We start from the raw sequence: 55896 nt of genomic DNA, 5'->3' as shown, positions 1-55896 counted from the left end.
TGCGTCGAGAGAAGTTTCGACCCCGGAGGGGCCAGTGTCATCCTTGACGCGCCCAGGATCGCGAACAAGTCGTTGTGCACCGGATCCTGGGGTATTGACCGGAAACCGTCGAGGGTTGACGTGATCTTGGTCAGCCGCAGGCTTTGCCCAGCGCATCCACCACGTCGGCGAGCAGGTCCTCGGTGTCCTCGCAGCCCACCGAGAAGCGCACGAAACCGGGCGGGACGTCGTCGCCGGGCCACCGGCCGCGGCGTTCCGCGATGCTGTGCACGCCGCCGAAACTGGTGGCCTCCGCGACCAGTTCGAGGGCGTCCAGGAAGCGCTCCGCGGTCGCCGTGTCGGCGAGGGTGAAGGACACGATGCAGCCGAAGCGCCGCATCTGCCGGGACGCGAGCTCGTGGGCCGCGTCGCCGGGCCGCCCGGGGTGCCGGACGTCCGCGGCCTCGGGCCGGGCGGTGAGGAGTTCGGCCAGTGCGAGGGCGTTGGCCGCCTGCCGGTCGAGGCGCAGGTGCAAGGTGGCGAGCGAGCGGTGCGCGAGCCAGGCCTCCATGGGCCCCGGGATGCCGCCGGTCAGCGTGCGCCAGCCGCGGATCCGGTCGGCCACCGCCTGGTCCGCGCAGGCCACGTAGCCGAGCAGGATGTCGCTGTGCCCGGTGAGGGCCTTGGTGCCGCTGGCCACCGAGATGTCGGCGCCGAGGGCCAGCGGCTGCTGGCCGAGCGGCGTGGCCAGCGAGTTGTCGACCGCGACCAGGGCGCCTTCGGCGCGCGCGAGTCCGGCCAGCCGGGCGATGTCGCACACGTCCAGGCCCGGGTTGGACGGCGTCTCCAGCCAGAGCAGGTCGGCCCCGGCCAGCTCGGCGGCCTGGGCGTCGCCGGCGGTCGGGGCGCTGCGCACGGTCACGCCGCGGGCGGCCAGGTGGGCGCCGACCGTGCGGGTGGCCGGGTAGCCGTCCGAGGGCAGCACCACGATGTGCCCGGGTTCGGCGAGGGCGAGCAGCGTGCCGGAGACCGCCGCCATGCCGGATGCGAAGACCACCGCGTCGGCGGCGCCTTCGAGTTCGGCGACGGCGGATTCGAGGGCCGCCCAGGTCGGGTTCGCGTACCGGCCGTAGGCGTACGGGCCGGTCGGGTCGCCGATCTGGTGGTAGGTGCCCGCGAACACGGGGCCGTCGAGGAACGGCCGGTCCGGGTGGGCCGGCGGAAGTCCCGCGTGTACAGCGCGAGTTCCTTCGGACGGCATGGCGTCGCTCCCTCGGGATCGGATCATCCGATGATCACCCGTGCGGACGATGTTTCACGTGAAACACCGCTACCGACGAGTTGGGTTCCACGGCCGGCCGGGCCGCGGGGTCCGGCCGGGCCGGGTCAGTCGCGGTCCAGGACCAGGTTGAGGAACCAGCTCACGATCGAGATGACCAGGGCGCCGAGGAGCGCCGGCCAGAAGCCGGTGACGTGGAAGCTCAGGTCGAGCTGGTCGGAGATCCACGACGTCAGCCAGAGCATCAGCGCATTGATCACAAAGGTGATCAGACCCAGCGTCAGGATGAACAGCGGCAGCGAGAACAGCTTGACGATCGGCTTGATGATCACGTTGACCACGCCGAAGATCAGCGCGACGAACAGCACCGTGAGGGCCTTGTTGCCCCACGAGTCACCGGTGATGTTCACCCCGTCGACCACGACGGCGGTGATCCAGATCGCCGCTGCGTTCACGATCAGTTTGATGAGGAGGCTCTTCATGACCGCATCGTGTCAGGTACGGACCGGCTAAGGGAGGCGCAGCCCGGCGTGGCCTGCGCGTGTGTCGTATCTTCGGGGCGCACCGGCCCGCGAGGGGGCCGGCCGAGCCGAAGGGGTGGCGCCGCGTGAAGGCGTTCCGACTCGACGATCTGGACCTGGAGCGCGCCCGCGAGCGGGGGGCGTATCTGCGCTTCCTCAACGAACGGCACTTCTCGATGGGCCTCTACGCCCTCGAACCCGGCGAGCTCGACACCCAGAAGCCGCATGCGCAGGACGAGGTGTACGTGGTGATCAGCGGCCGCGCCGCGCTGACCGTCGGGGACGAGGCCACCGACGTCGCCCGCGGCAGCGTCGTCTTCGTGCCGGCGCACGTCGAGCACCGCTTCCACCGCGTCACCGAGCCGCTGCGCGTGCTGGTGTTCTTCTCGCCGCCGGAAGGCTGAGTGCATCCCGGACCGCACCGACCGCGCCCCCGACTGCGCACCCGGGGCCGCCGACTGCACACCCGGGGCCGCGGACCTGCCCGGTTAGGGTGATGCCGTACCCAAGCGACCGACGCGACCGAAGCGAGAGAAAGGTGCCGCCCGCGTGTTCCGTGACGAGCTGTGGTCCGCGATAGACGAGATCTACGCGGAGATCCTGGCCCACCCGTTCCTGCAGGGCCTCACCGACGGCTCGCTCCCGGCCGAGGCCTTCCGGCACTACGTGGTCCAGGACTCGCACTACCTGCGCGACTACGCCCGCGCGCTCGCGGTGTGCGCGGCCAAGGCACCGGACGACGACACCGTGCGGCAGTTCGCCTCCGACGCGGCCGGGGCGATCGCCGCGGAGCAGGCCATGCACGCCGAGTTCATGGCGGCGTACGGCAGCTCGGCGGACGAGGCGGCCGGCGAGCCGGTGCTGCCCTCGACCCGGGCGTACACCAGCTACCTGCTGGCGACCGTCTACGGCGGTTCCTTCGCCGAGGGCCTGGGCGCGGTGCTGCCCTGCTACTGGATCTACGCCCGGGTCGGCGAGGCGCTGCTGGAGAAGTCCTCGCCGGACCCGCTGTACGCGCGCTGGATCTCGACCTACGCGGACGAGGAGTTCCAGTCCACGGTCCGGGCCGTGCTGGAGCTGACCGACCGCATCGGTGCGGAGCTGTCCGCGGTGGAGCGGGCGAAGGTGATCGAGCACTTCGTCACCACGTCGCGCTACGAGTGGATGTTCTGGGACGCGGCCTGGCGCCGCGAGGCCTGGCCGGTCTGACCTGCCCGGACCCGTCACCGCGGGGCGGGAACCGGATCGGGAGGCATGGCGTCCACGGTAACGGGCAGATAACGGATGACCTGTTCGAGTCAACCGCCGGACCAACCGTCCGAGTCCGACCGTCCGAGTCCAACCGTTCGAGTCCAACCGTCCGCGACTTCGTGTGGGAGATGCCATGGGTGAAGTACCTGCGTGGCTGCGCATCGGCGTACCGGCTCTCGTCCTGCTGCTGGTCGGTGCTCTTCTCGTCTGGGTGATCGGGACCTTCCTGGGCTTCATCGTCAAGCTGCTGATCGGAACCATCGTGGTTATCGGTTTCGTCGCCTTGATCCGCTCCGGAATTTCTCATGACCAGCAGGTTTCCCGCTGATTTCCGCGGCGTAATCGAAATCTCGCGACCGGGCCCCGGGAAACGTCGAGAATAATTAATGGGCGATCCGCCCCGATATCGTCGCGCCCGGCATTGTCAGCGGAATATCCGGACTGCTTGTATGCGGTGCCGTGAGGAAATTCCGCCCCGCGACGATCCGCGGACGCCTGGTCACCGTGCTGGCCCTGGCGCTTGCCGCGGTGCTCGTCCTGCTCGGCGTCCTGGCGGCCGCCGAGCTGGACGCGTACCGGCAGGCGGAGCGCACCGCGGACGACGTGGACCTGGTGATCGGGGCCCAGGCCGTCGTCCACGAACTCCAGCGCGAACGCGGCCTGACCAACGGCCTGCTGGCCGGCCGCGCGGACTACCGGAAGCCGCTGGACGAGCAGCGCGCCCGCACCGACCGGGCCCTCTCCGGGTTCTCCGCGGAGACCGCGGGCCTGGACCGCGCGGGTCTCGACGCGGCCCGCGACCGCTGGGCCCGGCTGCCCGAGATCCGTGCGAAGGCGGACACCGGCGAGGCGCAGCGCGACCCGACGTTCGCGTACTTCACGGACGGCATCGCCGAGTTGGTCGAGGCCGGCGCCGCCCCGAGCCGCACGCGCGATACGCAACTGCTCCGCGGCCTCGACGCGCTGACCGCGCTCGGCGATGCCAAGGAGGCCGCCGCGCGGGGCCGCGGATTCCTCAACGGCGTTTTGAGCGCGGGGAAGTTCAAGGGCGCCGAGTACCAGGCATTCGCCGAGATCAAGGCCACCCACCAGGCGGCATTGGCCCGGTTCCGGCGCAGCGCCACCGCCGCGCAGCGGGAAAGCGCCGATGCGGTGCTGCGTTCGCCGGCCGCCCAGCAGGCCCTGCAGACCGAGCAGATCGCCCTGGCCGCACCCGACGGCCGGACTCTCGCCGGGACCGATCCGGCGGCGTGGTGGGCGTCGATGACCACGGTGATCGACGGCATGTGGACCGTGCAGCAGTCGACCGGCGAGGAGATCCGGCAGCGGTCCGCGGACCTGCGCGACGAGGCGTCGTCGGACCTGGTGGCGTACCTCGTCTTCGCCGCCTTGCTGGTGGTCGGCGAAGTGGCGCTGACCCTGATCGCGGTGCGGTCCATCACGCGCCCGCTCACGCTGCTGGCCGCCGAGGCCGAAGCGCTGGCCTCGCAGCGGCTTCCGGAGGTCGTCGCCCGGCTGCGGACCGGCGCGCACGGTATCGACAAGCCCCGGCCGGTCGCCGTGCCGCCGCGTTCGGGACGCGAGATCCGGGCGGTCGCCGAGGCGTTCGGCCGTGTGCAGGACACCGCGGTGGAACTCGCCGCCGAACAGGCCGTCCTGCGCCGCAACACCACCGACTCGCTGGTCAACCTGGCCCGCCGCAACCAGAACCTGGTCCGGCGCCAGCTCGGCTTCATCAGCCGCCTCGAACACGAGGAAGCCGATCCGACCGCACTCGGCAACCTCTTCGAACTCGACCACCTGGCCACCCGCATGCGCCGCAACGCGGAAAGCCTGCTGATCCTGGTCGGCGAGGCCGGGCAGCGGCCCAGCGCGGCGCCGCTGCACATCACCGACGTGGTGCGGGCCGCCTTGTCCGAGGTCGAGGACTACCGCCGGGTGGTGCTGCGGCGGATGGACGAGATCTCCGTGGCCGGCACCGTGGTGGCCGAACTGGCCCATCTCCTCGCCGAACTGGTCGAGAACGCGCTGGCGTTCTCGCCGCCCGACGTCGAGGTCGAGATCTACGGCCGACGGGTCGGGAACGGCTACCTGGTGGCGGTCATCGACCACGGCGTCGGCATGAGCGCCGACGCCGTGGAGACCGCGAACGCCCGCCTTTCGGGGCGGGTCGACTTCCTCGACGCCCCCACGCGCAACCTCGGCCACTACGTGGTCGGCCGCCTCGCGCAGCGCCTCGGCGCGGAGGTCCACATCGGGGAGTCCCCGGTGGCCGGCATCACCGCCCGGGTGCAGTTGCCTCCGGCGGTGCTGGCGGATCCGACGCGGGAGGCGGCACCGCAGCTCGCACCGGTCGGGCCCCGGCCGCTGGGACCTTCCCCGGCCGCCGCGCTCGGGGCGACGTCCGGGCCTGTCCAAGGACCGTACGCCGGCACCACCGCACTGCTGCCGCCTCCTGGTGACGTCCAGCCCGACGAACAGTCCTATCAGTCCGCTGACTTCGCACCCGCCGAGCCGTACGCGGCGCCCCCGGCGGCACCCGCTCCCGTCCAACGCACCCGCAACGGGCTGACGAAGCGCGTCCCGCGCGGCCGAGTCGCACCGCCGCCCGCGGCCCAGGCTCCCGTTCCCCAGGAGCCGGTCGAGGAGCGGTCCCCGGAGGACGTCCGCAGCATGCTGTCGGCCTTCCGGGGCGGCCATCTGCGGGGCGAGGTCGCCGAGTTCGGCACCGTCACCCAGGCCCCTTACCGCCTTGATCCGCCGAGTACCCCCGACTTCCCGTACCCGACACCACAACAGGAGGGTCCGTGACCGCCGAACTGCAGACCGGCCATCCCCAGGCCTTCAACTGGCTGCTGGCCAACTTCGTCCGGGATACCGACGGCGTACGCGACGCGGTCGCGGTGTCGTCGGACGGCCTCCTCATCGCGATGTCCGCGGGCCTCGACCGGGCCGAGGCCGACCATCTGTCCGCGGTCGTCTCCGGACTCACCGGGCTGGCCCGAAGCGCCTCCCGCCGCTACGAGTTCGACGGCCTCAAGCTGATCATGATCGAGATGCGCCGCGGGTTCCTGCTCGTCTCGACCATCGCGGACGGCAGCTGCATCGGCGTGCTGGCGCACCGCGGCGCCGACATCGGCCTGATCGGCTACGAGATCGCCGTGCTCGCGGACCGCGCGGGGACGCTGCTGACACCTGCGCTGATCTCCGAGTTGAGGCGGGTGCTGCCGCGATGAGGCTGCCGTGAGCAACAGCGACGCAGGCTGGTTCGTACCCCGGCGGCCGTTCGAGGCGGACACCGGGGGATACACGTACGGGTACACCGAGAGCTATCCGGAGCCGTCGCCCGATCCCGAGGTGTACGGCCAGGGCCCGTACGACGCACCGGGGGCAGACTCCGAACTGGCCGACGCCGACGCGTACATAAGGCCGTTCATCATCACCGGCGGCCGCACGTCGCCGCTTGCCGACGGCCTTCGCCTGGAGACCCTGATCCGGGCCCTGCCCGCGGCGCTCTCCGCCCCGCTCGCCTTCGAGGCCCGGCGCGTCGTGGAGCTGTGCCAACAGCCGTGCTCGGTCGCGGAGATCGCGGCGGCGATGCGGGTCCCCGTGGGTGTTGCCCGGGTCGTCATCGGCGACCTGCTCGCCGGAAACCTCGTGTTCTGCCACGAGACACCCCGGGCGGAGAGCATGCCGGTCCACACCATCGAGAGGATCAGGGACCTTGTACGGGCACTATGACGAAGCGCCGATGTCGGTGAAGATCGTGGTGAGCGGCGGGTTCGGCGTCGGGAAGACCACGTTCGTCGGCGCGATCTCCGAGATCGACCCGCTGGCCACCGAGGCCGCGATGACCGAGGTCTCGATCGGCGTGGACGACGTCACCGGCGTCGACGCGAAGACCACCACGACCGTGGCCCTCGACTTCGGCCGCATCACTTTGGACCGGAGCCTGATCCTCTACCTGTTCGGGACGCCCGGGCAGGACCGCTTCGCGTTCCTCTGGGACGACCTGGTCGAGGGCGCGCTCGGTGCGGTGGTCCTGGTCGACACCCGCCGCATCGAGGACTGCTTCCCGGCGGTCGACTACTTCGAGGAACGCGGCATCCCGTTCCTGCTGGCGGTCAACGTCTTCGACACCGGCGGCCGCTTCGACCTGGACGAAGTGGCCGAGGCACTCGGCATCGACCCGGCCGTCCCCATCGTCGAATTGGACGCCCGCCGCCGGGACTCCGTCAAGAACGCTCTCGTGTGCCTGATCGACCGGGTCCTCGCCATGCAGACGGTGGCCGGCGCAGGGCGCTTCAGACCCTGACGGGTCAGGTACGGCCTTCGGCGTCCTGCGCCTCGGACAGGACCGGCGAGGCGGGCATCCAGTCGGCCTGCACGACGGTGAAGCCGGCCTTGCGGTACGCGTCGCACACCAGCGCGTCGTCGTCCACGACCAGGGCGACGTCCTGCTTCTTGGCGAGCCGCCGCAGCAGTTCGAGCTTGGCGGTCTTTGCCGGGCGCCGGTCCTGACTGCCGCGCATCCAGACCCGGCCGGTCGGAAGGCCGTGTTCGGCGATCCAGGCCTCGGTGTCGCGGCGGCAGCGCTCGGGGCGGCCCGTCACGTAGGCGATCTCGTGCTCCTCGGCACTGGCCAGCGCGAGGGCGACGCCCTTGGGCAGCGGGGCGTCGAGCTTGGCCGCGTCGAAGAAGGCGTCCCAGTTCTTGGGCCGGGTGTCGAGGTACCGCAGGCGATGCCGGGTGTCCGCCAACGTGCCGTCCAGATCGAACACCGCCACCGACTGCCGCGCCACAGAACCTCCAAGATCGCCTTGACCTGCCCCGGGCAGTCTTTCTCATCCGCCGTTAAGACGGCACTCACCGCGCGCCCAGGGAGCGTCGCGAGTGTCGGATCATGAGCCGGATACGCAGGCCTTGGACGCAGGCGTCGACGATGCTGCTGGTCGGGGTGCTGAGCCTTGTGGCCGCTTTGGCCGTGCTGTTCGTGACGCCGGCCGGGCGGGTGGACGCGGGGGACGCGGTGGTCAGCGCCACGGTCTCCTCCCCGACCGCCGCAACGGAGTCGTCGCCGACCGCCGCTGCCGCCACCGCCGAACCGTCGGCCACGGCCGAGCCGTCGACCGCCGTACGCGGCGCGCCGAAGATTGCGGTCGCCAACGACAACCTCTCAGTGGCCGTACTCGACCCCGAGACCGGTCGTACAGCCGAGGCCAACGGCGACAGTGAGTACGTCTCGGCCAGCATCGCCAAGGTCGACATCCTGGCCGCGCTGCTGCTGCAGGCCCAGGACGAGTCCCGCGACCTCACCACCGCGGAACGGACGTCAGCGTCCGCAATGATCCGCCAAAGCGACAACGACGCAGCCACCACGCTGTGGAAGGAAGTCGGCGGCGCAGACGGTCTCGAAGCCGCCAACACCCGTCTGGGCTTGACCGAGACGACCCCATCCGCCGAGTCCTGGGGCCTCACCACGACCACAGTCGGCGACCAGATAGACCTCCTGGTCGCCCTGACCGCGGAGTCATCCGCACTGGACGCGGACTCGCGGGAGTACGCGGTGGGCCTGATGGAGTCGGTGGCCACCGACCAGGCCTGGGGAGTCTCCGCCGCCGCGGACCAAGGCACCACGGCCCTGAAGAACGGCTGGCTACCGCGCAGCACCACCGGCCTATGGGTCATCAACAGCATCGGCCGGATCACCCACGAAGGCCACGAACTCCTCGTGGCAGTGCTGTCCGACAGCCACAGCACCATGGACGCAGGCGTCGCCGAAGTAGAGACAGCCGCCGAAGCCGCGGCCGAAGCCGTCAGCGATTGACCTCAAGGTCGCCGAGGTCAGTCGAATGGCAAGGTCAGCGGCGGCATCTGAGGATGCCGCAGGGTCTGCCCGTCAGGTCCGACGTGCAGTCGAAAGGCGTCCAGGCGGGGTCTGCCGGCAGCGTCGTAGGCGTCCAGCACGTCCTCGACGCGGTCCCAGAGCTTCAAGGCCCCGGACTCCCGTACCTGCCAGCGATCGCCGTCCCGTGTGAGAGTCGCCGCGGAGCCGCTCACGACATCGACGAGGTACGTGGTGTCTCCCAGGGCAATGGTCTGTGCGTTCGGCACCGCTGTTTGGACGAGATACCGCAACTGGAACGCTTGGTCGGTAGGAGCGCTGAAACGTTCCGGGGTGTGCCGGGGCGTCCGTGCGGCGCCGGTGATGCGGGCGGCCCAACGGGCCGGATCACCAAAGGCGGGTGCCGCGTGCGTGCGGGCGGGCATGAAGGAAACGGTTCCGTCGAGGAGAGGCCCGTCCGCGGTGCCGTCCTCGCTCACGGTCAGCAGCACACGGGCGTACCCATGCAGCCACCCTCCCAAAGTGACGAGGATCTTCCCGCCGGGGCGGGTCTGCGCGATGAGGGCCGGGGGGATGTGGCGGAATGAGCACGCCGCGACGATCCGGTCGTACGGTGCTTCCGGCCAATAGCCGTACGCTCCGTCGGCGACAGCCAAGCTGGGGACATAGCCACAGCTGTACAAGGAGTCTGCCGCTTGGTCGAGGCGACGGGCGTCCACCTCGACAGAAGTGACTAGTCCGGAGCCGAGGCGGTCACAGGCAAGCGCGGTCGAGTAGCCGGCGCCGGTGCCGATCTCCAGCACGTGGTGTCCGTCGTCGATTTCGGCGTCGTCCCACATGCGGACCACCAGCGATGGCAACGTCGACGAGGAGGTGGGGACGCCGCCATGACGTACGGCGGCGCTTGCCCAATCCGGTTCCGTCCCGTCGAACTGCGTGATCAGCGTGGCGTCGGAGTACGCAGCGGAAAGCCAACGCTGGTAGTCGCGTACGGCTGTGACGGGTTCCCAGAGGGGTAGTCCGTACGCGTCGCGCTCGCCCCCGGGCAGGTAGAAGCCGGGTGTGAACAGGTGCCGAGGGACCCGTTCGACGGCCTTGCGCCAGGCCGGGTCGCCGAGCACGCCATCGGCGAGGAGCGACGCGCCGAGCTGCTCACGCAGCTCTGCGGCATCGGCGTCGAGGTCGTCGAGTCGGCCCGGAGATGAGTTCATCGGCCGCGGTCTCCGTTCGGGTGTTGCCATGGAAGAGAAGGTGCGAGGAGGTCGGCGAAGGCTTCAGCGATGTCCTTGAAGTCCGGAAGCCAGCCCCACTGGCCATTGCTGTTGCACTCGATGAACCACCACGACTCCGGGCTGACTGCCGATCCACAGAGTGCGCAGTCAAAGCATCCAAAGGCGAGATGCATCGATCCGAGGAAGTCGAGGGCAGCAGCCTTGATGACCTGGGGCACCACAACCGGCTCATAGCGCAGGTCGTCCCATCGGCCGCGTCGCCAATCGAGCTCGCCGTTTGGTTCGATGATGCGCTGGGCGAAGACTTGTCGGCCGACGACCGTCATGCGTACGTCGCATGCCTTCGGGATCTCGGCCTGGAACATGTGCGCCGTGACCGAGATGGCCTCGTCAAAGGTTTCGCTGGCTACGCGCTGAGTCCAGATGGCCCCGGCCCCGCCATCGGTTCCCGGAGGAAGACCACGGAACGTCTTGTAGACCACTGGCCCATGTTCGTCCGCAAATGAGCGGGCGGCATCGACGTCGTTGGTCACCAACGTCGGCGGAACCTGCAATCCGATACGGGCAGCGAGTTGCAACTGCGCCGGCTTGAAGTCGGCACGGGCGACCGCAGCCGGATGGTTGACGTATCGAGCTCCAGGGATGCTGTGCAGAAGGCCGCCGAGCCCGTGACGTGCCTCTGCCGTGGCAAAGTCACGGGCCTGTGCGGGGAGGTCGGCATATCGGTCGGAGTACGAAGTGGGCCGCCGGTAGTAGACGGACGCCACATCCTCAAGTTCCACGCTGCGACTTGCTGTGCGCAGCCGCCCGCTCCATGCAGCCGTGCCTGCGCCGATCGAACCGGCGAAGGACAGCCCCCGCCCGATATCCGCCGGATCGCATCGCATCACTGCGACTTCGCGATCGTTGAGGGCGCCGACAACGAGATCAGCGGTGATGTCCTCGAGGGCAGTGAGTACGAGGACGGTCGATGCCAAGTGATCAGTCCGACTAGTAGTCGGTCGTATTGTCGTCCTGCGACTGGGTTTGAGGGCTATTCCCATCGCCGCCACCGGACATCGAGGCAGTGCCGCGGGTACGTGAGGTGCCACGCTCGCCCATCTCTACGACGACGCCGTCGGCATCGGTGTAGCGGGCCATTTGCGTAGTCGGGTCGAGGACTACGGAGGCGTACTCCGGGGGTCCGACCGGCAGTCGGTCCGTGACCAGTCGGAGTGCCCAAGGGACCTGAGCTGATGTCATGGGTCACTCATCCCTTTGCCTTGGTGCCGCTGACTCCGACGTCCCGGCTCGGCGGCACCGGTAAGTCACGCCACGGAGTCGTTGCGTGACGCACTATCACGGTACAGAGGTGCCCTTGAGTTCGTCGAGCAATGCGTCCCAGGTGGCCGGCGTGAGTTCGAGGTGGCCGAGGGTGGGGGACTTGCTGTCACGTACACCAGTTGCCTGGCTTAGCGGTGCGACCTCAACACAGTCCGACGCCTGTGCACCGGAGTAGGACGACTTCCGCCAGTAGGTCTCGGTCATAGTTCTCGCAGCCTCGCTTGGATGTTGGTCAGGGACTCTTCCGGTGACCACGCCATGCTCCTGACACGGTCGGCCTCTCGACGATGGCGCCGCACATCGATCTGGTTGTGATGCGGTGTGATGCCGCCGAAATCCTCGGTGTACGAAACGGGCGTCGCCTGGTCAGCGAAGTCGAAGAGGATGAGACCGCCGATGGTCAGCGGTTGCTCTGTGCTCAGCGGAACGACGCGAATGGTGACATTGGGGAGCTCCGCCATCCTTGCCAGGTGGGCGAGTTGGTCTTTGAGGACCTCGCGTCCGCCCATGGGCTGCAGCAGAAGGACTTCACTGATGGTTGCGTCGAAGGCCGTGCCTTCGCTGAGCACTCGTTGGCGCTTCATGCGCAGATCCACGAGCGCTGCGGCATCATCCGGGTCTGGGACCTTGGCCGCGTTCCTGAACATGGCCTCGGCGTAGCTGCGGCACTGCAGCAGTCCGGGGACTGTCGTCATCTGCATATTGCTGATGCTCGCCGCTTGCGCCTCAAGAGCCAGGAATTCGTCGAGGACCAGGGGCACGATCCGGCCGTATGCGTGCCACCACTGACCCTCCTCGGCGCGCTCCATCAGCTCGATCAGAGTGAGTCGTTCGTCCTCGTCGGCTCCGTAGAAGTCGGCGAGCAGATGCAGGTCGTGGAGCGTCAGCGTCACCAAGCCGCCTTCGAGGCGGATCATCTTGGCCGTGCTCCACTTGTGCGCCTTGGCCACGACCGCCTGTGTCAGCCGCGCGGCCTCGCGCAACCGTTTGAGCTCGGCGCCGAGTTCGCGCCGCGCATAGGTCGGTGCCAGGGCCACCGCACACTCCCTCTGATCGAAGCCTGCCCGTGCATCTTGCCCCACCCGCGCGGCAGTCGGTGCCCGCGCGTCCACAGCGTTCCCTTCCGGGTGAGATATCGCGTTTGGTGACGCGTAACGTTACGCGCAATGTATCGTCCTGGTGAACAGCCAGTCACTCAGCGTGTGTTGACCGGCCCGGGAGGCCGCATGTCCACAGCCCTTGCCGCTTGTCCGTCCGGCGGCCGCACCCTTCTCGACCAGGAGTTCCGGCCCGCCGGCCCGCAACTTGTCCGCGAAATCCGCAAATCCGTACGGGGGTGCCTCGGCCGCGAGGTGTCCGTCCCCGACGAAAGCGCGGACGACGTGCTGGTGGTCGTCAGCGAACTCGTCACCAACTCCCTCCTTCACGCGACCGGGTCGCCGATCCGGCTGACGTTGACGCTCCTGGAAGACCTCCGCATCCTGTCCGGCTCCGTGCACGACTGCGGGGCGGTGGCCTTCGAGCTGCCTGGTTCGGACGTCCCGGCCGGCGCCGAGAACGGGCGCGGGCTCCTGGTCGTCGCCGCGCTCACCTCGCATTGCTGGATCGAGCCCTCGCGCTACGGAAAAGCCGTCCGTTTCGCTCTCGCGCTGCCGGAGTGCCGATCGGATGATTTGCCTTGAATGTCTGATTTACTGCCTCGGATATGGCAGTGAACCGGACAGACGGGGACGCACACATGAGCGAGCCGCAGGCGCCGACGCTTCAGAGTCTCCTGACCGACCGGCGGGCACTGAAGCTCCTGCTGCTCTCCGCGCTCGTCGGCATTCCCGTCTCGCTCGTCGCGTTCTGGTTCGTCGGGTTCGTGCACGAACTGCAGCACTGGATCTGGGAGTCGGCGCCGGACGCCCTCGGCTACGACCGGGCGCCCTGGTGGTGGGGACTCCCGACCCTGACTCTCGCCGGACTGCTGGCCGTACCGATCATCACCCGCATGCCGGGGCACGGTGGACACGTCCCGGTCCACGGCCTCGGCGGACCGCCGATCGTCCCCAAAGAGGCCCCGGGCGTCGCGCTCGCGGCCATCGCCTGTCTGCCACTGGGCGTGATGCTCGGCCCCGAGGCACCGCTCATGGCGTTGGGCAGTGCCGTCGCCCTCCTGGCCCTGCCCGCCGCGAAGCGGGCCGCGAACCCCAAGGCCGCCACGGTCCTGGGCAACGCGGGCTCGACCGCCGGTATCGCCACGATCTTCGGGAGCCCGCTGATCCCGGCCGTCATGGTCCTGGAAGGCGTCGCCCTCGCCGGCCCCGCCCGCATGCTCGTGATCGTCCCCTGCCTTCTCGCCTGCGGCATCGGCGCCCTGGTCTTCACCGGCTTCGGCCACTGGACCGGGCTCAAGATCGGTGCGCTGTCGCTCCCCGAGAAGCCCCCGGCCGGGCTGCCCGACGCCGGGGACTTCCTGTGGGGCATCCCGATGGCCGTCCTGGTCGCGGTCCTGATCGCCACCGGGTTCGCGGTCGGCCGACGTACCGAGGCGTGGACGAAGCTGTCCGGCCCGCGCATCTTCGGGTGCGCGGTCGCCATCGGCGTCTGCATCACCGCGTACGCGCTGATCGCCGACCGGTCCCCGGAGGAGGTCGCCCTCTCCGGCCAGACGACCGTCGGACTCCTCGCCGCTGAGCCCGAAGCGTGGAGCATCCTCGCGCTCGTCGCGCTCATCCTGGCCAAGATGATCGGCTGGGGCATCGCACTCGGCAGCCTGCGCGGCGGCCCGATCTTCCCGGCGCTGATGATCGGCTCCGCGGTCGGCATCGCGTGCGGCGCGCTGCCAGGCTTCGGCATGGCCCCGGCCCTGGCCGCAGGTATCTGCGCGTCAGGCGTGGCTGCGACGCGCCTCCCGATCACCGCCACCGTCCTGGCCGCCGCCCTCCTCGGCGACGACGCAACCGATCTGATGCCCATCCTGATCATCGCGTCCGTCACCGCCCTGCTGACCGTCACCTTCCTCGACCGCAGGAAAGTGAACGCCGAACCCGCCCCGGCAGGGGTAGAGCCGGCCTAGGCCGGTTCCTCGGATCATCTGATCGGTGGATGGTGTGTGGGGTTGAGTGGCGTGCCGCGGGCACGGATCGTGCCCTGTTGCCGGATCGGTCGCCGCGGCGGGGTGGTCGGCGGCGGCTACCGCCGTACAACGCGGCGACGCACCGCCGCTCCCGACCGGGTCCGCCACCGTCCACGTCCGGGCCGAGTGATGACTCGAAGGCAACCGGCCGTAGCCATACCTAGGTGGCCGCCCTTGCCGCGGCCGCCAGTTCCGGCAGGGTGGCCTGCGGATCGTTTTGCAGCAGCCGGACGAGTACCACCCAGGAGTCCACGCGGTCCCCGAGTTCGTCGTGGAGCAGCCGGGCCGCGGCGCGGGCGAGCGGGAGGTGGCCGACTGCGGCGGTGACGGTCTGCGCGGCGCGCGTGGCGGCGAGGAACTCCGCGGGGTCGGCCGCTCCACTGGCCAGCACGGCGGCGGGGTCGTCCCAAGAGACCGGGCCGGCCCGCATCTCCTCGACCGCCAAAGCGCGATACCGGGCCATGACGGGGCCCCGCATGGCCGGGCTCGTTCGCGGCCGCGGCGGGTCGACGAGGACGTCGCGGGCCCACTCCACCGGGCAGTCGTGGCGCGCCAGCAGGTATTTGAGGAGGTAGTCGCGGAGTTCCCCGGCCCGGTCGACGGCGGTCACCGACCCCCAGTCGAGGCCGGGGTCGGTGACCGCCTCCATCTCGTCCGGGGTCCGGAACAGCCGGAGTGTGCCGCCACCGCGCACCGCCGCAAGCTGCCGCGCGTCCAGGTCGCGCACCGCCTCTCGCAAGGGCTTGATGTCGCCGCTGTCGCGGGCCTGGACGATCTCGGGGTTGTCCCACGAACCCGGGAGCGCGTCCGTTCCGTGCAGGTCGGCGATCCGGTACGCGGCGCGCAGGCGCACGGGATGCCTGCCGTCGCCGTACGCGTCGGCGACCCGGAGCAGCTGGGCAAGGTCGGGGGACGCCAGCCGGTGCCAGAACGCGTGCGCATCATCGGGCAGTTCGGCGCGCAGCGCGTCGTCGAACACGTCCGCCGAGATGATGTGCCGACGCAAGGTGTGCGGACAGCGCGGGTTCCGGTACGCCGCCGACGCGACCGCAGGGTCGCCGCTGCCGAGGACGAGCGCTTCGAGGGCGTCGACATGGATCGCCGGGTTGGCGGCGAGCGAGAGGCGTGCGGCGGGACCGCCGTGGGCGAGCACATGGTCGGCGATCTGCCGCGGGACGCCCGGGGTTCGGGCCAGCGATGCGAGCCCGCGGTCGTCGAGGAAGTCGAGGGCGCTGCCGACGTGTTCCGGACCGAGGAGTCCGATGAGGGTCGCGTACGCCCATGCGGCCTGCCGTCCCAAGGACGGTGGCGCGTCCGGTCCGCGGTCCGGACCCGCGGGGATGTCGCGGCGCGGATGCTTTGCCGCCTCGTCCAGCAGTTCGGCGACAGTGCCGTCGTAGTGCGGCAGCATCGTGAACACCGTGCGCCATACGCCCGAGTCCTTGTCGCCCGCCTGCGCGAGCATCGATCGGATGGTGCCGGCGGCCACCGTGCACGTGGCGACGCTGCCTATTTCGCCGTCGACGAGCGCGGTGAGCGCGATCCGGGCCGGCCCTATGCGGGCGGTCAGGTCGTCCGCGGTCAGCGCACCCGTCGCGACACCGCGCAACACGACCTGCTTGGTGAGTTGGTCTTCGCCCAACGCGGCGCACCGCGCCGAGGTCTCGGGCCCGGGGCGGGCCACCCGCATCGTGGCGCGCGGATGGATCGCGACCAACCTGCCCAGCAACGGCGCCGGGCAGCGCGGATGTTCGACGAGCGCCACGGCCGCCGGCCACGGCAGCGGCTCCCGGTCGTGCGCGGCGGCGACGTCCTCCCACGGCGGTTCCAGGACGGCCTTGACCACCGACCGGGCGTACGGGATCCGCAGGGCGGCACGCAGCCGGGCGATGAACGCGTCCGGACCGTGCTCGGCCGCGAGAAGCCTGCGCAGCCGGTCCGGCGGCCGGATGCCCAGGAGTTCGTCGCGTACGACCTCGGGCGGGATGCCCGGCAGATCGAGCGGGGCGGTGTCGAGGACCAGGCGCAGTTCGCCCACCCGGCCGGCCGCGCACAGCGTGACCGCCGCCCGGAGCCGGGCCAAGCGGCCGCCGTGCATGCCGCCGGGCACGCCGCGCATCAGCGCGCGGATGGCGAGGTCCGGGTCGGCTGCGGCGAGCGCGGCCTGGGCGTCGGAGCGCCGGTTGCTGTTGAGGACGTACGACCGCAGCGACGAGGCGAGCGGGAGCGGGAGCGTCTCGCGGGCGGGGACACCGACGCCGCCCGCCGCCGCAGGCGGCAGGGGATCGGCGGGTCCCCACGGGTCGGGGAACGGCCACGGCGCGGTGGTCGGCCGCGGTTCGCCGCGGTGCGGCGTGAAGCGGCGCTGCGCGAGGACCGCCATGCGCAGCGCGGGCCAGTCCGAGGAGCGGAACAGAGAGGCGTTCAGCTCCGGGTCGTCGCGTTCCAAGAGCCGAAGCAGCAGGTCACGGTCCCCGGGGCGGACCGCTCGCCAGTCGCCTTTCCGGTGCCGGCCGGGGAACGCAAAGCGGCCGTCGCGTACCGCGTGTTCGACCGATGCCGGGGAAGGCGCCGACTCGGTCCGGACGGGCGGGGTGCCGGACGGCTGCGGGTCGCGCCGCAAATGCTCGCGGCCGAGCACGCTCGCGCCGAGTTCGCGACCCGCGAGCCACAGCACGTCCTGGACGCCGTCGGCCACGTGGCCTCCCCTCGTCGGTCACTGACCGACCATGATCCCCCTCGCCGTGATCGCCCTCCCTGCCGACCCTGGGCCCCCGACGCCCAACCGCCGCAGTCCCCCAGGAACAGCCCGCACCGCAACGGGACGCCAGTGCATCGTTCGCGGTCTCATTCCGCGGCGGAGATCCGTCCTTCGAGGACGGCGTCGATGATCGCGGGCCGGCCCCACAGGCCGAGGATCTCGTTCGCGAGCGCAGTGATGGGGCCGGGGTCCGGTTGGCCGAAGACGATGACTTCAGCAGCGGACAGCCCTTTCGGGACGGCCGAGGCGTCGAGGAGCAGCCGCCAGTCGTCCGGTCCGAGCGCCAGGAACTCCAAGCCCGTAAGCTCGGCGACCTCCAACGGATCGGCGAGCGTTCCGGGGGTCGCGTACAGGGTTCGCAATCGCGGCAGGCCATGCGCGGCGATGAGGTGGAACGGGGCGCCGTCCCAGTGGCCGATGCTCAATACCTCGAGCCCGTCGTGCACTGCGGCCTCGATGCTCCTGATGTTCCCGGAGTTGACGTGGGCCACGACGGGCATTGCGTCCGAGTCCGCTTCCGGTCTGCGGTCGGCGCGGTTGCGGCGGTGGACGATCATGTCGGTGAGGGAAGCGGCGACCAGGTCGGCGCCGACGCTGAGTTCGTGATCGATGAGGATGATCTGGCCGACGTGCCCGCGTGGTCCAGGAGTGAGGTCGACGGCGAACCGGTCGCCCCCGCCATTGTCGGCAAAGGCGATCCAGCCGGGCGAACCGACCAGCCCCTGCACGGCGGCATCCGGGGGTGTGACCACCGCGTCTTTGGCTCCGAACTGCCAGTGGTCCGGACGGGACGATGGGTCGGCTATGTACAGCTCATCCAGCGGGAAGAGCTCGCAGCAGACCGCTTGCGACATGCGCTCATCCGCGTCGTCGTCGTGCGCCAGATCCTGCCAACGCGCGCGTGTCACCTGGTACAGCACCTTGAGTTCGTCGGGCAGAGGAACACCCAGACGGGCCTCCGCAGCGGCGACCTCGGCGTCGGTGGCACCGATTGCGTCCGGGACTCTCTCGCGGAGGGTCCGTTCCAGGAGCTCGAGGTCCACCGAGGACGAAGGTCCGGCGTCGGGCCTCGGTTCCGGCAAGCGCCGCCACGGCTCCGGGACGGCACCCTCGACCAGGACCAGTGCTCCCGGATACGGCCCTAGGCCATGCTCCACCGCAGGGCTCGGATTGCTCAGGCGCATCACGGTCCGCCCGTCGGCGGCGATCGTCACCCGGTAGGAGATGCCGTCGGCGCCGACCTCGCCGAGCAGGCCGAGTATGCGCCCGACGGCATCCGCCTCGATGGCCTGCTCTGACGCCGGTGGCCGGAACTCCTCCTCCGCCGGCAGGCTCGTCGACTCCGGGCTGATCCTTCCGGATACGTAACCGCGCGGCCCGGTCAGTCTGTTCGGGTTGTTGGCCCGGATGATCCGCAACACGGGTTCCCATGCCGCGAGGTCGTAGAGCGACGACATCACGAACTCCTCCGGTGTCGGCGATGGTCGGGCCATGTGACTATCACGGACGACCGACGGGCTCCGCGCCGCTGAGCCCGCAGCAAGCTCGTCAGGCGAATATCGCGTGCACCTGGTCCACCGCCTCCGGGCCGTAGCCGACCGCACCCACCGGTACGGCCCCCTCGACGGCCTCGATCACGCGGGCGGTCCACACCGGTCCGAACCCGCCGCACAGTTCGATCAGTTGCGCGCCTTCCGCGACCAGGCGGCGAGCGACGTCCGGCGCCTGGTCGGGGCGGTCCACGCCCACGAACACGGAGCGGCAGGACGGCGTCTCGACCACGGTCTCCGCGGCCGGGTCGGAACCGGATGCGGTGTAGATGAAGCCCCACGCGGTCAGTGCCATGGCGTACGCCTCCCGGACTCGCCCCGGCGCGGCTCAGGCGCAGGGCTCGCTGCGGCCGCCCGCGGCCTCGCGCGGTGCAGCCCCTTCGCGCGCCACTACAGCCGCCTCTGCCGAGGCGTGTCCACGAGGCATCGCCGCATACTCGTGCGGCGTTGCCTCAGACAGCAGTTCGGTGGCCCTGCCCGCGTACTGCGCCACCGACAGATCGCGCGGATCCCAGACGAGGCCGTGGCGGATGCGCGGGACCACCGGGCTCCGCAGCCGTAGCCACACCAGCCCGTCGCCCGCGCGGACGTCCCAGGCCGGGCGCAGCGCCACGACCGCGTCGGCGTCCCGGGCACCGGCGGCCAGTTCCGCACGGAACAGCGATCGCCGGGGTGATCCGCACCGGATCTCGCGAGGAGTCCAGCCGCCCTGCACCCACGCCTCGCGCGTCGCGTCGTGATACCCCGGTGCCGCGGTCCTCGGAAACCACAGCAGCGCGTTTCCGGTGAGGTCCGACCACGACACCTCGCCCCAATCGGCGAGCGGGTGGGCATCGGCGACGACGACCCCCAGCTCGGCGTCCGCGACGGTGACGCACGCGAGGCCGCCGACGTCCTCGGGGAGCAGTACGACGCCGACATCCAGTCGCCCGTCCTGCAGGGCCGCCAATTGGTCTGCGGTCTGCAGGTCGGCAACCTCGGGCGCGGCAGCACCGGCAGCGCGCCACAGCGCGTCGGCGACCCAAGGCGGCGTACCCGGCGTGACGGCGGCTCGGACGGGGGAGGGACGGCCGCGTACCGCTTTCGCTGCCCGCGCCGCAGCCTCGACCGCCGCGCGGGCGTCGGGTACGAGCCGCCGCGCCGCGTCGGTGGGCGACATGCCTGCGGGAGTGCGTACGAACAGTGCGGCGCCCAGCTCGCGTTCGAGCGCGATGATCTGCTGGCTGAGAGACGTCGGCCGGATGCCCAGTCCCTCAGCGGCCCGGGTCAGATGGCATTCCTCCACGACGGCCAGGAAGTACCGCAATTGACGCAACTCCACGCCAGGACGCTACAAGGTCGTGTCCGCGACGCGCCGGGCGGCGGCGTTCGCCGCGACCGGCAGGGGATTGCGCGCTCGAGCCGTCGTCCTCGGCTGCGTCCGTGATCATCGCGATGAGGATGGCCACGGCGAACGTCGAGTCACCGGGTCCGACACGGAAGGTCTGGTGGGCGGCGTGCTTTCTTGATCATCCGGAATGCGCGGGGACGCCTCCGAGCGGGGTGGTCCGGGAAGACTGGGCGCATGATCGATGGGGGAATCGGTATCGGTGCGGCCTTGGACGAGGACGCGCGGAAGCATCGGCAGGTGGTCAGGGCCTGGGCGGTCTCCGTCGCACTGCTGGTCCCGCTGGTCGTCTTCTTCCTCTTGGCCGCCAATAACGCGGTGGAGCACAAGAGCAACTACGACTGGGAAGCCAACCACCGGACCAAGCAGGAACTGTCGACCATTGCCTTGGTGCTCTTCGGGGCGCCGACAGCAGGGACGGTGTCGGGCACGGTGGTCGCCGCTTGGATGCAGCGCAATAGCGCCCTCGGGGCAGCCCGAGGGGCGATGTGGTCAGCGATCGGATTGTGGGTCGCCCTTGTCGTGCAACTCGTCGTCGACCTGCGTAACTGGGAGGCCGTCTAAGCCTGGAGGCGGGCCCCGATGCCGTCCAGGACGAAGTCGAGGCCGATCCGGAAGGTCTCGTCCGCATCCAGGTGCGCGCCCTCGCGCACGACGTGTTCCAGTGCCGGGAACCTGCCCGTGGCGAAGGACCTTTCCAGGTACGGCCCGTACGCGGCCTGCCACTGCTCCTTGTCCAACCCGGTGGCCCGCTCGGCGCGGAGTTCGGCGATCTCGCGGCGTACGGCTCCGATCACGTACGCGTCGACCGCGGAGACGACCGGCATGACCATGTCCACGCCGACATTCCCCAGCGCTGCGGTCACCGCCTCGCCGCGGGCCATCGCGTTCGGCCCCAGCTGCGGACGGCCGCCGATCAGGTCGGCCAGCCACTCGTGCCGGTGGACCGCCTGCCGAGTGGACTCGGCGAGCGAGCGCAGCACCTCGCGCCAGTCGTCGCCGGCCGGCCGGATCTCCGCGTACACGGCATCGGTCATCAGGTCGAGCAGCTCGTCCTTGGTGGCGATGTAGCCGTACAGCCGCATCGGTCCGACCTCCAGCGCGGCGGCGACCTTGCGCAGGGAGACCGCCTCCAGGCCGTCCGCATCGGCCAGCTCCAGCGCCGCGCTGACGATCCGCTCCCGGCTCAGCGGACCCGGTACCGGTCGATTCGGCGGCTCCGGCCGCTCCCACACCAACATGCGGCAGACGATACAGCGGTCTGGCCGATACGCTGTATCGTGAGAATACAGTGTATCGAGGAGGCGGGCATGGCCATCGCAATCGTCGGAGCCGGGCTGGGCGGCCTGGCTCTCGCCCGGGTTCTGCACGTGCACGGCATCGAATCCGCCGTGTACGAGCGCGAACCCTCGCGCGCCTGGCGCACCCAGGGCGGCATGCTCGACATCCACGAAGGGACCGGCCAGCGCGCGCTGCGCGAGGCGGGCCTCATCGACGGCTTCCGTGCGATCGCCCGCGGCGAGGGCCAGGACCTGCGCCTTCTGGAGCCGGACGGCACGCTGCTGCTCCAAGAGGACACCCCCGACGACGCGCCGCTCGCGCGTCCGGAGGTCGAACGCACCGAACTGCGCGCCCTGCTCCTGGACTCCCTCCCCGAGGGAACCGTGCGCTGGGGAAGCACCTTCGAGTCCGCCGCCGACGGCGTCCTGCGCTTCGCCGACGGCAGCACCGCCGCGTACGACCTGCTGGTCGGCGCCGACGGTGCCCGTTCCCGAGTGCGCCCGTTGCTGACGGATGCGCAGCCGGCCCACGTCGGCCAACACATCGTGGAACTCGGCATATCCGACGCCGACAACACCCATCCCGACCTCGCGGCCATGGTCGGACGCGGCAACTACTGGGTGCTCGGCGACCGGCAGTCCCTGGCCGCGCAGCGCAACGGCAACGGCCGCATACGCGTCTACCTCAGCTTCTACGACACCGGCGAAGACTGGTTTGCCGAACAGGGCATCGCCCTCGACGAACCGGCGACCGCCCGAGCACAGTTGACGGCGCTGTTCGCCGACTGGCATCCGCGCTGCACTGCGCTGATCGAGGCCTGCGGCGACGCGCTCCAGACCTGGTCGATCACCACACTCCCGGTCGGCCTGACCTGGCCCTCGCGACCGGACATCACGCTGCTGGGCGACGCCGCGCACCTGATGCCCCCGGTAGGCGAAGGCGCCAACCAGGCCTTGCTGGACGGAGCGTTGCTCGGACTGGCACTCGCCGCGCACCCGGACGACCAGGCCGCCGCGGTCAAGGCGTACGAGGGCGAGATGTTCGCCCGCACCAGCGCTGCGGCCCGCCAGTCCGCCTTCGTCCAAGAACTGCTGTCAGCCCCGGACGCGGCCCGCACGATGCTGGCGTTCTTCCAGCCCGACTGACCGGCTCAGGCCTCTCGCATCCACAGGAGCTTCGTCTCCCACTCGCGGATCCGCCAGCCGTCGGCCGTCCGCACCGCGGCGGTGACCAGCCGCAGGCCACTGGTCCGGAACGGAGGTTCGCCGTCGCGGTAGAAGAACACGAGCGAGTTCGCCGAGACCGCCGCGCGGTCGCCGTCGGCGTCGACGTCCACCAGCAGGTCGGTCGTCACATGCTGGGTGTGCTCCCCAACGGCCTCGCCCTTCCGCATGTGCGCGATGACCTGGTCGAGGCCGTGCAGTTCGTGCCCCAAGGGCGACCGCGCCACCACGTCGCCGGTGAAGGCGGTGCCCGCGTCGTCCCAGCGCTTCTCGTCCAGCAGGACGGCGAGCCGGGTGAACAGGTCGGCGAGGTCGATGCGGTCGGTGGTCAGAGCCTGTGCGGACATGACGCCTCATTTCGTTGGCCGTTCCAATGTTGGCGTCACCAACAATACATAGATTCGTTGGCAGTACCAACGATGTAATGTGGGGACCGTGGAGAAGACACCCGCACGCCTGACCGCGAAGCCCAGCTGGCTGCTCGGCCAGGTCGCCGTGCACGCGCACCGGCTGGCGGCCGACGGCTTCGCTGCGGTCGGCACCCGCGGGTACCACTACCGGATCCTGTCCGCGCTGGACGAGTTCGGGGCGGCCAGCCAGGCCGACCTCGGCCGCCGCGTCGCCATGGACCGCAGCGACGTGGTGGCCACCCTCAACGAACTCGCCGGCCAGGCCCTCGTCGAGCGCACCCCCGATCCGGACGACCGCCGCCGCAACATCGTGACGCTCACCAAAGAGGGTGCCCGGCAGCTGAAGCGCGCGGACCAGGCGCTCGACCAGGTCCAGGACGACCTGCTCGCGCCGCTCTCGGCCGCGGAACGGGACGCCCTGACCGGCATGCTCGCCCGCCTCCTCGCCCACCACCGCCAGGACTGACCCGGCAGAGCGACCGGAAACGCAAAGTGCGGCCGCGGGGTGGAAAACCCGCAGCCGCACCTGTCTTCCGCGTCAGGACTTGTCGCCGTCCATCTGCACCGGCACCACCGGGGTGCCGTTCTTCGGGGCCGTGCCGTTCGCTTCTGCCGTGCTCATCGCGCTCATCAGCTGCCGGGCGAGGCCGAGGCCCGTGCCGCCCATGGTGAGCGCCTTGGCGAACATGTCGGACATGCCGTCGGCGCCGTTGAGCAGGACCATGTGGTCCACGTTGCCGAAGGCTTCCGCACCAGCCCGCACGATCTCCGGCCATTTCTCGGCCAGTTGCTGCGCGATGACGGCGTCCTGGTTCTCCCGCAGCGCCTCGGCGCGGGCCCGGATGGCCTCCGCCTCGGCAAGGCCCTGGGCCTTGGACGCCTCGGCCTGCGCGAGGCCCTGCGCCCTGGTGGCGTCCGCCTGCGCGAGACCGCGCGCCTTGGACGCGTCCGCCTCCGCCGAACCGACCGCCCGGGTGGCGTCGGCCTGCGCGAGACCGCGCAGCCGGGCCGCCTCGGCGGCGGCGTCCGCGGCGATCTTCACCTGCTGCGCCTCGGCGGCGGCCTTGAGCTCGGTCTCCCGGGCCTGGGCCTGCGCCTTGAAGATGCGCGCGTCGCGGTCCGCCTCGGCGACCGTACGGGTCTGGTACGCCTGGGCGTCCGCAGGCTTCCGCACGTCGACCTGCAGCTGCTGCTCGGTCTTCTGCGCCTCCAGTTCGGCGGCCCGCGTCTCCTGGACGATGACCTCCTGGCGGGCCGCCGCGTCGGCGAGCGGGCCGGCCTGCTTGGCCTCGGCCGCGGCCTTGTCCATCTCGGCCTGGTAGCCGGTGCGCTGCACCCAGCTGTTGCGGGTCGCCTCGGCCTTGCGTGCCTCGGCTTCCTGCTCGGCCTCGGTGGCCTCCCGGTCGGCGAGCGCCTGCGCGATGCGGGCGTCACGCTGCACGGCCGCGGCGTGCGGCCGGGCCAGGTTCTCGATGTAGCCGGTCGGGTCCAGGATCTCCTGGATCTGCAGCGAGTCGATGATGAGCCCGAGCTTCTCCATCTCGGCACCCGAGGAGGCCCGGGTCTGCTCGGTCAACTTCTCGCGCTCGCGGATGAGTTCCTCGACGGTCAGGCCGCCCACGATGGAGCGCAGGTGACCGGCGAACACGATGTGGACGCGGTCCACCATCTGGCCCTGCTGGTCCAGGAAGCGCCGGGCGGCGTTGGCGATGGAGATGTAGTCGTCGCCCACCTTGAAGATGACCACGCCGCGCAGGTGCACCGGGATGCCCTGCTTGGTCACGCAGTCCACCGCGAGGTCCGCGGCCCTCAGGTCCAGCGACAGTTTGCGGACCGCCTGCACGCCCGGGACGACGAGCGTGCCCCGGCCGGTGACGATACGGAATCCGAGTCCTTCGGCGAGTCCTTCGGTGCGGTGCCGGGACCCCGAGATGAGCAATGCCTCGTTGGGTTCCGCGACCCGCCACATCAGTTTGAACACGACGATGATCACCAGCAGCAGCAGGGCTGCCGCCACGATCAGGCCGATGGTCATGGGAAGTTCCCCCTTCGCGCGCCGTTGTGCGGCGGGATGCACGCTGGCCAGGCGGCGCGTCGCTTCGGAGTGTGCGCCCGCCGCGGGCCCGGCTCCAAGGGGGAAATCCGTACCTCTGCCCCGGCACGCCAAGATCGATGGATCTCCCTCTGCCCAGGCCTTTTTCGGGCGTGTGACCTGGTTCACATTCCACCCTGTCACGAATGCCGGTAGCTACTTGTCCCATGGCCATGACCGACACCAAGAACGTGCTGCTGGCCGGAGCGAGCGGCGTCCTGGGGCGCCACGCCGCGGAGGCGCTGACCCGCCGCGGTTACACCGTCATCGGGCTGGGCCGCGGTGCCTCTGCCGACGTGACCGCCGACCTGATGGACCGCGACGCGCTGCTGCGCGCGGTCGACGGGCTCGAGGTCGACACCGTCGTGCACGCGGCGACCGCGCTGCGCGAGGCGCCCATGAAGCACAAGGACATGTACGCCACCGACGATCTGAGAGTCGAGGGCACCAAGAACCTCATGGCGGCCGCCGAAGCGGTCGGCGCGCGGCGGGTGGTCGCCGAGTCGATGGTCTTCGGCTACGGCTACCTCGACTTCCACGACCAGGTGATCACCGAGGACGACTTCTTCGGCCCGACCGGCGACCCGGCCGTCGAGCGCCACGTCGAGGGCATGCGGGTCAAGGAAGACCTCATGCTGAACACCCCGGGCATCGAGGGCATCGCGCTGCGCTTCGGGCTCTTCTACGGGGCCGGCGGCACCGATGCGCTGGTCGAGCTGCTCAAGAAGCGCAAGCTCCCCGCGGTCAACGACCATGGGCGCGTGCTGCCGTGGGTGGATCTGGCCGATGCGGGGGAGGCCGTGGCGCTCGCGGTCGAGGGCGGCGAGCCGGGGCAGGCGTACAACATCGCGGACGACACCCCGATGGGCTTCGGGGCGCATGTGCGGGCGGTGGCCGAGGCGTTCGGCACCCCGCGGCCGATGACGCTCCCGACGGTGCTGATGCGCCCGATGACCTACGCATACCGCATGACCCGGGTCAACATGCGCGTCTCCAACGCCAAGGCGAAGACCGAGCTGGGCTGGGCGCCGACCTATCCCGATCCCGTGTCCGGCCTTTCCGCTCTTGCCGGAAACTGACCGGTAATGCCACGGTTGCGATCATGAACGATGTTTTCGAGGAGCACCGGCGTCTGCTGTTCGGGACCGCCTACCGGATGCTGGGCAGCGTCGCCGATGCCGAGGACATCGTGCAGGACGCCTGGCTGAAGTGGCACCAGACGGACCGGACGGCCATCGAGCACCCGAAGGCCTACCTGGTCCGCACCGTCACGAACCTCAGTCTGAACCGGCTGAAGTCGGCCCAGGTCGTCCGCGAGGCGTACGTCGGGCCCTGGCTGCCGGAACCCATCCTGACCTCGCCCGATATCGCCGAGGAGGCCGAGTTGGCCGACACCGTCTCGATGGCGGTGCTGGTCGTGCTGGAGACCCTGACCCCGACCGAGCGCGCGGTGTTCATGCTGCGCGAGGTGTTCGGGTACTCGCACGCCGAGATCGCCGAGGCGATCGGCAAATCCGAGGCGACGGTCCGTCAGCTCGCACATCGCGCCCGCGAACACGTCCAGGCCCGCCGCCCGCGCTTCGCCGCCGAGGCCGCCGAGCAGCGCGAGATCGCCGACAAGTTCCGCGAGGCCTGCGCGGGCGGCGACCTGAACCAGGTCCTCGCCCTGCTCGCCCCCGACGTCACGTCCTGGTCGGACGGCGGCGGTGTGGTCACCGCGGCCCGCCGCCCGCTGCACGGCCCGGAGAGCGTGGCCCGCTGGTTCCTCGGCGTGCTCGCCAAGCCCGAGGTGCAGGGCGTGCAGATGCTGCCCGCCGAGATCAACGGCGAGCCCGGCCTGCTGCTCACGATGGGCGAGGCGAACATCGGCTCGATCAGCTTCGAGTCGGTGGACGGGCAGATCACCGCGATCCGCGTCGCCATCAACCCGAACAAGCTGAGCGGCATCCAGCCGGCCCGGCTCACCCTGCCCGTCGAACCGCCGTCCGCGGGGGAGTGACCGGGACAATAGGGACGTGGACCATCCCGTCGCAGCCCCGGCACCCCGCGGCCTGCTGCCTTCGCCGTTGCAGGAGCTGCAGGACGACCGCTTCACCGCGCGCGGCCTGCGGCTCTGGCTCAAGCGGGACGACCTGATCGACCCCGAGCTGCCCGGCAACAAGTGGCGCAAGCTCAAGTACAACCTCGCGGACGCCCGCGCCGCCGGCCACCGCACACTGCTCACCTTCGGCGGGGCGTACTCGAACCACATCCGCGCGACCGCGGCGGCCGGCGCGCGGTACGGGTTCGCGACGATCGGCGTCATCCGCGGCGACGAGCTCGCGGACCGGCCGCTGAACGACTCGTTGCGGTTCGCGGCGGACCGCGGCATGCGCCTGGTCTTCGTGGACCGCACCGCCTACCGGCGCCGCGCCGAACCGGAGTACCTGGCCGGACTGGCCGAGGAGCTGGGCGAGTTCTTCGCGATCCCGGAAGGCGGCAGCAACCCGGCCGCGGTCCGGGGCTGCGCCGAACTGCCCGCCGAGATCGACGTGCCGTACGCGGCGATCGCGGTCGCCTGCGGCACCGGCGGCACGCTCGCGGGCTTGGCCGCCGGCCTGCCGGAGGGCCGGGAGGCACTCGGATTCGCGGTACTGAAAGGCGACTTCCTGACCGCGGACGTGGCCGAGCTGCAGCGCCGCACCTACGGCGCCGCGACCGGCAACTGGCGTGTGGAGACCGGCTTCCACTGCGGCGGATACGCCCGCAGCACCCCGGAACTGCACGAGTTCACGGCCGACTTCGAGGCCCGGCACGGCATCGCGGTCGATGAGGTCTACGTCGGCAAGATGCTCTACGGGCTCACCGAACTCGCCGGGCAGGGCGCCTTCGCGCCCGGCACCGGGATCGTGGCGGTCAAGACGGGCTGACCGCCCGGACACCCGGACGCCGGGACGTCGGGACGCCGGTCGCAGCGCGAGGCCCGTGGTCAGGCCGCGTGCAGACCGCGATTTGGTCGCGCTCAGGCCGGCACGATCGCGAGCGGCCGCACCGGCGCCCCCGTCGCGCCGACCACCGGCAACGGCGCCAGGATCAGCAGGCATTCGCCCACCCCGCAGTCCAGGAGTTCGTGCAGCCGCATCGTCTCCACGATGTTCACCCCGGACTCGACCAGCAGGATCCGGTGCACCGGCAAGGTGGCGTGCCCCATGCCGGGCGCGATGCGCTCGAAGGCGATGGTCTCGCCGCCCACCACGCGCACCCGCCGCGAGGCGAGCCAGCGTGCGGCGTCCGCCCCCGGCCCCGGGACCCCGTCGCGGAGGCCGGTGAACACGTCGTACTGGTCCCACAGCCGCGACCACCCGGTGGCGATCAGCACCGCCTGACCGGGCCGCACGTCGGAGCCGGCCAGGGCCTCGGCGCGCGACAGGTCGTCGGCGGTGATCTCGTAGCCGGGCGGCAGCATGCCCACCCCGTACAGGCGCGGCACGTCCAGGATCACCGCGCGCCCGACGTACGGTGCGAACGTCTCGATGCCGAGCTGCGAAAGGCCCTGATGGCTCTGGATGTCGGCGGCCGCGAGCCCGCCGTACACCAGGCCGTCCTGCGAGACGTGCCCGAGCGCGTCGACGTGCGTGCCGACGTGCCCGCCGGTCACGATCACCTCGTTCGCCGCCGAACCGCCGTCGGTGCGCACATAGTCGCCGTGCCGCCGCTCGAGGGCCATCCGGAACGGCGGATGGTTCGCGGACTGCGGCATGCCGGTGCGCATGGGCTGGGCCAGGTCGATGATCCGCGACCCCGCCAGCCGGTATCCGTCGATGTACGCCATGTGCTCCCCCAGGGCGTGAAGACCGATGACCGTGCCGTACGTTGCCGGCTGCGCCGTCGGTGCCGGCGGTGCCGGCGGTGCCGGACCGGGCTGCGGCACGCGGCCGCAGCCGGCGCCGCGGTCAGGCCTTCTGCCCGGAGTTCTGCAGTGCGCGCTTGAGGACCTTCCCGGCCGCGTTGCGCGGCAAGGCATCGATGAGGTGGAGCTCGCGGGGCAGCTTGTACGACGCGACGCGGGGGCGCAAGTACTCGTCCAGCGCCGTTGCGTCCAGGACACCCCCAGGCCGCAGCACGACGTAGGCCACAATGCGTTCGCCCCACGTCTCGTCGGGCGCCCCGACGACGGCGGCCTCCGCGACGGCCGGGTGGGTGGCGACGGCCTCCTCGATCTCGCGCGGGTAGATGTCGACCCCGCCCGAGATGATCATGTCCTTCTTGCGGTCCACGATCGACAGGAAGCCCTCGTCGTCGGCCACCGCGATGTCGCCGCAGGTCAGGAACCCGTCGTCGGTCGTGCAGGCGGTGGTGGCAGCCGGGTCGCCGAGGTAGCCCTGCATGAGGAACGGCGATCTGCTGAACAGTTCTCCGGGTTCGCCGGGGCCGACCGGCAGGCCGTCGTCGCCGACCAGCCGCACCTCGGTCATGTACCAGGCGTGGCCGACCGAGCCCCACTTTCCGGCCGCGTGCTCGGGGCGCAGGTTGGTGACCACGCCGGCCTCGGTGGACCCGTACAACTCGTGCACGCCGCACTTCGGGAACGCGTCCATCACCCACTGCTTGAGCGCGACGGGCAGCGCGGCGACGTTGAAGTAGAGCGTGTCGAGGGTGGACAGGTCATGGCGTCCGAGCACGTCCTCGCCCAGCGCGCGGATCGTCTGCGCGTGGGTCGGGACGAGGAACACCGATTGCGCGCCGACCCGTTCGGTCATCGCGAGCATCTCCTCGGGATCCCAGCGCGGCAGCATCGACACCGTGCCGCCGGTGAGCACCGGAGCGAAGCCGAAGAGGAAGCCGGCGCCGTGGTACATCGGCGCCACCGCGATGCTGGCGCGTCCCGCGCCGAGTCCCCACTCCAGCGCGGCGAGGTACGCCTGCAGCACGCGGCTGCGATGGGTGACCAGGACTCCCTTGGGATTTCCGGTCGTTCCGGAGGTGTACTGGATCCCGAAGATGTCCAGGTCGCCGACCGGCACGTGCGGGTCGACCGCGCGGGCACCGGCCAGTACGCCTTCGTACGCCGGTCCGGCGGTCGTGCCGCGCAGCGACAGCACGACGTCGACGCCTGCGCTGCCGCCGCCCGGGGCCGCGACGTCGGCCACGCCCGCGGCGAGTCCGGCAAGGGCGTCGTCCAGCACGAGGGCCCGCGCTCCCGAGTGCCGCACGATCCACTCGGTCTCCGCGGCGGTCTGCCGCGGGTCGAGCGGCACCATCGGCAGTCCCGCGCGGGCCAGGCCGGTGGCTATCTCGGGGAACTCCAGGCAGTTGGGCAGCAGGACGGCCACCGGGTCGCCGGGGGAGAGGCCGCAGTCGAGGAGTGCGCAGGCCAGGCGGTTCGCGCGGTCGTCGAGGGCCCGGTAGGTGAGTGTGCGGGAGCCGTCGACCACTGCGGCGCGGTCCGGGCAGGACTGCGCGAACTCCCGTACACCGTTCGCCATATTGAGCGCGGCACCGCCGCCATACAGCGTCATCCCAGAATGGAAACACCGTTCCGCAACGTGGCGCAACGGCCAACCGGCGTGAGTAGTCTTGACCGACGTCGAATTCCGGAGGTCTTCCGTGCCCGAAGCGCCCGAGGTCCCTGAAGTGACCGAAGCAGCCGACCTGGCCGATCCGGCCGGCAACCTGAAGGCGTTCGTCCGCACCCGCGCGAGCCTCGGGCCCGAGGACACCGTGGTGTGGTGGACCGGCAACGTGCACGCCCAGGTGCCCGGCGAGAACTTCCGGCAGCTGTTCCGCTTCGAGGGCTTCAGCATCGGCCGGATCGAGGAGGTCGACGGCGGCTACCGGTTCCTGGCCCGCGAGGCGGCCTTCTACCAGGACCCGCGCACCGGGGAGATCCTGTCGACCTGGGCCAACCCGGTCACCGGCGCCGAGGACGAGGTGCTGCACATCTGGAACGACCCGGTGAACATGGAGCTGCTGCTCGACGGCCCGCGCGGGCCGTGGCGGGCGCCGGTCACCGAGGTCGGCGACGAGGTGATGTGGGCGCAGGACATCCTGCTGGCGTACCCGTCGCCGCTGCCGGTCGCGGACTTCCCGGACAACTCCGCGGACGACATGTACCGGGCCGCCGAGCTGTTCCAGTTCTTCTGCCGGCGCTCCGACCTGGACCGCGCCGACCTCGCCTCGGTGCCGTGCCGCTTCTCGTGGGCCCGGCTGTCGCCGTGGCTGCCGTGGATGCGCATGGGCGGCCGGCCTGGCGGGCTGGTCTTCCACTGCCACGGCACCAAGCTCGGCGGGTACGACGAGCTGCCCGAGCACCTGCGCAAGTACGTCGCCGAGCACAACCCGTCCTATGCGCACGCGCCCGAGGAATGGTCGGCGCCGAACGAGACAAGTTGGACATACTTCCGCAAGCGGTATCCCGGAGGGATTGGACAAGAACCGCCTGTGTGAGAGAGAAACGTGTGTGCAGCAGTTGCGGATCGGCCCGATAACCGTTCCCGGGCAGCGCGGGGGGAGCAAGCCCCGGCCGCCCCGGGACATCGTCGCGCAGCCTGCTCCGTACCTTCTCGCGATCGCCTTCTTCGGCATCTACACGCTGATATCCGTGCTGCGCTTCCGCCGGGTCGAGAACCCGTCGTGGGACCTGGCGATCTTCGAGCAGGCGGTCAAGGGCTACGCGCACTTCCAGGCCCCGATCGTGGACGTGCGGGCGCCGGGCATGAACCAGCTCGGCGACCACTTCTCGCCGATCCTGGCCACCCTCGCGCCCTTCTACCGGGTCTTCCCGTCGCCGGTCACGCTGCTGCTCGCGCAGGCCGTGCTGTTCGCGCTCGCGGTCATCCCGGTGACGCGCATGGCCGGCCGGATCCTCGGACCGCGGCGCGGCGTGCTGGTCGGCATCGCGTACGGCCTGTCGTGGGGCGTGCAGCGGGCCGTGGACTTCGACTTCCACGAGATCGCGTTCGCGGTGCCGATCCTGGCCTTCCTGCTGGAGAAGCTGCTGCTGCGGCGCTGGCTGGCCGCGGCCCTGTGGTGCCTGCCGCTGCTGCTGGTCAAGGAGGACCTGGCGCTGACCGTGGGCGCGGTCGGCATCTACCTGATGCTGCAGCGGCAGTGGAAGCTCGGCGCGGCGGTCATGGCGGGCAGCGCGGTCGCAATGGCGCTGATGGTCTACGTGCTGATACCTGGGTTCAATCCCCACGGCGTGTACGAGCAGGGCCAAGCCGCGGGCGGCGGCTCGCTGTTCGGCATCTTCGAGGGCTTCCCCAAGGACTTGGTCTGGCCGTTCGTCAAGGTCAAGACGCTGCTGTGGGTGTTCGGCGCGGTCGGATTCCTGGCCTTGCGCTCGCCGCTCGCGGTCGTCGCCGCACCGACGCTGGTGTGGCGGCTGCTGTCCGACACCCCCAACCACTGGGGGCAGGACTGGCATTACAGCGCGGTGCTCATGCCGATGGTCTTCATGGCGATGCTGGACGGCATCCGGCTGGCCGAGGGCTCGCCGCGGCCGTGGCTGCGCTTGTACGCCCGCGACGTCGTCCCCGGGGTGGCCGCCGCCTCGCTCGCGCTGTGCGCGTTCCTGCCCGCGTCGCGGCTCATCGAGCCGGACGAGTACAAGACCCCGCCGCGGCTGCCCGCGGCCAACGCGGCGCTCACCTACATCGCCGAGGGCTCGACCGTGGAGACCGACCTCGGCCTCATCTCGCAGCTGCCGTCCCGCGCCAAGGTCTACTGGATCGGCGCGACCGGCGGCGTGGTGCCCGACTACATCGCGCTCGACCAGCCCGCGCGCTGGGACGACAAGGAACGCGAGGCGCTGGTGCAGGCGGCCGCGGACCGGCACAACGGCACGCGCTACGAAGTGGTCTTCGCGCACCGGTTCGTGATCCTCGAACGCGTGCGCTGAGCTCCGGGCGCCCTCGGCTTCAGCGGTCCCGGGTGGCGCTGCCGAGCGCGACCAGCGGGGCCGAGCAGCGGCGTGCGTCGTCCGGCGCGGCCAGCGCGCTCCAGGCCCGCACCTGCGCGGTGACCAGCGCATCCAGCTCGGCGGTCCGCACCTCGCGCCAGCAGGGCACCTGCCGGGCCCAGGCGTCCGCGTCCGCGGCGGTGTGGCCCTGCTCCATCAGCCGCAGCGCGGCGTGCGCGACGTCCACCCAGGCCGGTCCGCGGGCCGCGGTGGCCCAGTCGACGACGTAGGCCCGGCCGCCGCCGGACAGCAGGTTGTGCGGATTGAGGTCGGTGTGCAGAAGGCTGCGGCCGTCCAGCATGGCCAGCGCGGCGGCGTCCAGGTACTCGGACCAGCGGTCCGCGACCGGGGCGAGCGGCACGTCGTCGCCGGGCGGGGCCAGCGCGCCGAGCAGGCGCAGGGCGTCCGCGACGCACGGCAGGTCGCGGGAGCCGGGGGAGAGGTCCGCGTGCACGGCGTCCACCCACTCGAAGACCAGGACGTCCCAGCGGGATTCGCGGATGTGCCGGACCAGGCGCGGGGAGAGCGCGGTGACGTACGGCGCGACCGCCGCCTCGACGAGCTGCTGTGCCACCGATGGGTTCTCACAGCGCACGCCCTTCACGAAGAAGCTCCCCGCCGCGGTGTCGAGGGCGGCCGCGAAGTCGCAGCTGAAGCCGGCCCACACCGTCGCGGTGTCGCCGACCTCGCCGACGGCTTCCTGGACGCTCGAACGCACCGCCGGATCCAGCTCGGCCCACGGGACGCGGGGCGCGGTGTGGAATCCCGGCGGTGGCGGCGGCGGAACCTGGAACGTCATGGCTCGTCGCCGCCCTCGTCGGGCGGCGGGGGTGCCGGGCGGAGCGGCGCCATGGTGGCCCCGCAGCGGCGGCACCGCTTCTTGCCGCTCCAGTCCACCCAGTCGTGCGGCGGGCAGGGATCGGACACGGTGCACACCCCCTCGATTCGACGTGTCGGCTCCGGCCGAAAACCGGCCATCCGAGCATGGCCCGCGCGCGGGGCGCGAAACAAGGGCGCGTGGTGGCAAGTCTCCTGATCAGGCGTTAATTCCGTGGAACGCGGAGCGCCCGGCTCGGCACACTGGCCGTGAGATGAACACTGACCAAGATCCGACCCAGGACGCCGCGCACGAGGCCGCGGACATCCCGAACCGGCAGATCCGGGCGGCGTACACCGCCGAGACGATCACCGTCTACCAGGCCTACAAGCCGCAGATCGCCCGCTACGCCGCAGCCCGCGGGCGCTTTCCGGACACCTGGAGCCGCGAGCGCATGACCTGGGTGAAGCCCAGCTTTCTGTGGATGATGTACCGCTGCGGCTGGGCCACGAAGAAGCTCCAGGAGCACGTCCTGGCCCTGGAGATCACCCGCGCCGGCTTCGAGGCGGCGCTGGCCGGCGCGTGCCTGAGCCACTTCGACAGCAAGGTCTACCCGGACCGCGACACATGGGGCCGGCGGCTGCACGCCACGACCGTACGCATCCAGTGGGACCCCGAGCGGGACCTCGACCTGCGTCCCCTCGCGCACCGGTCCCTGCAGCTCGGCCTGGCCGGCTGGGCGACCCGGGCGTACGCCGACGAGTGGCTGGTGAGCGTCCGCGACGTCAGTGCGGAGGCCCACGAGATCCACGGCCTGGTCCGCTCCGGCGACCGCGCCGCGGCCGCCGCACTGCTGCCCGCCGAGCGTCCCTACCCGGTGGCCGACGACCTCGCCGCGGTCATCGGGGCGACCCGGGACTGACGGCATGCCAGGTGCCCGGCGGCCGCACGAAGGCCGGGCACCTGGCATGTTCTGGGGGATTCCCGGTCAGTCGCCGTCGGCGTGCGGGAACTCCGCGGGCGGCGCGGCCGGAGCCGGCCGCTTGAGCAGGTCCAGCCCCGGCACCAGGCTCGCGGCCAGCGCCAGGATCGTGAAGACCAGGCACAGCCACGCGCCCGCACCGAGCGAGAACGACCCGCCCGGGATCGATTCGAGGATGTCGTCCCCGATCTTGCTGAGCGTGGTCATCATCACGATGACCACCATGAGCGCGGCGAACGCGGGCACTGCGGCGAGCAAGAGCAGCCAGTGCTTCTTGGCCAGCATCGAGTACCCGGCCACCGCCACCACCGCGACCAGCAGGATCACCAGGATGATCGGCGCGGCCGGCATCAGGCTGCGGTCGAACCCGCTGTCGCCGCTCTCCCGGCGCAGCACCTTGGCCGTGGGCCAGTCCAGGAACATCATCCCGATCGCGACCGCACCGCACACGATGGCGGCCATGGCCGGCCAGTCGGACGCCAGATCGAACGGCGGCTCCGACTTCCGGAACGCCTCGGGCGGCGGCGGAGGCGGCTCATGCGGCGGCACCGGCGGCGCATCGTGCGGCAGGGGCGGCGGCTCATGCGGAGGGGGCGGGGGCTGAGGGGGCTCCGGAGGAGGAGCGGACTTCCCGAGGTCCGCCGGCTCGTCGGGCCGATCGGTATCCATACCCACCACGCTAAGCCGCGACCTGCTCACCCGCAGTTCGAGACCGCGGCGGGCCGCTGCACCCGAACGAGATGCTTGATATTGACAAGCTCTTGCATGGTGGGAGAAATTCGACTCTGCCAAGTACCTGCGTGGTGCGCGGGCTGCAGGGCCGGCGGGCCAGGCGGGCCGGGCCCGTTGTAAGGAGCCGATGACGTGCATCTCGCCCCAACACCTGCGCAGGACGCCCTGCGCGCCGAGCTGCGGGAGTATTTCGCCCGTGTGATCACCCCGGAGGTCCGCGCGGCCCTCGAAGCGGAGGGCGAGTCCGGTGGCGAGACCACCCGCCGCATCCGCCGGCAGCTGGGCGCGGACGGCTGGCTCGGCATCGGCTGGCCGGTCGAGTACGGCGGCCAGGGCAAGGGCCCGGAGATGCAGTTCATCTTCTTCGACGAGGCGTACCGCGCGGGCGCGCCCGTGTCGATGGTCACGCTCAACACCGTCGGCCCGACGCTGATCAAGTACGGCAGCGAAGAGCAGAAGAAGTACTTCCTGCCCAAGATCGTGTCCGGTGAGATCATCTTCGCGATCGGCTACAGCGAGCCGTCGGCCGGCACCGACCTCGCGTCGCTGCAGACCAAGGCGGTCCGCGAGGGCGACGAGTGGGTCATCAACGGCCAGAAGATCTTCACCAGCACCGCGCAGGGCGCGGACTGGATCTGGCTGGCCTGCCGCACCGACACCGAGGCGCCCAAGCACAAGGGCATCACGATGATCCTGGTGCCGACCAACGACCCCGGCTTCGCGTGGACCCCGATCGTCACGGTCGGCGGCATGACCACCACCGCGACGTACTACGACAACATCCGCGTCCCGTACTCCAACCTGGTGTACGAGGAGAACCGCGGCTGGAACCTCATCACCAACCAGCTCAACCACGAGCGGGTCGCGCTCGCCGCGCTCGGCATGCAGGCCGAGGACTTCTTCAACGAGGTCCTGGAGTGGGCGCAGAGCACCGAGATCGAGGACGGCGTCCGGGTCATCGACCAGCCGTGGGTCCAGCTCAAGTTCGCCGAGACCTACGCCCGGCTGACCGCGGTGCGCATGTTCAGCTGGCGGCTCGTGCACGACGTCGGCAACAACACGCTCAACGCGGGCGACGCGTCCGGGGTGAAGTTCTTCGGCACCGAGGGCGCCATCGAGGTCTACCGGAACCTCATGGAGATCGTCGGTCCGGACGCCCTGCTGCGGCCCAAGTCGCCGGGTGCGTTCAGCGACGGCTACCTGGAGGCGATGAACCGCCGGGCGCAGATCAACACGTTCGGCGGCGGCGTCAGTGAGGTCCAGCGCGAGATCGTCGCCATGGTGCGGCTCGGGATGACGAAGGTGAAGCGGTGACCAACGTAGAAGAGACGGACGCGAAGGCCGCCTTCCTCGCGCAGCTGAAGGAGTTCGAGGGTGTGCACGCCGAGTCCGGCGTCGTCGCGCTCGACCCCGTCAACGGCCCGATGATCCGGCACTGGGCCGAGACCATGGGCGACAAGAACCCGGTCTACACCGACCCGGAGTTCGCCAAGAGCACCCACTTCGGCGGCATCGTCGCGCCGGCCACCATGCTCCAGGTGTGGATCATGCGCGGTCTGCAGACCGGCGTGGCCACCGCGGACAGCCCGGTGCAGAAGCTGTACGACCTGATCGTGGAGGCCGGCTTCGGCTCGGTCGTGGCCACCAACTGCGAGCAGGAGTACGTGCGCCCGCTGCGGCTCGACGAGGTCGTCGAGTACGACCAGATGATCGAGACGGTGTCCGAGGAGAAGACCACCGGTCTCGGCACCGGCCACTTCATCACCACGCTCACCAACATCTACGTGCCCGCCGAGGACGGCGAGCGCGCACTGGTCGGCACGCACCGCTTCCGCATCCTGCGCTACACGCCGCACAAGCGGAAGCCGAAGGAGCCGGCGCGTCCGCCGCGTCCGCGCCGCGTGGTCAACCGCGACAGCGCGCCGTTCTGGGACGGCATCGACGAGGAGAAGCTCCTCATCCAGCGCTGCACCGAGTGCCAGACGCTGCGCCTGCCGTTCGGCCCGGGCTGCAACAACTGCGCATCGCTGGAGTGGGACACGATCGAGGCGGCCGGCGGCGGCACGATCTACTCGCACGTGACGATGCACTACCCGAAGTTCCCGGCCTTCGACATGCCGTACGCCGTCGCGCTGATCGAACTGGACGAGGGCGTCCGCACGTTGTCCAACATCGTCGGCATCCCGCACGACGAGGTACGCATCGGCATGCGCGTGGCGATGGAATTCGTCCAGCACGACGCCGATCTGAAGCTCCCGGTCTTCCGCCCGGTCGAGCAGGAGGCCTGAGCATGGACTTCAACCTGACCGAGGACCAGCAGGCGCTGGCCGGCCTGGCCGGGGACATTTTCGAGGCGCGTGCCACGCACGACCGCATGAAGCAGCTCAAGGCCGCGGGCCTGGAGTTCGACGCGGACCTGTGGCGCGACGTCTCCGAGGCCGGCCTCATGGGCGCGGTCATCGACGAGAAGCACGACGGCGGCGGCCTGGGCATGGTCGGCCTCGCCCTGCTCCTGGAGCAGCAGGGCCGCTTCACCGCGCAGGTGCCGCTGCTCGACACGCTCGTCTACGGCGTGCTGCCGCTCCTGGAGTTCGCCGCCGAGGGCGACATCGAGGCGGAGCTGCCGGCCCTGCTGGACGGCTCGCGCATCGTCGCGGGCGCGCTCGCCGAGACCGGCGCCGGCCTGCCCGGCAAGCCCAAGGTGACGGCTCGTCAGGAGGGCGACGGCTACGTCCTGGACGGCGTCAAGCGCGCGGTGCCGTGGGCGCAGGTCGCGCACCGCATCCTCGTGACCGCGTCGCTCGACGGGCACACCGCGGTCTTCGTGGTGGACGCGGCGGCGGACGGCGTCACCGTCGAGGCCGCCCCGACCACCGCACCGTGGGCGTCCGGCAACGTCGTGCTGGCCGGCGCTCCGGCCCGGCCGGTCGGTGCCGTCGCGGACGGCGAGGCGACCGCCGCGTGGATCGTGGACCGGGCGCGCGTCGCGCTGGCCGGCCTCCAGGTCGGCGTGTGCGCGCAGGCGCTCACCCGGACCGTCGAATACGTCACCACCCGCGAGCAGTTCGGGAAGCCGCTGTCCACCAAGCAGGGCGTCATGCTGCGCGCTGCGGACGCGTACATGGACACCGAGGCGATCCGGGTCACCACCCTGGAAGCCGCGTGGCGCATGGACCAGGGCCAGGAGGCCACCGCGCAGGCGCTGGCCGCGCGCTGGTGGGCGTCGGAGGGCGGCAAGCGCGCCGTGCACGCGTGCCAGCACCTGCACGGCGGCATGGGCTCCGACATCGACCACCCGATCCACCGCCACTTCCTGTGGGGCCGTCAGATCGACGTGACCCTGGGCAGCGGCATCCAGCAGCTCGCGGCGCTCGGCGCGCTGTTCGCGCAGGGCAAGGCCAAGGGAGTAGGGGCATGAGCAACCTGACCAGCCTCGGGTACGACGACGTCAACGTCGGCGACGAGCTCCCCGAGCTGGTGGTCCCGCTGACCGCCACGCTCATCACGGCCACCGCGATCGCCACGCGCGACTACCAGGACGTGCACCACGACCGCGAGCTGGCCCAGGCCAAGGGCTCGCCGGACATCTTCATGAACATCCTGACCAGCAACGGCCTGGTCGGCCGGCTGGTGACCGACTGGGCGGGCCCGGAGACCGAGCTGCGCAAGGTCGCGATCCGGCTCGGCGCGCCGAACTACCCGGGCGACACGATGACGCTGACCGGCAAGGTCACCGCCAAGGCGGACGGCCTGGTCGAGGTGTCCGTGGTCGGCGCCAACAAGCTGGGCAACCACGTGACGGGCACCGTCACCGTCGCGCTTCCGGGAGGGGCGGCATGAGCCTGCGCCGTGCTGACAAGTTGAAGGGCCGGACCGCGATCGCGGGCATCGGCGCGACCGAGTTCTCCAAGGACTCCGGCCGCTCCGAACTGCGCCTGGCCGCCGAGGCGGTCGGGGCCGCGCTGGACGACGCGGGCATCGCGCCGTCCGAGGTCGACGGCATGGTGACCTTCACCATGGACAACAACCCCGAGATCAGCGTCGCGCGCGCGGCCGGCATCGGGGACCTGACCTTCTTCAGCCGGGTGCACTACGGCGGCGGCGCGGCCTGCGGCACCGTCACGCACGCGGCGATGGCCGTGGCGACCGGCATCGCCGACGTCGTGGTCTGCTACCGCGCGTTCAACGAGCGCTCGGGCCGCCGCTTCGGCTCGGGTGTCCTGGAGCGCACGCCGACCGCCGAGGGCGTCGAGCTGGGCTGGAACATGCCGTACGGCCTGCTCACCCCGGCGTCCTGGGTGGCCATGTTCGCGCAGCGCTACCTGCACACCTACGGGGCGACCACCGAGGCGTTCGGGCACGTCGCGATCGCGGACCGCGCGCACGCCGCGACCAACCCCAAGGCATGGTTCTACGGCAAGCCGATCACCATGGAGGACCACCAGAACTCCCGGCCGATCGTCGAGCCGATGCGCCTGCTCGACTGCTGCCAGGAGACCGACGGCGGCCAGGCCCTGGTGATCGTCAGCGCCGAGCGCGCCAAGGACCTCAAGCAGAAGCCCGCGATCATCAACGCGGCGGCGCAGGGTGCCGGGCGCAACCAGGAGCAGATGTCCAGCTTCTACCGCGACGACATGACCGGCCTGCCGGAGATGCAGGTCGTCGCCAAGCAGCTGTGGCAGACCTCGGGCCTGACCCCGGACGACATCCAGACGGCGGTCCTGTACGACCACTTCACGCCGTTCGTGCTGATGCAGCTGGAGGAGTTCGGCTTCTGCGGGCGCGGCGAGGCGCCCGGTTTCGTGGCCGACGGCAACCTGCTGCGCAACGGCGGCAAGCTGCCGACCAACACGCACGGCGGCCAGCTGGGCGAGGCGTACCTGCACGGCATGAACGGCATCGCCGAGGCGGTCCGGCAGATCCGCGGCACCTCGGTGAACCAGGTCGAGGACGTGCACAACGTGCTCGTCACGGCCGGCACCGGCGTGCCGACCTCGGGTCTGATCCTCGGCCAGTCCTGATTCTCGGCCCCTGATCCTCGACCGGTCCTGACCTTGGGCCGGTCCTGACTCCGGGCAGTGCCGAACGGGTGATCGGCTCGCGCGTCGCGGGCCGATTGTCCGACTTTCCCCCTTCTCGTACACACGGTGGATGCACCAGCAAGCGTGTGTACGAGAAGGGAGACGGCCGTGCGCCGTACCCACCGGGCCGTCGTGGCCGCCCTTTTGGCCGCGGCGCTGACCGCGTTCGCCGTGCCCAGCGCCGAGGCGCGCGGTGATGCGGCCCGGTCCCCGAAGGGCCCCCAGGGCATGCGGACGGTGTCCGGCGCGGCCTTCGACACCTGCGAGGCGCCGTCCCCGGCGACCATGAAGGCGTGGCGCGCGTCCCCGTACAAGGCGGTCGGCATCTACGTCGGCGGCAGCAACCGCGGCTGCGCCAACAAGGGCCTGACCCGCGAGTGGGTGAAGCAGGTACGCGCGCAGGGCTGGGAGTTCCTGCCGCTCTACGTCGGCGCCCAGGCGTCCTGCACCACGACGAAGAAGTCCACGCGCATCGACCCGGCGCGCAGCTGGGACATGGGCAAGGCGGAGGCGGACGACGCGGTGGACCGGGCCGCGGCGCTGGGCTTCAAGAAGGGCAGCGCCGTCTACTTCGACATGGAGCACTACGACAACCGCAACGCGGACTGCCGGCGCGACGTGCTCAACTTCGTGTCGGCGTGGAGCGACCGGGTGCGCGCCCGCGGCTACGTCGCCGGGTACTACAGCAGCCTGAGCTCGGGTATCGCGGACCTGGTGAAGTTCGCCGGCACGCGCGCCATGCCCGACGCGGTCTGGTACGCGCGCTGGGACGACAAGGCGGTGACCAGCGGCGACGGGGCGCTCCCCGACGGCCTGTGGCCGGGGCGCCGGGTGAAGCAGCACGCCGGGAACGTCAAGGAGACGTACGGCGGGGTGACCGTGAACATCGACCGCAATGCGCTGGCCGGCCCGGTCGGGGTGCTCTGAACCTGTCCCGAGGACACGGCGCAACGCCTAGTGCGCCTGCAGGGCGAGCCGCCGCGCACCCAGGTCCCGGGTCATCTCGCCGACCAGCAAGGCCAGTTCGGTGGCCAGGTCGACGGCATGCCCGTGGCCTGGGTGCTGCCGCATCCACCAGCACATGATCTGCACGATGGGCCCGGCGGCGTCCGGGTGGCCGAGGATCGCGGTACGCGCGCCGACCGGCAGCGGGGGATGGCCGGGCCCGATGCGGAACCAGGTGCCGTCCCGGAAGCCGAGCGCGGGATGCCCGAGGGCGTCCGGCAGCACGACGTCGAAGCTGCGCAGCGGTCCTTCGGGCGGGCGGGGGATGAAGGGCGTGTACATGGCTCGTATTGTGTGCGGCGATTAGGCCAAATGGTGGAATTGGCCAGGTATTTCACCCGTACGTAGCTGTTTCGGGGACTTGCATCGCGCGACTCGCGTCACACCTGCCCCCGCACCTCGTAAATCTGTTGCTTGCCGCAACTAACGCCGCTATCTTTAGTTGCACGAAACAATGGTGAGTGCCGGAGGCGACCCCTTGTGGCGCCCATCGGCGGACTTGCACACGATGCGGGGTGGGACCATGTCGGCGACTACGAGTGACACCACGTCAGGCAGACCGGAAGCGGAGCCGGACGGCGAGTTCACGCACCGTCAGATCATGAAGGTGATGAGCGTCCTGCTCGTCTCGCTCTTCGTGGCCTGCATATCCGGCACGGTCATCAGCACCGCGCTCCCCACGATCGTCGGCGACCTCGGCGGCCAGGACCAGCTCGCCTGGGTGGCCAGCGCGGGCCTCCTGACCACCACCGCGTCGACCCCGCTGTGGGGCAAGCTCTCCGACCTGTACGGCCGCAAGCGCCTGTTCCGCTTCGCGCTCATCCTCTTCGCGGCGTCCTCGGCACTCGCCGGACTCTCCCAGACCATGGGCCAGCTGATCACCGCCCGCGCGGTCCAGGGCATCGGCGTCGGCGGCATCACCGCGCTGACCCAGGCGATCATGGCCGACGTCACCACCCCGCGGAACCGCGGCCGCTACTCCGGCTGGATCGGCTCCGCGTTCGGCGTGGCGACCGTGGCCGGCCCGCTGATCGGCGGCTTCCTGGTCGGCTCCGAAGCGCTCGGCTGGCGCTGGACGTTCTACGTCGGCATCCCGTTCGCGGTCGCCGCCCTCGTCATGGTCGAGCGCGTCCTCAAGCTCCCGCACGTGCGGCGCGAGGTGCACGTCGACTACCTGGGCGCCGCGCTCATCACCGGTGCGGTCACCTCCGTCCTGCTGGCGCTGTCGCTGGGCGGCCAGAAGTGGGCCTGGAACTCCGGTACGACGTACACCCTGGCGGCCCTCGCCCTGGTGCTGGCTCTCGCCGCCGCTTGGCAGGAGCGCCGCGCGGAGGAGCCGATCCTGCCGCCGCACCTGTTCCGCAGCCGGACGTTCAACCTGGCCGGACTGGGCTCCTTCACGGTCGGCTTCGCGATGTTCGGCGCGATGATCTACCTGCCGCAGTACCTGCAGGTCGTGCGCGGCATGAGCCCGACCCGCTCGGGCCTGATGACGCTGCCGATGGTGCTCGGCATGCTGGGCGCCTCGATCGTCTCCGGGCGGCTCATCACCCGGTACGGCCGCTGGAAGGCGTTCCCGCTCGTCGGCCTGCCGATGATCGCGCTCGGGCTGTTCCTGCTCTCCACCCTGACCCTGGGCACGCCGCTCGCGGTCGCCGGGCTCTACATGCTGGTGCTGGGCATGGGCCTCGGGCTCTCCTCGCAGGTCCTGGTGCTGGCCATCCAGAACGACGTGGACCCCGCGCACATCGGCATCGCCACCTCGGCGGCGTCGTTCTTCCGCTCGATGGGCGGCGCGGTCGGCGTCGGCGTGCTCGGCGCGATCCTCAGCTCGAAGCTGTCGTCCGGCATCCCCGAGCTGATGGTCGAGCGGCACGTCGCGCCGCCGGCCGGCGGCATGGACGGCCTGCTGGGCAGCCCGTCCGCGATCCACGCACTGGACGCGCCGCTGCAGAGCGCCGTGGTGGACGGCTTCACGCAGGGCCTGCACACGGTCTTCCTGGTGGCCGCGCCGGTCACGCTGGCCGGCCTGCTGGCGGTGCTGGCGATCCGCGAGGTCGCGCTGCGCGGCGGGCGGACCGCGAAGTCCGGGGCGGGCCAGGGCGGCGGGTCCGGGCCGCGCGACGAGGCCGGTAGCGCGGGGGAAAGTGAGCCTGACGGAGCGTCAGATTCTGTCGAGGTCGATCTGTCCGGTTCTGCCCGGGAAAAGATCGGCAGTCGGGGCTGACAAGCCACCGCCGGGGCACCACAATCCTGGGTACCGCCGTACTCGCCGGTAGCCACTGCCGGCGGGCCGCCGACCCCAGGAGGTCCCGTAATGCTGAGCACGATGCAGGACGTGCCGCTGACGATCACCAGGATCATGCAGCACGGCACGACAGTGCACGGCGCCTCCGAGGTGGTGACGTGGACCGGCGCCGAGCCGCGCCGGACCACGTACGCGGAAGTCGGCCGCCGCACCGCGCAGCTCGCGCACGCGCTGCGCGAGCTCGGCGTGGACGGCGACCAGCGGGTGGCGACGTTCCTGTGGAACAACCAGGAGCACCTGGAGTGCTACCTCGCCGTCCCGTCGATGGGCGCGGTCCTCCACACCCTGAACCTGCGGCTCCCCGGCGACCAGCTGATCTACATCGCCAACCACGCCGAGGACAAGATCCTCATCGTGGACGGCAGCCTCGTCCCGCTGTTCGCCCCCGCGCTGCCCGCGCTCAAGACCATCGAGCACGTCATCGTGACCGGCGACGCCGACCTCGCGCCGCTGGAGGGCAAGGGCAAGCAGGTCCACCGGTACGACGAGCTGATCGCGGGCCGGCCCACCGAGTTCCCGTGGGCCGAGGACATCGACGAACGCTCCGCGTCCGCGATGTGCTACACCAGCGGCACCACCGGCAACCCCAAGGGCGTGGTCTACAGCCACCGTTCGACGTACCTGCACAGCATGCAGGTGTGCATGGTCGAGGGCTTCGGCCTGGGCACCGCGGACATCGTGCTGCCCGTGGTGCCGATGTTCCACGTCAACGCGTGGGGCCTGCCGTACGCCGCGATGCTGTCCGGCGCCTCGATCCTCATGCCGGACCGCTTCCTGCAGCCCGAGCCGCTGGCCGCCATGATCGCCGCGGAGAAGCCGACCATGGCCGCCGCAGTGCCGACCATCTGGACCGGCCTGCTCGACCACCTCGACGCCACCAAGACCGACGTCTCGTCGCTGCGCGAGGTCATCGTGGGCGGCTCGGCCTGCCCGCCGGCGCTGATGGAGGCCTTCGAGGCGCGGCACGGCGTCCGCATCATCCACGCCTGGGGCATGACCGAGACGTCGCCGCTGGGCACCGTCGCGCGCCCGCCGGCCGGGGTCACCGGGCCGGACGAGATGGCGTACCGGGTGACCCAGGGCCGCCTGCCCGCCTCGGTGCAGGCCCGGCTGGTCGGCCCGGACGGGTCGGTCATGCCGCACGACGGCACCTCGGTCGGCGAACTCGAGGTCCGCGGACCGTGGATCGCGGGCGGCTACATCGGCGGCGAGACCGGCTCGGACTCGGTGGAAGGCGACCGGTTCCACGACGGCTGGCTGCGCACCGGCGACGTGGGCACGCTCACCCCGGACGGCTTCCTGACCCTGACCGACCGCGCCAAGGACGTCATCAAGTCGGGCGGCGAGTGGATCTCGTCGGTCGACCTGGAGAACCAGCTCATGGCGCACCCCGACGTGGCCGAGGCGACCGTGGTCGGCGTGCCCGACGAGCGCTGGGGCGAACGCCCGCTCGCCATGGTGGTGCTGCGGGCCGGTGCGGACACCGGGCTGGAGCAGCTCAAGGCGTTCATGGCGGAGCGCGTGGCGCGCTGGATGGTGCCGGAGCGCTGGAGCCTCGTCGAGGCGGTGCCGAAGACGAGCGTCGGCAAGTTCGACAAGAAGCTCATCCGCAAGCAGTACGGCGACGACGCGCTGGACGTGGTGACGCTGGGCTAGAGCCGGCGGCAGGCGGGAAGTACGTTGCGGGGCCTGGCCGGTCGGCCGGGCCCCGCAGTGTGTTCCGGTGTTCTTGCCGCGTGCCGGCTCAGACGAGCGAGGCGATCTTCCCGAGCAGGTCGACCACCCGCTGCTGCACGTCCTCGCGCGTCGAGCGCTCGGCCAGGAACAGCACCGTCTCGCCGGTCTGCAGGCGCGGCAGGTCCTCTTCGGCGATGTCGACCGTCGTGTAGACGACGATCGGCGTCGAGTGCAGGCGCTGGTTGTTGCGCAGCCAGTCCACGATGCCGAGCCGGCGGCGGCGTACCAGCATCAGGTCGAGCACCACGAGGTTCGGCTCGACGCTGGACGCCTTCGACACCGCCTCGCTCTCCGAGGTGACGTGGACGACGTCCATGCCGCGGCGCATCAGCGAACCGGTGAACGCGGCGGCTATGTCGGGGTTCGCCTCGACCAGCAGCACGCGCGAGGCGTGCGCGGCGCTGTCCGCGGGCGCGAGGGAGCGCAGCAGGACCGCCGGGTCGGCGCCGAACGCCGCGTCCCGGGTGGCCTGCATGATGCCCGCGGTGACCAGCACCGGGATCTCGGCGGCGGTCGCCGCGGTGCGCAGCGACTGCAGCGCGGTCCGGGTGATCGGACCGGTCAGCGGGTCCACGAACAGCGCGGCGGGCTGCGCGGGCGCCGCTGCGTCGACCTCTTCGCGGGAACGCACCAGCACCGGGTCCCAGCCGCGTGCGGTCAGCGCTCCCGACGTGGGGCCGTCCGGGGCCGGCCAGACCAGCAGGCGGCGCGGCCGGCCGTCCGGCGCGGGCGCGACCATCGGCGGGTAGTCCGGGTCCACCGCGGCCAGTTCGCCGGGCGGCGGGGTGTCGGCCTCCAGCGCGGCGAGGTCGGCGTTGCCGCCGGCCTCGGCGGTGAGGGCGATCGGCGCGCCGGTGACCGGGTCGTTGACGGTGCCGGGATGCGGCGCGATGCCGGGCACGCGGTGCGGCAGCGGGTCGGACACCGGGCGGTATTCGAGTGCTGCTTCCTCGGCCGCGGGGGTCTGGTGCGCGGCGGCTGCCTCTGCCGCCTGGGCCGCCTCGGCCTCAAGGGCTGCTTGGCCGCGCCGGTCGGCCCGGCCGAGCCGGCCTGCGGCGCGGGCGATCGCATCGGCGGACCTGGCCTGCTCCTGGTGAGCTTGTGCCTGCGCTTGGGCCTGTGCTTGCGCCTGCTCTTGCGCGTGGGCGGCGGCTTCGGGGGCGGCGCTGCCGTTCGGCGCGACCAGGTCCTGGTAGCCGGAGGGCAGCGGCGGCGGCGCGGTCGGATGCGATGCGGGCTGCGGCGACAGGTGGGTGCCGGGGTGCATCGGCGGCTGCCCGGGCTGGCCGGGCTGTCCGGGCTGCTCCGGGTAACCGGACGGCAGTGGGGGACCGGCGTGCTGCGCGGGCTCGTCGGTGCTGCCCGGCGTACCGAAGTCCTGGTACGCGGACGGTGCTGCGTAGCCCTGCGGGCCGTGCTGCTGCGGCTGCTCGTGCTGCGGCTGGGCCGGCGGCTGCTGGGTCTGAGGCTGCTGGATCTGCGGCTGCTGGATCTGCGGCGGCGTGAGGGCGCGGCGCCGGCGGCCCGGGATCTGCGGGCGCGCCGCGGCGTCCTCTGCGGTGCCCGCAGCCGTACCCGCCTCCTGGCCCGGGACGGGCGGAGGCGTCGTCGGCATCGGCGGTATCGCCGGCTGCTCGGCGGGCAGCGGGATCTGCGGCATCAGCGCGGTGGGCGCATCAGGATTGGCGTCGACCGGCGGCTGGGCCGCGGCCGGGAGTTCGAGCAACTCGGTCGGCGCCAAGTCGGCTATGTCGGACGGCGCGGACTCGGTGCGGTCCTGCACGCTCGTCGACCTGCTGCCCATCCCGGGCAGGCCGGGCCGCGACTGCGACGGTATGGACGCGGGCGGCGTCGACAGGTGGTGGCGGGCCCGGGCCATGTGCCGGGTGTGGTGCCCGTTGACCTTCGCGGGCACGGTCGGCGGCTTGCCCGCGGCGTCCTCGGGCTGCCCGCCGCCCTCGGCAGGCGTGCCGGCGGCGTCGGCGGCCGGGGCCGAAGTGCCGCCCGGCTTGCTCCCGTTGCCCGTGCTTCCCGCCTCGCCCTCGGGGGCGGCAGCGGGCAGCGCACGATGCGCGGCGCGGCGCCCCGACGCGGGCACCAGCGGCACGCTGGGCGCACTTCCGGGCGCGGCCGAATCGCCGGCCGGCAGCGCGATCGGCTTGGCGGGGGCGGGCAGCGGCGGTACGCCGGGCGCGGGCGGCACGACGGGTGCCGCGGCGGGCGCCAGGCGCGCGCGGGGCTCCAGTTCGCCCTTGTCACGCACCGCGGGCAACTGCGGCGCCGACTCGTCCTGGCTCTTGTCCTCGTCCTTCTCCGCAGCGTCCGGAGCCGGTTCCTTCTCCGGTTCCTTCGCCGCGTCCTTCTCGCCCTCCGGCTTCGCGGTGCCCGGGCGCACGGCCGGCGACGTGCGCGCCCGCTTGCGCGCCCGCGCCCGTACGTCCTGGCCCGCCTCCGCGGACTCCTGGGGGCGCGCCTTGGCGGCGGCCTCCTCGTCGGCGGGCAGCTCGACCACGTAGGTGCTGCCGCGTCCCTCGACGGTGTGCGACTCGACGGTGCCGCCGTGCGCCTCGATCACCGCGCGCGCCAGCGGCACGTGCACCGAACTGCCGCGGCTGGCCGGCCCGCGTACCTCGATGCGGGCCACCGCACCGCGCTGCGCGGCCGCGACGACCACGGTCGAACCCTTCGGGCCCGCACCCACGGTGTCCGCGATCAGGTGGCCGAGCGCGCGTGTCATCGCGTCCACGTCGACCTGCACACCCACCGGCGCCGCGGTCACGGTGAACTCCACACCGGCCGCCCGGGCCGGGTACGTCACCGTCTCCAGCGCCCGGTCGAGCAGATCGTCGACGGTCGCCGCGGTCCGCTCGGCGTCGTCCTTCGCCTCGCCCCGCTGGTGCTCCAGCACCTCGCCGGTGAGGCCGACCATCTCCTCCAGCTCGCCCGCCACCTGGCGCACCACGCGGCGCGCACTGGGGCCGAGCTCGCCGATGCTTCCGTCGGCCAACGTCTTCAGCCGCGCCCGGGACGCCTCGATACGCGCCAGCAGCTCGCCGTCCAGCAGCTCCGCCAACTGCTCGCGGTGCTCGGCCAGCGCGCGCTCGCGCGTCAGGTCCGTGAACGTCATGACCGCACCGACGACGGCCTCGCCGAGCAGGATCGGCGCCGTCGTCATCTCGACCGGCAGCGGCTCACCGTCCCCGCGCCACAGCACCTGGTCGCGCAGCCGCTGCTTGCGTCCGGTCTTGAGAGTCACCAGGGCCGGGCACTCGTCCTCCGGCAGCGGCGACCCGTCGGCCTTCTTCGGCTGCAGCAGTTCGTGCAGCGACTTGCCGCCCAGATCGCCGGCCCGGCGCCGCAGTATGCGCGCCGCCGCCGGGTTCACCAGCACGATCGACCCGTCGGCATCGATGCCGACGATGCCCTCGCTGGCCGCCCGCAGGATCATCTCGGTCTGCCGCTGCTGCCGCTGCAGCTCGGACTCCACATCGACGGACCCGGTCAGATCGCGCACCACGATCATCAGGAGCTCGTCGTCGTACGCCCCCGGCAGGTTCGCGCTCGTCACCTCGACCGGCATGAGCGAGCCGTCGGTGCGGCGCGCGGTCATCCGGGTGGGCTTGGTCCGCGTCTCGCCGCTGTCCATGATCCGCACGGACCCGGGGATGCGGCTGCGGTCGAAGGTCGGCAGCAGATCCAGCAACCCGCGCCCGACGATCGGCGTGCCCGGCGCCTCGAGCGCCTCCAACGCCATCGCGTTCGCGTTGACGACCGTGCCGTTCCGGTTCACGAGCAGCAACGCATCGGGCAGGGCGTCGAGTATGGCGGCGAGGCGAGCAGCGCCTCGAGATGGCCTGCTGCTCACGAAGCGCGTACCTCCTCAACGTCCCCTGGACTCCGCCGACGGCCCATCCTGCCCGTCCCCCCGAGGCATGTCACGACCGACTATCCCATTCTTTTTGCGGTCTCGTTGACCGGCCAGGTAATCTGTCCGCCGTCGGGATACACCGATGGAGGCTTCGCCTAGTCTGGTCTATGGCGCCGCACTGCTAATGCGGTTTGGGTAACCAACCCCATCCCGGGTTCAAATCCCGGAGCCTCCGCACTTCACGGCCCGTCCGGTCCAACCGGACGGGCCGTTTTGCATCCCCACCCACCACGCTCCGCACCCAAACCGCCACCCTCAGTACCACCACGCCCTAATTGTCCGTCAACTCCCTTTCCTCCCACCCCACATCGCCCCTCGCCCCCCGATGTGATCTATGCCGCACAAACCCCACGTCTCCCCACCCCCACCCCAACCCGACTTTCCGCTCTAAGCGAACACCCCAGCCCCTCCCCACCCCCACGCCCGCCCCACCCACCGACCGCCGACCACCCACCGCCGGCCGCCCACCCGCCGCCCACCGCCGACCCACCCCACCCACTGCCGGCCGCCGACCTTCCGCACCCACCCCCACCGCCGGCCGTCGACCTTCCGCACCCGCCCACCCCTAGGCGGCCGTACACCCCCACCACCTGCCGCCCCTCCAACTTCCTTCGGACCCCCGCGCAGACACCTTCCCGCCAACGCCCGCCAACCCCTCCCCACCCCGCCGTCCACACCAAAAACCGCAGGTCAGACCCCGTATCCCCACCTAGTCAGACAATCGATTTCAGCCCCGGCCACGGATCCTGTATTGTTCTTCTCGTCGCAACGACAAGCGCTCGTAGCTCAACGGATAGAGCATTTGACTACGGATCAAAAGGTTGCAGGTTCGAATCCTGCCGAGCGCACCAGCTCAGAGGCCCTCTCGGATGACCGAGAGGGCCTCTTGCTTTGCGGTGGGAGCCAATTTGGGAGCCAGGCTCAGGAGTTGGGTTCCCGGGGGGCGACGCGCCCGAGTGTTGAAGCTCGTGCGGGTGCCAGTGCCCGCGGCCGGCCTTCGTGCGAGAAGTTGTCCGGGGCGAGCGGCGTCCCGACCTTGCTCGGAAAGATCAGCCCGTGCTCGTGCCAGGCCTCGCCGAGGCGCTCACTCACCTTCTTCTGCTCGGCGCGGTGCCGCACGAGCAGGGCCGCCAACTCCGGTAACCAACCCCGCAGCAGCTGCCGAGGCAACTGTCGGGCCAGCCAGGAGGTACACGCATGCGGCTGGATCGAGATCCGGGCTCGCCCGAGGCCGACCAGACGTACTGGGAGTACAAGGCGCTTGAACGTGTCGGCCCGCTGCACTTCGGGATGCTCCCTGAAACAGCTGTCGCCGCCATGTACGAAGCAGGGTTCGTCTGCGGTTCTTTCGAGCGCCTTGGCGACTTCGGCTTGCTCCCTCAGACCCGCACGAGGTTCCGCAGAGCGGGTAGGCCCATGCACCAAACTGACGTCGACGCCTTCTACATCGATGCGGCCCTGACGTGTGTCGCGGTCGACGCAGGAACCGGTCCGCGGGTCACCTTCGACGGGATGGAGCTCATAGGCCGGCCCGCCATGGATCTCCAACGCGAGCTCATCGGCTATCTGGAACGCACCGACAGAGAGATCCGGTTGAGCCCGGACGGGGTCATCAGTGCCGACGACCTGGGAATCCTGACGCTCCCTCAACAGGTCGGTGAACTGGACCTGTCCCGTGCGATCTTCAGCAGAACGCACTACTGGGCCAACACCATGTTCGACACCATCCCCGGGGCAGCCCTGTACCTGCGCTGAGCAGCCGGTTGCACCAACAGGCGTACGACGACTGATGCTGCGTGGTGCGCTCCGAGCCGCGGTCAATCCGCGCACGCGTACGGCGCCGCGCGCCGCAAGCGGCGCGCCGGTCGCCCGACTCGGCCGGGCCCCGCCGCGCGTGCGGCGTGGCCGCCGGTCACGGCGTGGCCCCACCCGCCGGGCAGCGAGGGTGTGCATCGCTCCAGACACAGCGAAGAAGCCTTCTGGTTGGATCGACGCAGAGTCGCGCGGCACACGGGGGATCGAATGACGAGGGAATCGCCAGGCACGATCGCGGTTCTGGTGTACGTTGCAGACAACCGCTACGACGAGCAGGCAGGACCCGCAGGTGCTGCGCCCGCCACAGGTGGGACACACCCAGTGCCGACGGACCGCCCATCGTGCGTTGGGAGGGTGAACTCCTGGCGATGTACGAGTTCACCGACCTGGATCAGGCTCCACCAGGTCGCACGTGGTCTGCCGGTGCCGGCGTCTGGCGCGATGATTCGGTCCGCCTGAAGCCGCTCGGCGGCGCGCGCATAGTCACGCTGCCGAAGGAGATCCCGCTGAGTTACGAGGCCTGCTCCGCACGACTCAGTACTCACGGCAAGACTGGCGATTCCATCGCCGTCGAATCCGGGACGCAAGCCTGCCTGTCCACCGAGGGCGGGCGCGTGGTGGGAGGCACCGTGACTGCGATCTCCAGCATCGAGCGCCATGCGCGCATGCGCCTCACGATCTGGGAACGCAGCTGAGATGCTGCTGCGCAACGATCATTATTGGGTGAGGATGCTCATGGATGACGAGACGGGCCAGAAGACTCGGACGCCCTTACGGATGACGGTTGGCACCTGGGATACTCCGGTGAAGCTGATCTTTGAACCGTGGGCGACCGAGGTGGACTTGGAGCCACACATGACCGTCACCATGGAATGGGACAACAACGACCAAGACCCACAGGTCGAAGTTGTGCACCATCCTGAGTCCATCCAGTTCTTCGCGCTGGTTCTCCCCCGAGTCTGGGATAAGCACGGCAACGAGGTCGACATTTGAAGCGACACCGGGCTTCGGAACCCGTGATCGCGAAACCGGCGCGGACCTACCGTTTGCCTATGGCAGAGCGCAGCATTGGCGAAGTGGCCTTGTTTCGCGAGGCGTTCCCGGAGATGACCGATGAGATCGTCAAGATGCTGCACGCTGAAAGCGACGAGGCGTTCGCCGAGCAGTTCGCGGGACTTCGCTATTACGGACGCTGCCTGTGCACCCCAACGTGCAGAGCCCTGAGCACGGACAGCAGAAGACGCGTCAGCGGCCTCATGGTCATGCTCCCCACGGAGGAGCCAGTCTTCTGGCTCGACGTGGACAGCGCCGGCGCCGCGGTACTGGCGATCGAGGTCCTGGACGGCCGGACGGTGGAACCCCCGCTCGGTATGGGCACGGTATGAGCGAGGAGTGCTCACGCCGATCATGCCTTTGAGTTGCGGGAACTCGCGGGAGAGGACCGCACTCCGGAGCCGCTTCAGTTGGGAGCCGTGTCCTGTGTGTTGTCGGGGGCTCGTCGTACGCTCGCTCCGCCTGTCCCGACGAGCACGGAGCATCACTGATGTCTCGGACTACGCCGTCCATTCCTGTCGATCTGGCGAACTGGATACCGTCGCTTCTTCCGTCGGCGCGCTGGACAACGCGGCTGCACCCCCGTGTTGGTACCCCAGAGGTCTGCGACAGTTCCGTGGGTGGACCGTTGTTGTGGCCGAGCACCGAGCTGTGGCCAACATGCGCCCACGACCACGAAGACTTTGGGGTTTTGCCGCTCGATGATGGCCCAGTGCCGTTGGTGCCCGTCGTCCAGGTCTACGCCCGGGACTTGCCGGCTTCGTCGGATGTTCCGTTTCCGCCGGGTACGGATCTGCTTCAGGTTCTGTGGTGCCCGTTCCACCACGCGCCGTACTACGGCCCGATGGCTCAAGTCTTTTGGCGGGATTCAGCGGATGTCTCCGCCCCCATGACGGAGTTCCCGGAACCGCCCGAGGGAGCCGATGGCGGTGCGCTGCCTGTTCCATGTGTTCTACACCCGGAACGCGTCATGGAGTACCCGTCGTACGACATGACACAAAGTCAGGCCGACGAGGTGCAGGCGATCGCCGAGGAGTTGGAGAAGGAGACCGGGTGGTCGTACTGGTACGACCTGTCAGTGGCGCCCGGGGTCAAACTCGGCGGTTACCCGGGCTGGACCCAGGATCCGCAATGGCCCCGGTGTGCCTGCGGCCGAGTGATGGACCACCTGATCACTGTCGAGAGCAACGAGTTCGATGGTGAAGACAGCCCTCGCTGGATCCCCGTCGAAGACCAGGCGGGGGGCGATGTCTGGAACACAGTGAAGAACCCTACCGACTTGGTGCTCGGCGATGCCGGGGGAGTTTACGTATTCGTGTGTTCCACCTGCCCTGGTAGGCCGTACGAAACGGTGTTCGACTGCTCCTGACGGCGGGTCGTTTCCCACGTACCGAGGATCGAATGACGTTCGCTCGGAGCGGTGTCACCGTCACGTTGGTGACGGGAGACTCGTTCACTCCGGCCGGAAGCGCCGCATGGTTGCAGGTTCGAATCCTGTCGAGCGCACCAGCCAAGAGGCCCACTCGAACGCCGAAGGGGCCTCTTGCTTTGCTCTGAGGAACCAACCCGAAGGACAAGCGCGGGAGTTGGGCCACCAAACCCAACGGACAGCCTCCTCGTCGTTTCCCCATGGCGGCCGGTTCCCGTGGGGACAATGGCGCGATGAGCCGGATAACCGACGTCATCGTCAGTGCCGACATGCAGGCCGAAGCCATGGCTCCCCTGACGCATCGCGACGACGCTCGCGGCTGGTCCGGGGCGTTCACTCTCGTCACCGACGGGGCTGCCCGCGCCTATTGGAACCGGGACGGGAAGAACCCGGCGGCGGCCGTCTGGGTCGGGACGTTCGACCACCTTGACCGGCCGGCGCTGCTGGCCGACCTGGAGGCCCTCCCATGGACGTGCCCGCACACCGTCCAGGTGTTGATCCGGGTGGAGGACGACGACTGCTTCGGCCTGTGGATGATGATCGACGGGAAGCTTCGCGAGGTCGCCCTCCCTCGGACGACGAGGGACGCAGAGTCCGGTGTCCTTGCGCGCATCGACTGTCCCGGCGACGACCTGTAGGGCAGTTGGGCGTGAGCACGGCAGGTGTGCAGCCACGAAACCGTGGATGATGCCATCGACTGACCAGGGGGCTGCATGAGCGACAAGCGTTCACTGGCAGAGGTGTTGGCCACGGCCTTGGTCAACCTCGCCTGGACCATCGAGGACGTACCGGATGAGGTCCTTGAACCTCGATTCGCCGTCATCTGGCTGGAATCGCTGGCGGAGGATCTTGGCGGCATGACTGCTGCTCAGAGTGCCGAGTTCGCACGTCTTCTCCGAGCTTTGCCCGATGTCGATCCCGCGTTCACCGAGGCGCTCATTGACACGGCTGCGTGGCCTCACCGTGAAGACGTCTTCGAGGACTGAACGACGCAGCGGTGGGGGGTGGTTGGGTCTTCGGGGGGCGTGGGTCGGGGGAAGGGCTCTGTGGCAGCGGGGAGTTGAACGGCGCTGCGGGGCGGGTGCGGGTGAACGAGTTGCCGTGGGAATGCCGGATCTCCGAGTTGCGGCGGGCATGCCGAAGGTGCCGGACCTGGTGGTCCGGCACCTTCTTTGGACCTGGGCCGTCAGGGGCGGCTGGTCAGGTTCAGTGGCCGTGGTGCGGCGGGCACGGCTTGGGCGGGCACGGCGGGGGGCACGGCGGCGGGGGGCACGGGTGCTCCACTACCGGGGGGCACGGGATGGGCGGCAGCACGATCACCGGCGGGCACGGCGGCGGGATGTGGACCACCGGCGGGCAGGGCTTCGGCGGGCACGGCGGCGGCGGGCAGGGGTGCTGCGGCGGCGTGGGGGAGGGGCAGCACACCGAGGTGCCGACCGTGCTGGGGGCGGCGGCCGGCGCAGCGAAGGCCTGGCCTCCCACCGTCAGTGCACCGCCGGTCAGCGCGGCTACGACCAGGAGTTTCTTGGCGAACCCGTTCACGTACGACTTCCGATCATGAGTGACAAGCGGCGAACCGCATGGCTCAGGACGGATTCCCTTTTGTCAGAAAATATGACCGGCGTGTCGAGATGTTCGCTCGTTCTCCGCAGGCGGTTCGCCCGTCCGGTCCGCCCGGGTTGCGAACCCGGCCGCGTGGATTACAAATGTCTCAGCACGCGACGGATGAACTTGCGGTGGTGCGGGCGGGGTTCACGTGGGTGCGGTGGGGCGGGGAACCGTTGTTTTCGGGGGTTCAGGGTTCGGGGCCTCGGG

At 70.6% G+C, this 55896-nt stretch carries 58 protein-coding genes and 2 tRNA genes; 37 read left to right on the top strand and 23 right to left on the bottom strand.

What is annotated here, in order from left to right:
* Nucleotides 1–130: 130 nt before the first annotated feature.
* Together LZ495_RS33725 and LZ495_RS33720 are read right to left on the bottom strand one after the other, a co-directional pair.
* Nucleotides 131–1240: a cystathionine gamma-lyase gene (locus tag LZ495_RS33725; RefSeq protein WP_235056869.1), complete on the bottom strand. Its 1110-nt coding sequence runs from the start codon at nucleotides 1238–1240 to the stop codon at nucleotides 131–133.
* A gap of 125 nt (nucleotides 1241–1365) precedes the next feature.
* Entirely contained in the window at nucleotides 1366–1740 is a 375-nt protein-coding gene (locus tag LZ495_RS33720) for a phage holin family protein (protein WP_235056868.1), read from the bottom strand.
* A gap of 125 nt (nucleotides 1741–1865) precedes the next feature.
* Here LZ495_RS33720 and LZ495_RS33715 point away from each other — a divergent pair, with 125 nt between their 5' ends.
* The 7 genes from LZ495_RS33715 to LZ495_RS33685 all read left to right on the top strand — a co-directional run bounded on the left by LZ495_RS33715 (nucleotide 1866) and on the right by LZ495_RS33685 (nucleotide 7345).
* Nucleotides 1866–2183, top strand: a complete 318-nt coding sequence (locus LZ495_RS33715) for a cupin domain-containing protein (protein ID WP_235056867.1) — start codon at nucleotides 1866–1868, stop codon at nucleotides 2181–2183.
* Nucleotides 2184–2328: 145 nt separating this feature from the next.
* Entirely contained in the window at nucleotides 2329–2988 is a 660-nt protein-coding gene (gene tenA / locus LZ495_RS33710) for a thiaminase II (protein WP_235056866.1), read from the top strand.
* Nucleotides 2989–3163: 175 nt separating this feature from the next.
* Nucleotides 3164–3358, top strand: a complete 195-nt coding sequence (locus LZ495_RS33705) for a hypothetical protein (RefSeq protein ID WP_235056865.1) — start codon at nucleotides 3164–3166, stop codon at nucleotides 3356–3358.
* A gap of 131 nt (nucleotides 3359–3489) precedes the next feature.
* Entirely contained in the window at nucleotides 3490–5841 is a 2352-nt protein-coding gene (locus LZ495_RS33700; RefSeq protein WP_235056864.1) for a sensor histidine kinase, read from the top strand.
* A complete protein-coding gene (locus LZ495_RS33695; protein ID WP_235056863.1) occupies nucleotides 5838–6266 on the top strand; it encodes a roadblock/LC7 domain-containing protein in 429 nt (142 codons plus the stop codon). Before LZ495_RS33700 ends, LZ495_RS33695 begins: the two co-directional genes overlap by 4 nt.
* A gap of 7 nt (nucleotides 6267–6273) precedes the next feature.
* On the top strand, nucleotides 6274–6771 hold the full coding sequence (locus LZ495_RS33690; protein ID WP_235056862.1) for a DUF742 domain-containing protein: 498 nt from the start codon (nucleotides 6274–6276) through the stop codon (nucleotides 6769–6771).
* Nucleotides 6772–6781: 10 nt separating this feature from the next.
* Nucleotides 6782–7345, top strand: a complete 564-nt coding sequence (locus LZ495_RS33685; protein WP_235056902.1) for a GTP-binding protein — start codon at nucleotides 6782–6784, stop codon at nucleotides 7343–7345.
* A 4-nt stretch (nucleotides 7346–7349) separates the two neighbouring features.
* On the opposite strand, the gene LZ495_RS33680 is transcribed toward LZ495_RS33685, so the two are convergent.
* Complete coding sequence (locus tag LZ495_RS33680; protein ID WP_235056861.1) at nucleotides 7350–7832, bottom strand: phosphatase domain-containing protein; 483 nt, start codon at nucleotides 7830–7832, stop codon at nucleotides 7350–7352.
* Nucleotides 7833–7933: 101 nt separating this feature from the next.
* Here LZ495_RS33680 and LZ495_RS33675 point away from each other — a divergent pair, with 101 nt between their 5' ends.
* Nucleotides 7934–8857 carry a serine hydrolase gene (locus tag LZ495_RS33675; protein ID WP_235056860.1) on the top strand — a complete coding sequence of 308 codons (924 nt, stop codon included), beginning with the start codon at nucleotides 7934–7936 and terminating at the stop codon, nucleotides 8855–8857.
* Nucleotides 8858–8874: 17 nt separating this feature from the next.
* Here LZ495_RS33675 and tgmC read toward each other — a convergent pair whose 3' ends face one another.
* The 5 genes from tgmC to LZ495_RS33650 all read right to left on the bottom strand — a co-directional run bounded on the left by tgmC (nucleotide 8875) and on the right by LZ495_RS33650 (nucleotide 12467).
* Nucleotides 8875–10086 (bottom strand): ATP-grasp peptide maturase system methyltransferase, encoded by a 1212-nt coding sequence (tgmC, locus tag LZ495_RS33670; protein ID WP_235056859.1) that lies wholly within the window; start codon nucleotides 10084–10086, stop codon nucleotides 8875–8877.
* Complete coding sequence (gene tgmB / locus LZ495_RS33665) at nucleotides 10083–11084, bottom strand: ATP-grasp ribosomal peptide maturase (RefSeq protein ID WP_235056858.1); 1002 nt, start codon at nucleotides 11082–11084, stop codon at nucleotides 10083–10085. The genes tgmC and tgmB overlap by 4 nt, the downstream gene beginning before the upstream one ends.
* A 13-nt stretch (nucleotides 11085–11097) precedes the next feature.
* Complete coding sequence (locus LZ495_RS33660; RefSeq protein WP_235056857.1) at nucleotides 11098–11349, bottom strand: putative ATP-grasp-modified RiPP; 252 nt, start codon at nucleotides 11347–11349, stop codon at nucleotides 11098–11100.
* Nucleotides 11350–11445: 96 nt separating this feature from the next.
* Nucleotides 11446–11634, bottom strand: coding sequence for a DUF397 domain-containing protein (locus LZ495_RS33655; protein WP_235056856.1), 189 nt, complete (start codon nucleotides 11632–11634; stop codon nucleotides 11446–11448).
* A complete protein-coding gene (locus LZ495_RS33650; RefSeq protein ID WP_235056855.1) occupies nucleotides 11631–12467 on the bottom strand; it encodes a helix-turn-helix domain-containing protein in 837 nt (278 codons plus the stop codon). The genes LZ495_RS33655 and LZ495_RS33650 overlap by 4 nt, the downstream gene beginning before the upstream one ends.
* A gap of 189 nt (nucleotides 12468–12656) precedes the next feature.
* On the opposite strand from LZ495_RS33650, the gene LZ495_RS33645 reads away from it, so the two are divergent.
* Nucleotides 12657–13112 (top strand): ATP-binding protein, encoded by a 456-nt coding sequence (locus tag LZ495_RS33645; protein WP_235056854.1) that lies wholly within the window; start codon nucleotides 12657–12659, stop codon nucleotides 13110–13112.
* A gap of 56 nt (nucleotides 13113–13168) precedes the next feature.
* A complete protein-coding gene (locus LZ495_RS33640; protein ID WP_235056853.1) occupies nucleotides 13169–14491 on the top strand; it encodes a chloride channel protein in 1323 nt (440 codons plus the stop codon).
* Between the two features lie 220 nt (nucleotides 14492–14711).
* Here LZ495_RS33640 and LZ495_RS33635 read toward each other — a convergent pair whose 3' ends face one another.
* The 4 genes from LZ495_RS33635 to LZ495_RS33620 all read right to left on the bottom strand — a co-directional run bounded on the left by LZ495_RS33635 (nucleotide 14712) and on the right by LZ495_RS33620 (nucleotide 20183).
* Nucleotides 14712–17249, bottom strand: a complete 2538-nt coding sequence (locus tag LZ495_RS33635; RefSeq protein ID WP_235056852.1) for a hypothetical protein — start codon at nucleotides 17247–17249, stop codon at nucleotides 14712–14714.
* A 149-nt stretch (nucleotides 17250–17398) separates the two neighbouring features.
* Entirely contained in the window at nucleotides 17399–18769 is a 1371-nt protein-coding gene (locus tag LZ495_RS33630; protein ID WP_235056901.1) for an SMI1/KNR4 family protein, read from the bottom strand.
* A 91-nt stretch (nucleotides 18770–18860) separates the two neighbouring features.
* Nucleotides 18861–19157, bottom strand: a complete 297-nt coding sequence (locus LZ495_RS33625; protein WP_235056851.1) for a DUF6506 family protein — start codon at nucleotides 19155–19157, stop codon at nucleotides 18861–18863.
* Between the two features lie 33 nt (nucleotides 19158–19190).
* A complete protein-coding gene (locus tag LZ495_RS33620; protein ID WP_235056850.1) occupies nucleotides 19191–20183 on the bottom strand; it encodes a LysR family transcriptional regulator in 993 nt (330 codons plus the stop codon).
* Between the two features lie 243 nt (nucleotides 20184–20426).
* On the opposite strand from LZ495_RS33620, the gene LZ495_RS33615 reads away from it, so the two are divergent.
* A complete protein-coding gene (locus LZ495_RS33615; protein ID WP_235056849.1) occupies nucleotides 20427–20813 on the top strand; it encodes a hypothetical protein in 387 nt (128 codons plus the stop codon).
* Here LZ495_RS33615 and LZ495_RS33610 read toward each other — a convergent pair.
* Nucleotides 20810–21490, bottom strand: coding sequence for a TetR/AcrR family transcriptional regulator (locus tag LZ495_RS33610; RefSeq protein WP_235056848.1), 681 nt, complete (start codon nucleotides 21488–21490; stop codon nucleotides 20810–20812). The genes LZ495_RS33615 and LZ495_RS33610 overlap by 4 nt on opposite strands.
* 69 nt (nucleotides 21491–21559) lie before the next feature.
* On the opposite strand from LZ495_RS33610, the gene LZ495_RS33605 reads away from it, so the two are divergent.
* A complete protein-coding gene (locus LZ495_RS33605; RefSeq protein ID WP_235056847.1) occupies nucleotides 21560–22675 on the top strand; it encodes an FAD-dependent oxidoreductase in 1116 nt (371 codons plus the stop codon).
* 5 nt (nucleotides 22676–22680) lie between these two features.
* Here the strand turns inward: LZ495_RS33605 and LZ495_RS33600 are convergent, their stop codons facing one another.
* Nucleotides 22681–23100, bottom strand: coding sequence for a nuclear transport factor 2 family protein (locus LZ495_RS33600; protein ID WP_235056846.1), 420 nt, complete (start codon nucleotides 23098–23100; stop codon nucleotides 22681–22683).
* Between the two features lie 88 nt (nucleotides 23101–23188).
* Here LZ495_RS33600 and LZ495_RS33595 point away from each other — a divergent pair, with 88 nt between their 5' ends.
* On the top strand, nucleotides 23189–23629 hold the full coding sequence (locus tag LZ495_RS33595; protein WP_308268682.1) for a MarR family winged helix-turn-helix transcriptional regulator: 441 nt from the start codon (nucleotides 23189–23191) through the stop codon (nucleotides 23627–23629).
* A gap of 72 nt (nucleotides 23630–23701) precedes the next feature.
* Here LZ495_RS33595 and LZ495_RS33590 read toward each other — a convergent pair whose 3' ends face one another.
* A complete protein-coding gene (locus LZ495_RS33590) occupies nucleotides 23702–25198 on the bottom strand; it encodes an SPFH domain-containing protein (RefSeq protein ID WP_235056844.1) in 1497 nt (498 codons plus the stop codon).
* Between the two features lie 224 nt (nucleotides 25199–25422).
* Between LZ495_RS33590 and LZ495_RS33585 the strand changes: the two genes are divergently transcribed.
* From LZ495_RS33585 to LZ495_RS33575, 3 genes are read left to right on the top strand one after another with little or no spacing between them, the layout of a single operon-like run.
* Nucleotides 25423–26334 (top strand): NAD-dependent epimerase/dehydratase family protein, encoded by a 912-nt coding sequence (locus LZ495_RS33585; RefSeq protein ID WP_235056843.1) that lies wholly within the window; start codon nucleotides 25423–25425, stop codon nucleotides 26332–26334.
* A gap of 23 nt (nucleotides 26335–26357) precedes the next feature.
* The gene (locus LZ495_RS33580; RefSeq protein ID WP_235056842.1) at nucleotides 26358–27254 is read left to right on the top strand and encodes an RNA polymerase sigma-70 factor; all 897 of its coding nucleotides are present in this window, start codon (nucleotides 26358–26360) and stop codon (nucleotides 27252–27254) included.
* A 16-nt stretch (nucleotides 27255–27270) separates the two neighbouring features.
* The gene (locus tag LZ495_RS33575; RefSeq protein ID WP_235056841.1) at nucleotides 27271–28164 is read left to right on the top strand and encodes a 1-aminocyclopropane-1-carboxylate deaminase/D-cysteine desulfhydrase; all 894 of its coding nucleotides are present in this window, start codon (nucleotides 27271–27273) and stop codon (nucleotides 28162–28164) included.
* A gap of 92 nt (nucleotides 28165–28256) precedes the next feature.
* On the opposite strand, the gene LZ495_RS33570 is transcribed toward LZ495_RS33575, so the two are convergent.
* A complete protein-coding gene (locus LZ495_RS33570) occupies nucleotides 28257–29066 on the bottom strand; it encodes a cyclase family protein (RefSeq protein WP_235056840.1) in 810 nt (269 codons plus the stop codon).
* Nucleotides 29067–29187: 121 nt separating this feature from the next.
* Nucleotides 29188–30753: a class I adenylate-forming enzyme family protein gene (locus tag LZ495_RS33565; RefSeq protein WP_235056839.1), complete on the bottom strand. Its 1566-nt coding sequence runs from the start codon at nucleotides 30751–30753 to the stop codon at nucleotides 29188–29190.
* 115 nt (nucleotides 30754–30868) lie between these two features.
* Here LZ495_RS33565 and LZ495_RS33560 point away from each other — a divergent pair, with 115 nt between their 5' ends.
* Nucleotides 30869–31681 (top strand): DUF1838 family protein, encoded by an 813-nt coding sequence (locus LZ495_RS33560; RefSeq protein ID WP_372498681.1) that lies wholly within the window; start codon nucleotides 30869–30871, stop codon nucleotides 31679–31681.
* 13 nt (nucleotides 31682–31694) lie between these two features.
* Nucleotides 31695–33134, top strand: a complete 1440-nt coding sequence (locus LZ495_RS33555) for a DUF2079 domain-containing protein (protein ID WP_235056838.1) — start codon at nucleotides 31695–31697, stop codon at nucleotides 33132–33134.
* Between the two features lie 19 nt (nucleotides 33135–33153).
* On the opposite strand, the gene LZ495_RS33550 is transcribed toward LZ495_RS33555, so the two are convergent.
* A complete protein-coding gene (locus LZ495_RS33550; protein WP_235056837.1) occupies nucleotides 33154–33993 on the bottom strand; it encodes a phosphotransferase family protein in 840 nt (279 codons plus the stop codon).
* Entirely contained in the window at nucleotides 33990–34121 is a 132-nt protein-coding gene (locus LZ495_RS44370; protein ID WP_268823677.1) for a hypothetical protein, read from the bottom strand. Before LZ495_RS44370 ends, LZ495_RS33550 begins: the two co-directional genes overlap by 4 nt.
* 164 nt (nucleotides 34122–34285) lie before the next feature.
* Between LZ495_RS44370 and LZ495_RS33545 the strand changes: the two genes are divergently transcribed.
* Nucleotides 34286–34933, top strand: a complete 648-nt coding sequence (locus tag LZ495_RS33545; protein WP_235056836.1) for a DUF4291 domain-containing protein — start codon at nucleotides 34286–34288, stop codon at nucleotides 34931–34933.
* Between the two features lie 66 nt (nucleotides 34934–34999).
* Here LZ495_RS33545 and LZ495_RS33540 read toward each other — a convergent pair whose 3' ends face one another.
* A complete protein-coding gene (locus tag LZ495_RS33540) occupies nucleotides 35000–35542 on the bottom strand; it encodes a DUF5336 domain-containing protein (RefSeq protein ID WP_235056835.1) in 543 nt (180 codons plus the stop codon).
* A gap of 315 nt (nucleotides 35543–35857) precedes the next feature.
* Between LZ495_RS33540 and LZ495_RS33535 the strand changes: the two genes are divergently transcribed.
* The 6 genes from LZ495_RS33535 to LZ495_RS33510 all read left to right on the top strand — a co-directional run bounded on the left by LZ495_RS33535 (nucleotide 35858) and on the right by LZ495_RS33510 (nucleotide 41733).
* Complete coding sequence (locus tag LZ495_RS33535) at nucleotides 35858–37039, top strand: acyl-CoA dehydrogenase family protein (protein WP_235056834.1); 1182 nt, start codon at nucleotides 35858–35860, stop codon at nucleotides 37037–37039.
* Nucleotides 37036–38013: an OB-fold domain-containing protein gene (locus LZ495_RS33530; RefSeq protein ID WP_235056833.1), complete on the top strand. Its 978-nt coding sequence runs from the start codon at nucleotides 37036–37038 to the stop codon at nucleotides 38011–38013. The genes LZ495_RS33535 and LZ495_RS33530 overlap by 4 nt, the downstream gene beginning before the upstream one ends.
* A gap of 2 nt (nucleotides 38014–38015) precedes the next feature.
* Complete coding sequence (locus LZ495_RS33525) at nucleotides 38016–39143, top strand: acyl-CoA dehydrogenase family protein (RefSeq protein WP_235056832.1); 1128 nt, start codon at nucleotides 38016–38018, stop codon at nucleotides 39141–39143.
* On the top strand, nucleotides 39140–39565 hold the full coding sequence (locus LZ495_RS33520; RefSeq protein ID WP_235056831.1) for a MaoC family dehydratase: 426 nt from the start codon (nucleotides 39140–39142) through the stop codon (nucleotides 39563–39565). Before LZ495_RS33525 ends, LZ495_RS33520 begins: the two co-directional genes overlap by 4 nt.
* The gene (locus LZ495_RS33515; RefSeq protein WP_235056830.1) at nucleotides 39562–40746 is read left to right on the top strand and encodes a lipid-transfer protein; all 1185 of its coding nucleotides are present in this window, start codon (nucleotides 39562–39564) and stop codon (nucleotides 40744–40746) included. Before LZ495_RS33520 ends, LZ495_RS33515 begins: the two co-directional genes overlap by 4 nt.
* A gap of 168 nt (nucleotides 40747–40914) precedes the next feature.
* A complete protein-coding gene (locus LZ495_RS33510; RefSeq protein ID WP_235056829.1) occupies nucleotides 40915–41733 on the top strand; it encodes a glycoside hydrolase domain-containing protein in 819 nt (272 codons plus the stop codon).
* A 27-nt stretch (nucleotides 41734–41760) separates the two neighbouring features.
* On the opposite strand, the gene LZ495_RS33505 is transcribed toward LZ495_RS33510, so the two are convergent.
* Nucleotides 41761–42093 carry a hypothetical protein gene (locus tag LZ495_RS33505; protein WP_235056828.1) on the bottom strand — a complete coding sequence of 111 codons (333 nt, stop codon included), beginning with the start codon at nucleotides 42091–42093 and terminating at the stop codon, nucleotides 41761–41763.
* A 172-nt stretch (nucleotides 42094–42265) separates the two neighbouring features.
* Between LZ495_RS33505 and LZ495_RS33500 the strand changes: the two genes are divergently transcribed.
* Both LZ495_RS33500 and LZ495_RS33495 read left to right on the top strand, forming a co-directional pair.
* Nucleotides 42266–44038, top strand: a complete 1773-nt coding sequence (locus LZ495_RS33500) for an MDR family MFS transporter (RefSeq protein WP_308268681.1) — start codon at nucleotides 42266–42268, stop codon at nucleotides 44036–44038.
* 90 nt (nucleotides 44039–44128) lie between these two features.
* Entirely contained in the window at nucleotides 44129–45775 is a 1647-nt protein-coding gene (locus LZ495_RS33495; protein ID WP_235056826.1) for a long-chain fatty acid--CoA ligase, read from the top strand.
* Between the two features lie 88 nt (nucleotides 45776–45863).
* Here the strand turns inward: LZ495_RS33495 and LZ495_RS33490 are convergent, their stop codons facing one another.
* Nucleotides 45864–49721 (bottom strand): PAS domain-containing protein, encoded by a 3858-nt coding sequence (locus LZ495_RS33490; protein ID WP_235056825.1) that lies wholly within the window; start codon nucleotides 49719–49721, stop codon nucleotides 45864–45866.
* 147 nt (nucleotides 49722–49868) lie between these two features.
* Here LZ495_RS33490 and LZ495_RS33485 point away from each other — a divergent pair.
* A tRNA-Ser gene (locus tag LZ495_RS33485) sits at nucleotides 49869–49959 on the top strand.
* A gap of 600 nt (nucleotides 49960–50559) precedes the next feature.
* A tRNA-Arg gene (locus tag LZ495_RS33480) sits at nucleotides 50560–50635 on the top strand.
* Between the two features lie 70 nt (nucleotides 50636–50705).
* On the opposite strand, the gene LZ495_RS33475 is transcribed toward LZ495_RS33480, so the two are convergent.
* The gene (locus LZ495_RS33475; RefSeq protein WP_235056824.1) at nucleotides 50706–50918 is read right to left on the bottom strand and encodes a hypothetical protein; all 213 of its coding nucleotides are present in this window, start codon (nucleotides 50916–50918) and stop codon (nucleotides 50706–50708) included.
* Nucleotides 50919–50981: 63 nt separating this feature from the next.
* On the opposite strand from LZ495_RS33475, the gene LZ495_RS33470 reads away from it, so the two are divergent.
* The 8 genes from LZ495_RS33470 (at nucleotide 50982) to LZ495_RS33435 (ending at nucleotide 55642) form a co-directional block, all read left to right on the top strand.
* Nucleotides 50982–51539: a hypothetical protein gene (locus tag LZ495_RS33470; RefSeq protein ID WP_235056823.1), complete on the top strand. Its 558-nt coding sequence runs from the start codon at nucleotides 50982–50984 to the stop codon at nucleotides 51537–51539.
* A gap of 428 nt (nucleotides 51540–51967) precedes the next feature.
* Nucleotides 51968–52294, top strand: coding sequence for a hypothetical protein (locus LZ495_RS33465; protein ID WP_235056822.1), 327 nt, complete (start codon nucleotides 51968–51970; stop codon nucleotides 52292–52294).
* A gap of 40 nt (nucleotides 52295–52334) precedes the next feature.
* Entirely contained in the window at nucleotides 52335–52592 is a 258-nt protein-coding gene (locus tag LZ495_RS33460; RefSeq protein WP_235056821.1) for a hypothetical protein, read from the top strand.
* 59 nt (nucleotides 52593–52651) lie between these two features.
* Nucleotides 52652–52984 carry a hypothetical protein gene (locus LZ495_RS33455; protein WP_235056820.1) on the top strand — a complete coding sequence of 111 codons (333 nt, stop codon included), beginning with the start codon at nucleotides 52652–52654 and terminating at the stop codon, nucleotides 52982–52984.
* Between the two features lie 380 nt (nucleotides 52985–53364).
* Nucleotides 53365–54021, top strand: a complete 657-nt coding sequence (locus LZ495_RS33450) for a DUF1963 domain-containing protein (RefSeq protein ID WP_235056819.1) — start codon at nucleotides 53365–53367, stop codon at nucleotides 54019–54021.
* 293 nt (nucleotides 54022–54314) lie between these two features.
* Nucleotides 54315–54719, top strand: a complete 405-nt coding sequence (locus tag LZ495_RS33445) for a hypothetical protein (protein WP_235056818.1) — start codon at nucleotides 54315–54317, stop codon at nucleotides 54717–54719.
* A 75-nt stretch (nucleotides 54720–54794) separates the two neighbouring features.
* Nucleotides 54795–55067, top strand: a complete 273-nt coding sequence (locus LZ495_RS33440; RefSeq protein ID WP_235056817.1) for a hypothetical protein — start codon at nucleotides 54795–54797, stop codon at nucleotides 55065–55067.
* A 314-nt stretch (nucleotides 55068–55381) separates the two neighbouring features.
* Nucleotides 55382–55642, top strand: a complete 261-nt coding sequence (locus LZ495_RS33435; protein WP_235056816.1) for a hypothetical protein — start codon at nucleotides 55382–55384, stop codon at nucleotides 55640–55642.
* The last annotated feature ends 254 nt before the right edge of the window (nucleotides 55643–55896 follow it).

This window comes from Yinghuangia soli (genome assembly GCF_021502675.1).
GTDB lineage: Bacteria > Actinomycetota > Actinomycetes > Streptomycetales > Streptomycetaceae > Yinghuangia > Yinghuangia soli.
This window is presented reverse-complemented; position numbering and strand designations above follow the sequence as displayed.

Bases quoted from the DNA above. Each gene is read 5' to 3' on its own strand.
- LZ495_RS33625 (WP_235056851.1), bottom strand. From the start codon at position 19,157: ATGGCACTGACCGCGTGGGGCTTCATCTACACCGCATCCGGTTCCGAC.
- LZ495_RS33505 (WP_235056828.1), bottom strand. From the start codon at position 42,093: ATGTACACGCCCTTCATCCCCCGCCCGCCCGAAGGACCGCTGCGCAGC.
- LZ495_RS33550 (WP_235056837.1), bottom strand. From the start codon at position 33,993: ATGACGTTCCAGGTTCCGCCGCCGCCACCGCCGGGATTCCACACCGCG.
- LZ495_RS33435 (WP_235056816.1), top strand. From the start codon at position 55,382: ATGGGCGGCAGCACGATCACCGGCGGGCACGGCGGCGGGATGTGGACC.
- LZ495_RS33675 (WP_235056860.1), top strand. From the start codon at position 7,934: ATGAGCCGGATACGCAGGCCTTGGACGCAGGCGTCGACGATGCTGCTG.
- LZ495_RS33445 (WP_235056818.1), top strand. From the start codon at position 54,315: ATGAGCCGGATAACCGACGTCATCGTCAGTGCCGACATGCAGGCCGAA.
- LZ495_RS33610 (WP_235056848.1), bottom strand. From the start codon at position 21,490: ATGTTGGTGTGGGAGCGGCCGGAGCCGCCGAATCGACCGGTACCGGGT.
- LZ495_RS33565 (WP_235056839.1), bottom strand. From the start codon at position 30,753: ATGACGCTGTATGGCGGCGGTGCCGCGCTCAATATGGCGAACGGTGTA.
- LZ495_RS33660 (WP_235056857.1), bottom strand. From the start codon at position 11,349: ATGACATCAGCTCAGGTCCCTTGGGCACTCCGACTGGTCACGGACCGA.
- LZ495_RS33460 (WP_235056821.1), top strand. From the start codon at position 52,335: ATGGATGACGAGACGGGCCAGAAGACTCGGACGCCCTTACGGATGACG.
- LZ495_RS33580 (WP_235056842.1), top strand. From the start codon at position 26,358: ATGAACGATGTTTTCGAGGAGCACCGGCGTCTGCTGTTCGGGACCGCC.
- LZ495_RS33500 (WP_308268681.1), top strand. From the start codon at position 42,266: ATGGTGAGTGCCGGAGGCGACCCCTTGTGGCGCCCATCGGCGGACTTG.
- LZ495_RS33600 (WP_235056846.1), bottom strand. From the start codon at position 23,100: ATGTCCGCACAGGCTCTGACCACCGACCGCATCGACCTCGCCGACCTG.
- LZ495_RS33585 (WP_235056843.1), top strand. From the start codon at position 25,423: ATGGCCATGACCGACACCAAGAACGTGCTGCTGGCCGGAGCGAGCGGC.
- LZ495_RS33590 (WP_235056844.1), bottom strand. From the start codon at position 25,198: ATGACCATCGGCCTGATCGTGGCGGCAGCCCTGCTGCTGCTGGTGATC.
- LZ495_RS33470 (WP_235056823.1), top strand. From the start codon at position 50,982: ATGCGGCTGGATCGAGATCCGGGCTCGCCCGAGGCCGACCAGACGTAC.
- LZ495_RS33525 (WP_235056832.1), top strand. From the start codon at position 38,016: ATGGACTTCAACCTGACCGAGGACCAGCAGGCGCTGGCCGGCCTGGCC.
- LZ495_RS33725 (WP_235056869.1), bottom strand. From the start codon at position 1,240: ATGCCGTCCGAAGGAACTCGCGCTGTACACGCGGGACTTCCGCCGGCC.
- LZ495_RS33655 (WP_235056856.1), bottom strand. From the start codon at position 11,634: ATGACCGAGACCTACTGGCGGAAGTCGTCCTACTCCGGTGCACAGGCG.
- LZ495_RS33645 (WP_235056854.1), top strand. From the start codon at position 12,657: ATGTCCACAGCCCTTGCCGCTTGTCCGTCCGGCGGCCGCACCCTTCTC.
- LZ495_RS33685 (WP_235056902.1), top strand. From the start codon at position 6,782: ATGTCGGTGAAGATCGTGGTGAGCGGCGGGTTCGGCGTCGGGAAGACC.
- LZ495_RS33705 (WP_235056865.1), top strand. From the start codon at position 3,164: ATGGGTGAAGTACCTGCGTGGCTGCGCATCGGCGTACCGGCTCTCGTC.
- LZ495_RS33495 (WP_235056826.1), top strand. From the start codon at position 44,129: ATGCTGAGCACGATGCAGGACGTGCCGCTGACGATCACCAGGATCATG.
- LZ495_RS33640 (WP_235056853.1), top strand. From the start codon at position 13,169: ATGAGCGAGCCGCAGGCGCCGACGCTTCAGAGTCTCCTGACCGACCGG.
- LZ495_RS33515 (WP_235056830.1), top strand. From the start codon at position 39,562: ATGAGCCTGCGCCGTGCTGACAAGTTGAAGGGCCGGACCGCGATCGCG.
- LZ495_RS33605 (WP_235056847.1), top strand. From the start codon at position 21,560: ATGGCCATCGCAATCGTCGGAGCCGGGCTGGGCGGCCTGGCTCTCGCC.
- LZ495_RS33630 (WP_235056901.1), bottom strand. From the start codon at position 18,769: ATGTCGTCGCTCTACGACCTCGCGGCATGGGAACCCGTGTTGCGGATC.
- LZ495_RS33455 (WP_235056820.1), top strand. From the start codon at position 52,652: ATGGCAGAGCGCAGCATTGGCGAAGTGGCCTTGTTTCGCGAGGCGTTC.
- LZ495_RS33520 (WP_235056831.1), top strand. From the start codon at position 39,140: ATGAGCAACCTGACCAGCCTCGGGTACGACGACGTCAACGTCGGCGAC.
- tgmC (WP_235056859.1), bottom strand. From the start codon at position 10,086: ATGAACTCATCTCCGGGCCGACTCGACGACCTCGACGCCGATGCCGCA.
- LZ495_RS33615 (WP_235056849.1), top strand. From the start codon at position 20,427: ATGATCGATGGGGGAATCGGTATCGGTGCGGCCTTGGACGAGGACGCG.
- LZ495_RS33440 (WP_235056817.1), top strand. From the start codon at position 54,795: ATGAGCGACAAGCGTTCACTGGCAGAGGTGTTGGCCACGGCCTTGGTC.
- LZ495_RS33465 (WP_235056822.1), top strand. From the start codon at position 51,968: ATGTACGAGTTCACCGACCTGGATCAGGCTCCACCAGGTCGCACGTGG.
- LZ495_RS33570 (WP_235056840.1), bottom strand. From the start codon at position 29,066: ATGGCGTACATCGACGGATACCGGCTGGCGGGGTCGCGGATCATCGAC.
- LZ495_RS33720 (WP_235056868.1), bottom strand. From the start codon at position 1,740: ATGAAGAGCCTCCTCATCAAACTGATCGTGAACGCAGCGGCGATCTGG.
- LZ495_RS33545 (WP_235056836.1), top strand. From the start codon at position 34,286: ATGAACACTGACCAAGATCCGACCCAGGACGCCGCGCACGAGGCCGCG.